This is a genomic window from Bacillus sp. FSL R5-0709 (assembly GCF_038004785.1).
In the GTDB taxonomy this organism is placed as follows: Bacteria; Bacillota; Bacilli; order Bacillales; family Bacillaceae_G; genus Bacillus_A; species Bacillus_A mycoides.
This window is the reverse complement of the sequence record NZ_JBBORT010000001.1, coordinates 2,444,021-2,501,691: the sequence shown is the minus strand read 5'-3', so window position 1 is coordinate 2,501,691 and position 57,671 is coordinate 2,444,021. Positions and strand designations below refer to the sequence as shown.

Sequence of the window (57,671 nt, the reverse complement as noted above, 5' to 3'; positions counted from 1 at the left end):
AAATAATTGTTATATGCCCATCTTCAAGTGCCCAAGCGTTTATATCATTTTTATATACGGTACCTAGTGCGAGTTGTACATCATAACCACTATCTTTTAAAAAATAGTAAAAAAGAGTATTTAATTCATAACAAAGCCCACCTCGAGAACTAGTTAAAATTTTCTCTTGTAAGTTTTTCATAGAAATTGTATTCGCATTACTTGCTATTACATTTAAATTCTCAAACGGGATTGTGTGGGCAAATACAAAGAGTATTGTACTTAATTCTTCAAATTTTATTTCAGTACGTTTTTCAAGGTTTAATCTTGTGAAAAGTTGATCTTGTAACTTTGTCATATTCAGCACCCCTTAATAAGTTATAAATTAAAATAATATATGCTGATTGTAAATTTGAAGGGATATAGTAACAATGTACATTTGCAGTTACTGTACCGGTACAAAATTTAAATTTGAAAAACATATTTATATAAAAATACAAATAAGAGGCACCTTCACGGATGCCTCTTTCGAATTACATTTTATATCTTTATTTCAATGAGCTTAATTTTTCAATTGCTTGTTGCTCAGTTGCTAAGAAAAAAATATCCTTACCTTTATTACATTCATAAATGAAATCTTTTAGGCTTTTACTAGTGTACATAGAAAAATCCCCGATGATAGCAATTTTCACGCTGTAATTAATAAACTTTTGAAGAATATCACCCGCAAGACGTGTTTTTAAGTCAAAGAAACTTTCACTTATTAATGATTTATTGATAGCAATCCGCTTTGAATCCGCTTCATATTGAACTGTTGCCATGAGATCTAATGCAGATTGAACTTCGGATATTAATACTGTATCGTTTCTGACGACGGCAATATTTATTCCGCCAATTACTACTTTCTTTATTTCCATAGTCTCACCCCTCTATAATTTATAAAGTATATATTAAACATGCTGTGTAGATCTTCATTAACACACATAAATGATTTGCCCTTGGCTCGATAACCTCTATTTCATCGTAAATAAATATTGTTTTAAAACTTCTCATACGGTCAATGAAATTAAGGGTAATCTATCTTTTTACTATTTTTGGAAATTTATTTCTCCACAATAACTTAATAAATTATCAAAAGAAGTAATCTCGGCATATGGTTTAGTGTCGGTATTATTCTTAATCATATTAGGATTGAACCATATGCCCTTTATATTTGCATTTTGACAACCAGCAATATCCTTTTCTAAGTCATCTCCAACAAATAGTACATCTTCTGATTGTACATTTAGCTTATTTAATGCTAATTCAAATATGAGTTTGTCAGGTTTACTAAATCCCGCTTCTTCAGAAATAATGATTGTATCAAAATAACGATTCAAATTCGTGTTAATTATTTTTTCTTTTTGCCTCTGAGTTGAGCCATTTGTTATAATTCCAACTTTAATATGTGACTTTATAGTATTTATGATATTAATAGTTTTTTGGTTTATAGAAAAACATTTCGGGAAATTATTATTCCAAAAGTCTTGAATGCAATTGCGTGGTAATCTATATTTCGGTGGGAATTCATCAAAAAACGATTCCAAAACCTTTACTTTATCACTATGACCATAGCTTTTTTTATCATATCCCTTGAATTTCTGTAACATTTCGTTTTTTACTGCATGTTGTTCAACATCCCCATAAAACTCCTCTAAAATAATGGAAAACAGTTTATCTACTGCCTTATCCCTATCAAGTAACGTATCATCTAAATCAAATAGCATAGCTTTATAACTCCTCAAATAATTTCACAACCTTTCTCGCAATATATAAATAATCCCTAGTTCGTACCTTTAAACTTTTGGTTTACCAAGAGAGTTGTTATTTATGTGAGAATAACGATCAAACAGAGTAAAGGATTTATTTTCACCTTCCCGGAGAATTAATTCTAGCCTTAGAATCCAGTTGTTTCTCTCCAGATCAATTAAATGCTCAACTACTTCGAATGTATTTCAAGTTCCTTCCTCTTCATTACAATGTAGCCATTCGCCGGATAAACTAGATAAAAAAACTCCAAAGTTTGTGGCACACGCTCTAGAATTACAGTAGCTTCTTTTATATTGAAATTCATTTCCTTTTCTCCTCTTGGTAAAGAAGTAAAAGTATATTTTCATACAATTCAAGAAATTACACCCGATTTACATTATTATACATTAGTTTTACTTAAATATTAATGTTCATTTTATTGAACGTGGAGCTAACACAATAATCGTCTTGTGGAATCTCCTAATTTATCTCCACATAAACTCCAGATAGTAAGGCTATAATGACTACCAGAGGTGATATTATGAAAAACTATCATATTCTCGTGGTAGAAGACGATCAAGAAATTCAGGAATTAATTAAACAATTTTTAATGACACAACAGTATACAGTTGTAGTTGCATCAGATGGATTAGAGGGTATGACACAATTTAATAAGCAATCCTTTGATTTAATTCTTCTAGATGTAATGATGCCCAATCTTAATGGATTTGAAGTATCCAAGATGATTCGAAGTCAGTCAAACGTACCAATTATTATGCTAACTGCATTGGAAGAAGAGGAAGATCAAATGAAAGGGTTCGATCTTGGAATCGATGATTATATAACAAAACCCTTTTCGTTTCATGTTTTGATTAGACGAGTCGAAGCTGTACTTAGAAGAAGTTATGATAAAAATGTAAATAATCATTTGGTATTTAAAGAAGTGCGTATCGATGTTGATGCATATAGAGTATATGTAAATGACGTTGAAATTTTATTAACGACAAAAGAGTTTGAAATTCTACAACTACTATTTCAAAATGAGAGAAAAGTACTCACAAGAGAAAATATCGTAGAAAAAGTTTGGGGGTACGATTATTTTGGAGAAACACGAATAATTGATACACATATTAAAAACCTACGTAAAAAGTTAGCTATCCCTTATATTAAAACAATAAAGGGTATTGGTTATAAAATTGATGAATAGTATTGTGAAAATCATGAAGATGAAGCAAATTACTTATAAACTCTTTATGACTACCTCTCTCATTTTGTTATCCTTTGCAGTATTGATTTATTTAACTTTATACTTCTTTCTCCCTACGTTTTATGAGCAATACAAAACAGATCAACTTCAAACAGGGATAAAAGAAATCATTGATAAATCTAAAGATCTTACGTTTCAAGATGCGATACCACTTTTTGATGAATATGCAAAAAAAAATAATGCGATGCTTTATCTTCAAAATAATGAGGGAATAATTAAATACTCTCCTTCATTTTCTTTTACTCAAAATGGTTCGCAAACAACAGTAGTTACTAGAGCCACACGGTTCGAGAATGCAGGTACCCTTAGCAATTCATATAACGTTACGAAACCAATTCAATTCCAAGATGGTAGTTTAACGCTTATAGTCTTTGCTACATTTCAACCAATTGATGAAGCTTCACAGGTTTTAGTACGCTTTCTCCCCTATATTAGTATCATTGTACTCATAATTGGTGTAGGGAGTGCTTATTTCTATTCCAGGTTTATTACAAAACCACTTATTTATATTAATGAGGGTGCACAAAAGATGGCAAATTTAGATTTCTCCGAAAAAATTGAGGTTCGCTCTACAGATGAGTTAGGAGAATTATCTAATAGTTTGAATGACATGTCTATTAACTTACAACAAGCTATGTTTGATTTAAAAAAAGCAAATCAACAATTAAAAAATGATATTGAAAAAGAACGAGAAATAGAAACAAAACGCAGAGAGTTTTTTGCGATTGTAGCACATGAATTAAAGACCCCTCTTACTGTAATGAAAGGATACTTAGAAGGGATGATATACAATATTGGCCCTTATCAAAATCGTGATCAATATTTAAAGAAAAATCATCAAATTATTGAAAGTATGGAACAATTAGTTCGTGAAATTTTAAGCATGTCGAAATTAGAACAACACACCTTTAAACTAAAAGTAGAAGAAGTTAATCTTTCGAAGTTAATAGATACAATCACAAAAGATCTCGAATTTTTTGCTTCTCAAAAAAGCATCCAAATAATAAAAGAAATTGATTCTGATCTTTCTGTTTATACAGATCGTGTTCTTTTTGAAAAAGCATGTAAAAATATTATCCATAATGCGGTTATGTATTCACCACATAATGAAAAAGTCTATATAAAGTTAAGTGAGGATTCTAAACAAGGTCAAATCAAAATGCAAATTATGAATACAGGTGTCAATATTAAAGAAGAGGATATACAACAAATTTTCAAACCATTTTATCGAATTGAAAAATCAAGGAATCGAAATACTGGAGGAAGTGGTTTGGGGCTATATATTGTTAAACAAATTCTTGAAACGTTAGATATAAAGTATTCTATAAAGAATATGGAACGTAGTGTACAATTTAGCATGAACATTCCATTATCTAAACAAAAAACAAACAAACTCCCCTCTTAGTAGGACGAGTTTGTTTGTTTTTTGTAATTTTAGTATTGATATTTTTCGAGTTACTTTTTAAGCAATATTGGGATTAGCTTTTTTACCAATCCACATACCTAAGCCCACCATGCCAAGCCAACAGCAAATTGCTAACATAAACATCAATCGTTGTACGGATAACCCTTCAATCTGCATTTGACCCTTCCCAACAATTGTTTGGAAAAGTTGCGACCATTCGACATCGTAAAACACCCCTACTCCCACAATCACAATCAATATAAAAAATTGTAAAAATATATTCCCCATATTTCTCCATGTTGTGTAAATGAGTAAAGAAAGCTCTCTATGTGTAGCATTCACCACATATACTTTCATATTATTTTGAGAAGAAATACTATTAATGGCATAGCTTCCAAATGTAACGCTAAGGACTATAAATATTGGAGAATAAAACCCGAATATCATGATTAAAGTACTTACTAAAAACAAATGGATTGGATTAACTTTCTTAGCAGCTTTGATATCTAAAAATATGGACATCAAAATCCCTAATAGGTATGGTCCAACTACAATGAAAATACAGGTTAACATGTTATAGAAAGTAAAACTATAAAAAATACCCATCAAAAATAAATATCCATTTCCTAATCCAAGTAAAAATGATTCTGCCTTTAAGCGAATTGGTAAAGAAGATGAAAGTTTATGAAAGAACTTTCCTTTCAACAAACTCAAAAACATGAAACAAATAAGCGCTATAGAAAGTAGAAAAAAATAAAAAATATATTGTTCATTATTTATGTTACGACTTGTTCGAATCAAAAGAATAAGCATTGAGACAAAAAGAAACTTTCCTACAACCGATACGATGGAGATAGGTAAAAGCCCTTTGGCTAACTCTGTTCTCGGCATTTTTTTTATAGCAAAAAGGATACTGATTAAACAAATCCCATATATGCATGTTATCAGCGGCGGCGATAAAAAACTAATCGCTAACAATACGATTATTAGTAAAAGAAAAACGATACCAATAATAATCGCTTGTTGATTTTTATTATAAACCTTTCCCCCGCCTTCCACATGTAGAAACAATAAAGTACTCGTCATGGTAGAAATTGTACTAACTGCAAAACCAGAAAATAACGCACTTATTTCTAGCCATCTTGAACTCCATCCAAAGAAAGTAACACTAAGTAATGATACTATCAGAATAGAAACAGTCCAATATAAGGAGCGGTGAATCCCAGCCTTATTCACAATAGGTATCCAGATAAACACACCCGTCATATAAGTTGTATAAAACAGGATTGATGGCCAGTATCCCTCAAAGCCTTTCGAAATCTGTAATCCATAAACAATGTAAATAAGCATGGGTGTAAAGATAGTCGTTATTAGTAGACTAAATGTAGTTATACTTTGCACCACAAGTCTTTTTTGCTTTGTCGTATGTATCGTATAACACCTCACTTAAAATGAAATCAGTAGTTGTTATTACTTATTCTGTCCGGAACGAGGTTGTTATATATGCGCAATCCAATTGAAATTCCCCTTACGAGGTAAACTCAATCTAAATCCACATCAAATTAAGTGGCGTGCAAAAAAGGTGGATTTTGTGATTTTTATAAATAAAATTAATGGATATATTCAAAACCTTAATCATAAATGGAACAAATGTGTTACTTAGATTGTCTATTACGTATAAAAAAGGTGCTTTTGGTAGTTCTCTCATTTTGTAATGCAAGAAACACAAGATGAGTGCTATCCTGTGCATTTGTTAATTGTATAGGTATGTAAAATACCTATACAAAATCCATATATTCTTGAAAGAGGTTGAAAATGTATGATAGTTTCAAAGAAGTTTTTTCACATCGCACATTATAAAAAGATGCTCCCTGTAGTATTACTTTCATGTGCAACGCTTATAGGCTGTTCCAATAGTAATATTCAATCCGCACCACCGAAACAAACCAAACAAGAAAATACAAGTAATCATTCTTTTGTAAAGCTGGAAAAAGAATATGATGCTAAACTTGGTATTTATGCATTAGACACAGGTACGAATCAAACCGTTACTTATCGTTCAGATGAACGGTTTGCATACGCATCTACCCACAAAGCCCTTGCTGTGGGAGCACTGTTACAAAAGAAATCAATAGAAGATTTAGATCAAAGAATTAAGTATACTAGCAAAGATCTTGTGAATTACAATCCAATTACTGAAAAATATGTAGATACAGGTATGACTCTGAAAGAGCTTGCGGATGCTTCCATTCGATATAGCGATAATACTGCACAAAATCTTATTCTTAAACAATTAGGTGGGCCAAGTGAATTCAAAAAATCACTGAGAGAAATAGGAGATACTGTCACAAATCCTGAACGTTTTGAACCAGAATTAAACGAAGTGCAGCCAGGAGACACTCGTGATACTAGTAGCCCAAAGGCATTAGCTACTAGTCTTCAAGCATACGCGCTAGGCGATATACTTTCAGTTGAGAAACGGAACTTTTTAATAGATTTGATGAAAAGAAATACTACGGGGGACAACTTAATTCGTGCTGGAGTTCCAGGAGAATGGGAAGTAGCCGATAAGACCGGCTCTGGGTCTTATGGAACAAGGAATGATATTGCAATCATTTGGCCACCAAATAAAAAGCCAATTATTCTTGCGATACTTTCTAATCATGCGAAAGAAGATGCGAAATACGATGATAAACTTATTGCAAATGCAACTAAAATAGTGTTAGACGCTTTAAAAGTAACGAATAAATAATTACTCCAAAGAATGACTTAGTTAAAATTCATATTTCATTTGAAGACCGTTGATATTGAAAGAGTACAAAAAAGAACCTGTAGAATATACTACAAGTTCTTTTTCAAAAATTGTTAAAAAGGGAATAACAAACTATCTTAACATTCAATACAGGGAGACCATTTTAATTATGGCTTGGTTATATTGTATATCAAATATAAATATTTGAAGAAACTAATTTCGAAAATTATGTGAATTAAAAAACTAGGGTGTTTATATTAAATTTCGTTTACTACCAACTTCTTCTTACTTAAATAGACTGCACGGTCTGATTTTTTAGCAACTTCCTGTGAGTGCGTCACAACAATAATACATTTATTTTCTTTATGTGCAAGTTCTTGAAACAGTTCTATTATATCCATTGCCGTTTCTTCGTCGAGGTTTCCTGTCGGCTCATCCGCAATCAGTAAATCAACATTACAAGATAACGCTCGAGCGATTGCAACACGCTGCTGTTGCCCGCCACTTAGTTGCAGAACATTTCGTTTCGCTTCTACTTCTGTAAGTCCTACTTTCTCTAATAATTCTAATGCCCTTGCCGTTTTATTTTGCACTTTAACACCTGTAATTTCCATTGCTGTTAAGACATTTTGAAGAGCACTCATATAGGTAATCAAATTATAAGATTGGAAAATTACCGATACATTTTGATTACGGTACCGATCCAAACCAATTTTTCGAATATCCTTTCCATTAAATAGTACATAACCATTTTTAGGTATATCTAGCCCACAACCTAAGCTAAGCGTAGTGGTTTTACCAGATCCGGATGGTCCTAGAATCGTGTAGAAATGTCCTTTTTGAAAAGAAAAGTTAACATTTTCTAGTATCGCTACTTTTTTTCCGTTACTTTCATAATAATAATCTAAGTTTTTAAATTGTAAAATCGTCTCCATATCGAGCCTCCTTATTCATCTTTTAAAAGAATTTGTTTTGGATTCAGGCGTAGAATAGATAATGCTGGAAGAAGCGTTGCTAATATAGCAATAGCTAGTCCAATCCCCCCCATTTTCCCTACATCTTCGCCTGTTACACTTACATTAATTTTATCAATTGGATCCTCTTTTTGATTTTGTACAGTTCCACCAGGTCCAGCTACCATTACAGTTCCATTTTGTGAGGTGTTTGTTTCTTCTCCTGCTGTAGCAATTTCACTCGAAAGTAAATTATTCCCTATGAATTGAGAAATTTTTGCTCCTGTTGTTATGGATAATCCAAATGCTAAAATAGCGATACATACTACTTCTACTACGAACTGCGCCATCAGTTTCCACTTTTTCTCTCCAATGGACAATAGAATCCCCATTTCCTTACGACGTGCTTTAATCGATAACATAATGATTAACCCTAAAATAATCGCACCTGCAATTGATACAATATAAATAATCATTTGAGAAGTTGATGAGATATTTTCGATAGGCCCAATCATTTGTTTGTACAACGAATCATGTGCATCTAATTTATAATAATTAAAATCAATATCAGATTTTTTTGCTTCTTCTTTAAATGCTTCAATGTTTTGTGGATCTTTCAAGAAATACACGACTTGAATGCTACTTATACCTTGATTTATTTCTAATTTTTTCATAGTTGAATGCGGCATATATAGTTTATTAGCTGGATCCATTATAGGAGGAGCTTGTTGCCCCATTGCTTGCTCATTCGTTTCGTAAATACCGATAATTTCAACCTCCAGGGTTTCCTTCTTATCCCCTGATTGCACTTTAACTTTGTCTCCTACTTTCAAGTTGTTTAATTCCGCTAATCGTTTTTCCATTAAAGCTACATTCTGATCTTTCATCTGTTCTGTAATTGGTTTCCCATCAATGATTTTACTTTTTCCATTCTTAAAGCTTTCTTGTAATGCAGTTTTGCGAACTCCCTCAATCATAAAAGAAGAATTCATATCTATTTCTGTACCGGAGCCTGAACCGCCTCGTACAGCCGCCATTCCCACCTTACCTTTTCCTTCTTCTTCTCCTTCTGAAGCTCCTACTAGTTTAAGTCCGTCAGAAATTCCGAGAGTGCTAGTTATGTAATTATAGTCTTTTACATACTTTGACTTCGCTAATTGATCTGCTTCTTTTGTATTAAGCTTCGGTGGATTAGGCATCTCTCCAGTTTCTCTAGCTTGTTGACCTAATTTGTCAAAATCAAGACTTAAAGTAACATCTGCACCGAGTTTTTTTCTTGCTGCATCAGCAGCTTTTTTTGATGCATTTTGGATTGTGAATCCTGCCAACACCAAATTTGTAACAATTAGGAAAACCGCCATCAAAATTAATGATGTTCCTACTCTTTTTTTCATACTGAGAATTGCTCGTTTCATAAAGTTCATTTTTTCTTACCTCCTTGATAACTTGTATTCTATATAGGTTATCTAGAGTCTATATGGAGCTAATCGGTAGTTTATCTAGAGATATAAGGAGTTTATGTGTAGTTATTCATTGACCTGGTCAAGAAAGACCTGAACACATATTCAAAAACGTAATCGTTTTTGAATATTGGCAAGGAAGTTATGGCTTTAGATAGCATTGAATGAGAGCATACAAATCCATGCTTATTACGTAATTTCTATACAACAAATAAAAACCACCCTATTTGAATGGTTCTATGTGTGCTTGTTAAATATGAAAATTCATTAAAGAATATGGAGGTTTTTTGAAGTTGGTCGGATTTTCTAATAATAATATTGTGTTAAAAAGCCTAAATTATAATTTTATTAGTTAGGCTTTTATGCTATCTATAAGAAAAAGTTATAGAGACTCATAATATTTTATAATTTAACCTATTGTATTTAAACAAGTAAAATAAAAGTAACAAGTGCATACATTAAGGAGGTTTTTTGATAGTGACAGAAACTATAACATTTAGGATTGCAACGGCAGATGATTTAGATGAAATTGTAAAAATACTTGCTGATGATGTTTTAGGAAATAAAAGAGAGCGCTATGAAACACCACTCCCTGATAGTTATATAAGAGCATTTCATGCTATTGATTGTGATCCAAATAACGAGTTGATTGTAGCGTGTGATGGGACGGAGATTGTCGGTATTCAACAAATTACATTTACGCCTTACATTGTACGTCAAGGGGGTTGGAGAGCTACAATTGAGGGTGTACGGACAGCCTCATCAAAACGTGGTAAAGGTATAGGAAGTAAACTTATTAAATGGGCTATTCAACGTGCTAAATTACGGGGATGTCATTTAGTACAGTTAACAACAGATAAAGAACGACAAGAAGCTTTACACTTTTATAAGAAATTAGGTTTTAAAGATTCTCATGAAGGATTAAAACTCTTTCTCTAATGAATATAGCTATTTATATACCAAAAAGACGTATATTGTAAGGTTAATTAACTATAGGCTTCGAAAATTATGGTAACTATCACTGTATTAAATATACAAATTGACACATTGTCTTTCATATAAATTACGTCACTTCAAAAGGTTGGAAAATAAGCAAGTTAATGTTCTCTTTTATGAATGAGAATATTAACTTGCTTTTTAGGTTTTTGTAAAAGATATTTATAGTTTTATTTTATTGATAGCTTTATAATATAATATACAAATTCTCCACCTGTTTTATAATTCAAGCATCTACTATTAGAAAAAGAGAATATTTTACAATTAATTTACAGCATAAATTTTGTCCATCTTTTAGACGATATGTATTTTGGAGGAGGTTAATTTGATTTTTTCAAAACTCATTGATCGATACGCCTTGTATGATTTGCACAAAAAAAGAAGTGTAAAGTTTCAGTATACTTCTCTTTCTAACACCTCACTATATATAAAGGACATAGAATTTTTTTATAAAGTAAAACCATCTCATATTCATTTTAACATTAAGCATTTAAAACAAGAAAAGGAATACATGGTTGGACATTTCAAATATAAAAGCTCGGTTCAATCTGGTGATTCACGCAACGATTCTGTCACTGGAGAATTATTTTTACATAAAAATGAAAATGCACCTCATGTCATCTTTGTTCACGGTTGGAGAATGGATTCTAACGAACGTGTAAAAAAAATATTCCACGACCATATGACCAACTTGAAGTGGAATATGTATTATTTCACTTTACCATATCATTTTGACAGAAAACCGAACCAATCCCTATACAGTGGAGAGTACATGGTAAGTGCCAATGTTGAACGAACTGTAGAAGCAACTAGACAAGCGGTAGCTGATTTACGAACTTTGATCAAATGGATAAAAGAAAATAAAAATGGTCCCTTGATTTTAATAGGAATCAGTTTAGGTGGAGTTATTACTAACTTAACATCTCTTGTTGAACCAGAAATTGATGTGTTAGCATCCATTTTCTACGCGAATCGACTCTCATATTCAATTTGGAAGACAAATCCAGGTAAATTTATTAGAGAAGATTTGGAACATCATGGTGTTACGTATGATGATTTAATAGCTTATTGGAAAATCACTGAACCGAGTCAAGCGTTACCAAAAGTAAAAAAAGAAAATATTTTATTAATTTCAGGTAAGCACGATCTACATGTGCACTCTGAGGATACGGACTATTTGTGGGAATCCTGGGAAAGACCTACGCGATATATTTATACATGCGGACATGCCGGGATTGTTCTTAAACGTAAAAAAATTGCAACTGATACTATCAATTTTATTCAGAATCGATTGAACTCCTCACACTTCCCCAAAGACATACCTTAAAGTGAGGGATTACTAAGTATAGAATCTTATACTTGTAATCTTTCATTTTATACCAAGTTCATTTCATATGGAAAAGGGTTACTCATCATTTTCACCAGGGGCTTATTTTTATAAAAAGAAATTATTGTTGTTTACCCTTTATATGCAATATTACATATAAAAATCTTTAATTGTTCTGTTATAATTTTAAGAGTAAATTATTCATCCATTAATTTACACCATCCATATCTACAGTTATGGAAACCCTAATTACATATAAAAAAGAGAAGAACTTTGGTGAGTTCTTCTCTTTTTTATATTTTTTTAAGATTACTATCCAAAGTAATTATTGCAATTACTTTAAGCTGGCTTTTGAATTATAAATTCTGATTTTCATACTTCTTCATGAGTCTAGATAAGAAAAAAGAATCTACTCCTTTTCTAGCCAAATAAAAGGAATTTTTTTAAACAGTTATTTTAATTTGTACTGTTTTCCTATATTAATGCCTGCCCATGAGTATTTCCCTGAATTATATATTAAGGAATGAAAATGGATTAATTCTTTCCGAGTATGAATTCGAATAGGTATCACTTGCAATATGTCATTAAAATAAAAAGGATTATCACTTGGTTTAATTAGAAGACTAAGTGTACATAAATACAACGACATGAAAACACTTTGCTCCTAAATCCACTACTTGTATTATTGGTTGCGTGAAACTCCTTCTTGAGAAAGGTTTTAATTTCCGAATATTCTGTTGACTGTTATCGCATATCCAATTTACAATTTAATTGTGATATTTTTTCACAATTAAACTACTTAGAATACACTTCATTTATTCGAAAACAATTACAAATAGAGGTGCTAAAATGAAAACAAGAGTAAATCCAGAGTTATTACAAGGGTTAGAGATGTTTCCAAATCTCGATTTACACCCGGAAAACTTGCAATCAATCAGAGAAGGAATAGCTCAAATGAGACCACCTACCGTTGTTGATGAATCCCTTTCGTTAACAGATGAAATCATTGTTGGACCTGATGATAATCCGTTACCATTAAGAATTTATCGTCCAAAATCAAATAATGAACCTTTACCTGTCTTATTATGGATACATGGTGGTGGTTATATCTTAGGGTCTATAGATGATAACGATGATACTTGTATGAGGTTTGCAAAAGAAGCTGGCTGTGTGGTCGTGTCTGTAGACTACCGCTTAGCACCTGAACACCCTTACCCAGCACCAATTGAGGATTGTTATTCAGCTTTAAAATGGATTGCTGATAATGCGAAGTCATTAAACATTGATTCGAATCGAATTGGGGTTGCAGGAGTAAGCGCTGGAGGTGGACTAACAGCAGCATTATCATTATTAGCCCGAGATCGAAAATATCCTTCAATTTGTTTACAGATGCCACTCTATCCAATGATTGATGACCGAAATAATACACCTTCAGCGAATGAAATTAAAGAAGGATTTGTTTGGAATCAAAAGGCAAATGAAGCTGGTTGGAAAATGTATTTAGGAGAAATGTATGGAACAGATCAAATCCCTGTCTATGCAGCGCCTTCTCGAGCAGAGGATTATAGTGATTTACCATATACTTACACATTTGTTGGTCAATTAGATCCATTCCGCAGTGAAACATTAACCTATGTAAGCAAACTAGCGCAAGCTGGTGTTGATGTCGAGTTTCATTTATATCCAAATGCCTATCACTGGTTTGAAGGGTTAAATCCAAATGCCGATGTATCTATTTACGCTGTAAACGAAATGGTACAAGCAGTAAAGACTGGTTTCAAAAGAGTCTCTAAGGTTGAGGCTTAATCCCTTTACAAGAAAAACACTCGTAAATAGTATAATAGCCGATTCTCATTTAGAATCGGCTATTAATATGTAAAATTCACCTAATATATCAAGGCTGAGAAACAGATATAAGATGTTTAGGCGATGTGTTTATTTCCTCTGCCAACGCCTTAATGCTCATCATGATTTGAAGTATTTCTTCTAATGTTGTCCTCGGGTTGATAGAGCAAAGTCGAATTACTACTTTTTCTTTTAATTTAGTCGTACTTAGCATAGCAAATCCTCTTTGATTAATTTCTTCCACCAGTTTTTTGTTTATTTCATGAATTGTTTCTGTAGACGTTCGCTTACAAGGAATATAACGAAAAGTAACAATTCCTAATTGGGCAGGTGTTACTACTTCCCAATCTTTTTCTTTCCTTAAAAACTCTTCAACTTGTTCAGCCAACATAATGCCATGATCTATTGCCTCACGAAAAGCTGTGACTCCAAATGCTTTAAAAGAAAGCCATACCTTTAATGCCCTAAATCTACGAGAAAGTTCAATTCCACGCTCCCCAAAATTCACTTTTTCTTCTATATTAGTTTCCGTATCCTTAATATACTCTGGGATCATACGGAACGTTTTACTTAAATATTGGCTATTGCGAATGAGTACACAACCAACATCATAAGGCTGAAAAAGCCATTTATGCGGGTCTAACGTCAAAGAATCAGCACGATGAATTCCTCTTAACACCTCCCTTCCTTTTTCACTGAGAATTGCTGCAGCCCCATAAGCACCATCCGCGTGTAGCCATACATCTTCATCACCACATAGATCAGCCAATTCATCGAGGGAGTCCACCGCTCCGCAATTCGTTGTCCCTGCATTAGCAATAACACAAAATGGTTTTTTCCCTTTTAATCGATCTTCTTTTATTTGCTTTCTTAAAGTACTAACTGAAATTCTTAAATCTTCATCTGTTTCAATTCGGCAAATTTGATGATGTTTAAAACCTAATACTTTAAGTGCTCGATCTACAGAAAAATGAGTTTGGTTAGAAAAATACACAACCGCATTTTCTACGTCATTATTCAGCTTGACCTGTCTCGCTACAGTAAGTGCAGTCAAATTAGCCATGGAACCGCCACTGACAAATAGCCCTTCAGCTGAATCAGGGAATCCTAGCATTGATTTTAACCAGTTGATTGTCGTTAATTCAATTTGTTCAGCACCTGCACCTACTATCCAAGCTGTAGGAAATACATTAAACCCACTTGCTAAAAAATCTGCTATTACACCAACATAATTATTAGGACCTGGCACAAAAGCCATAAAATGAGGATGATCCACATGAGTAATTTGATTAAACACATTGTTATTAAGAAAATGAAGTAACTCTTTTGGATTGGATCCGTTTTCTGGAATCGTTTCAATTAGCTTGTCTCTAAAAATATTACTATCAATCGTTTCCGAAACTGGTTTACTTTTTAAATGATTCATATGATCAACAATCAAGTCCACCGCTTGATATCCTAACTGACGCATCTCTTCGGCTGATAACTGCAAGTTTTTTGTCATTTGGTTTACTCCTATTCTATTTAAAAAGGCGAGTTCTTGCTCGCCTTTTCATTTTTTATAATTTGTAATCACCGATTGCCTGTATTGGATTTTGAAGAATCATGTTGATTAACTGATGGATGTGATTCAATATTTCCTGTATTTTCTCCGCTTCATATACGGTTTGATCATATCCAAACTTTATTGTAAGTTTCTCTTCAGGGAAGCACATAATTCCATACTTTACATGAGGCTCATCAACAACTTCGTAATCTGTGATGGCAAAATTTCTGTTTTCATTTGAAGAAAAGATAGCTGAGTTAGTCGGATAGTTTTCAAAAACCCAAAGATGGTCAGTCAACTCAGTTTTTAATTCACTTTGTTTTTGTATATCAACAAATGAATAGTATGCATACTCATTACATTTCAATGTTTCTAGTTGTACTTTTTGCAGGAAGTCCACAAAAGATTGCGTTTCTGTCCATGCTAGTCGGATAGGCAAAATATTTGTGAACAGACCGAACATATTTTCAATCCCTTCTACTTCGGGAGGTCTGACTGATACTAGATTAGGTAATACTACTTCTCTCATTCCGTTGTATTTGCCAAGCAATATTCCCCATACAGCTAGTAATGCCGAATTCATAGTTATATTGTTTTTAGTTACAAATGTCTGTAACTGATTAGTCAAATCCTTATCTAATGTTAAATCCATAAATGTGAAATTTAACCCTTCACTTTGAGTTGGTACTTTCTTTTTAGGAATACTAATTTTCCGATTGTATCCTGATAAATAATCCCGCCAAAAATGACGTGCTTTCTCATGATCTCGTGCTACAGTCCAATCTATGAATGTCTCAAAAGGTTTCACTATAGGTAACTCTGCCGTAGTTCCCGCATTTATTGTTTCATAGAGCTGGAATAATTCGTCTATCAAAATGCTGACGCTCCAACCATCACATAATAGATGATGGGAACTCCAAACCACCTTATGCTCGTTATTTTCTAGTTGGAATATACAAAGACGGGTCATGAGTTCATCATTTTTGAATCCTTGACTTAAATTTTCATTCATCCACTGGTCTAGGAATTCTTGCTGTTCTTGTTTCGTCATCTCAATCAAGTTTTTTATCTCTGAAATCATTTGAACATCATGTAGAACAGCTTGCCAAGGTTGTGCTTGTTCATCTTGCACAATTATCGTTCTTAAAGAATCATGACGATCAACTAATTGTTGGAAACACTGAATAAAGAGATTAATATCCAGCTCCCCCTCAAGTGCCCAAATTGTTTGTTCGAAATATGCATTTGTATCAGGTTCAGTCGCAGCATGTTCATAAATAACTTCCTGGAAAGGTGCCAATGGGTAAATACGTTCTATTTTTATTTCTGGCATTTTTTCTTGTATTTTGATAAGTGTATGTTGATTAAGTTGTTTATCTTTAACATTTAGTACTGTAACTTTATTATCGTTCATTTTGTTTACATCACTTGTTTGCGAATTTGGAAGATGATCAAGCTTTTTAACAAATTGAACCATGTCTCCTAATATAGGAAATGAAAATAAATTTTTTGGCTCCAGCTCAAATCCTTGTCTATACAGTCTGACGGAAACTTGAATCGCTTTTATCGAATCTCCACCTAAGGCAAAGAAATGATCATTTACTCCAATCCGATTTACTTTGAGTACTTCTTGCCAAACACTAGTTAATATTTTTTCCATTTCCGTTTTTGGAGCAATAAATACTTCATTTGTTTGTTTCTCCGGAGTAGGGAGCGCTTTTCTATCTAATTTCCCGTTTGGAGTCAAGGGCAATTGTTCCAAATAAACAAAATAAGAAGGAATCATGTAACCTGGCAAGTGATCTCGCAAATGCTTTCGAAGTTCTGTTGTGCTAATATTTTTCTCAGTTACCACATATGCGACTAAAAATTTTATACCATACTCATCTGTCTGATCAATCACTACTGCATGTTCGACTTGTTTGTAAGTGAGAAGACAATGGGCGATTTCTTCTAACTCTACTCGATATCCTTGAATTTTGACTTGATAATCTTGGCGGCCTAAAAATTCAATATATCCCTCAGGATGCATTTTTCCACAGTCTCCTGTCTTGTAAATAAGACCAAAATCAGGATGTGATACAAATGCTTCATTTGTTTTCTGTTCATCATTTAAATATCCTTTAGCAAGGCCCACTCCCCCGATATATAAATCTCCAATTACACCAACAGGGCACATTTTCTTTTCATAGTTCAACACATAATACGTTTGGTTTGCCAAAGGAATCCCGTATGGAATACTTTTCCAATGCGATTCCACCTGTTTGACCGGATAATAAATTGACCAAATCGATGCTTCTGTTGCTCCTCCGAGTGAAACTACTTCCGCAATCGGAAAATGTCGTTTTATTTTTTCTGGTAAAGAAAGTGGAATCCAATCTCCACTATGTAAAACTAAACGCAAGGAAGAATGTTCAAAATGAGAACCTACTTGATCTAATGCCAAATCCATAATTGCAGGTACTGTATTCCAAATTGTAATTCCTCTACGTTCGACAGTACGGATTAATTCTTGCATGTCCCTTGGGTCACGAATCATTACCAACATTGCACCTGTGCTTAACGTTCCGAAAATATCGTATACAGATAAGTCAAAACACATAGAAGAAATACCAATAATACGATCATCTTCATTTACCTGATATTTTTGATTAATATCTTGAATGGTATTTGCAACCGCTTGGTGAGTAATAATTACTCCTTTCGGTTTTCCTGTACTTCCTGAAGTGTAGATAATATAGGCAAGATCTTCCGGACCAGCAATAGCAGGCATATCTTCTGTTGTGTATAATGACAAGCGGTTTTCTGCATAAAGACTAGGTTCTAATAAAAGTTTGCATGAGCTATTTTCTAAAATATATGTTTGGCGATCTGAAGGATGGTCGGGATCAATCGGAACATAAGCGGCACCTGCTTTTAAAACACCTATCATATTAACAATTGTGTCAACTCGTCTTTGTGCTAAAAGACCAACCTTGTCACCTAGACCAATTCCTTGTTCTTTTAAAAAGTGCGCAACTTGATTGGAGCGCTTATGAAGCTCCGAGTATGTTAAGTAGTCTTGTTCAAAAACTACTGCTACTTCATCCGGTGTACGTTTTACTTGGTCTGTAAATAATTGATTTAAAGTAGTCGACGGTATTTTTTCTGTTGTCTCATTGTATTGCTCAATTAAAGCATGGTCTAACTCTTTCATCTGCAAAGATGTTACGTCACTTTGTTTCACTAATTGTTCCAATAAGTCAACAAATTGGTGAAACATCGCTTCTATCACATCAACATCAAACAATTCTTCAACATAGTTCCAGCTAATTAATAACTCTCCATTTTTTTCAATTACCACATTATCCAAATGCACTTGTGGAGTCCGAGCATGAATATGGCGAAGTGAACCAAGTTGTTCCCAAGCAAAAGCCCCCGCACCTGCTAGCATCGAGGTGAAAACAATTGGCATAACTGCTTTTGGCGTCATTTGATGATATCGAGTAAAATCTCGAATGAAATTAACTCCATCGTAATGGCGATGTTCGAGACCATCTAATAAAGTAGATTGCGTTTCTTTTACTCTAGTAAAGAAAGATTGATCTGGATTCACATCAACATCCAACAAGATGAGTGAAGTGAAATCTCCCACAATTTGCTCTACTTCTTCATGAACAGGATAACGGTTAAATACAGTCAAATTAATTGCCAATCGACGTTGATTACTCCAATATGCCAATACATCACTATATATTGTACAAAGCAGAGCCGAAGGAGTTACTTCTTTCTCTTGTGCTAACTTTCGTAGCTTTGTCCATATTTCATTGTCCAGGATCTTATTAAGTGATTGGAACTTAGGAGTAGCAATCTCTGCCGGATCCTTTTTTAACAGCAAAGAAGGCGCAAACGGAAAGTCAGGAAGCTTACTTGTCCAATAATCTTTTGCTGTTTTATATTCTGTACTTTGTTCCAGTTCATCATAGATAAACATGTAATCTTGAAAATCAAAAGATAGAGGTTCTAACCTTTGCTCTGGTTTATAATAATAATGAAACAAATCCTGTCCAACGATGTTCATGCTTGCTCCGTCCATTAATAAAGCATCGTATCGAAAACATAATAAATACGTGTCTTCTTTTAAAAGAAAGGCTTTTAATTCAAACAAAGGCCATTGCCCTAAAGGAAATACATGATTAGTCATTCGAGAACGTTCTTCTTGTAAGCGAGCATTTTGATTCCTATCATCTAAATCTATGAGACTTACTATTTCAATCTCGTAATCAGGAACGCTTTGTAATATTTGCTGTTCTCCCTCTGGTAAAATTACAGCTCGTAACATCGGATGACGTTGAATTACCTTTTGAAAACTTTTTGAAAGACGATTGATATTCAATTCTGTTTCATATTCAAAATAAGTTTGAGGTGAAATACCACTTAATTCAAACTGTGAATTCCGTCCTAACATGTACGCTGTCTGAACCTCTGTTAAGGGAAATGGCTTAGACAAATCTTTAACATGGGTTGGTCTATTTTCAAAGTTTTCCGTTTTATGCTCTAACTTTACACAAGTACTAAGTTGAGCAATCGTGGGATGCTTAAAAAAATCTGTTGTACTTATTTTTAAGCAGTCTTTTCTTAATAGATTAATTACCTGAAGTGCTTTAATCGATTCTCCTTTTAAAGCAAAAAAATTATCATGAATACCGATTCCCTCAATCTCCATAACTTTTTCCCATGCATGCACCAATTTTTGTTCAATTTCATTGCGCGGGGCAACGTATGGAATTGATACATAATCTGTTTGTGTTATATCTAATAACCTTTTCCTATCTACTTTCCCATTTGGATTCAACGGAATCTCTTCCACCTGAATCATTTTTTCAGGAATCATAAACTCAGGTAATTTATCACTTAAATATTTTCTGATTTCATCAAAAGAGACCTTATTATCCGATACATAGTACGCAGCTAATAATTTCCTATTTCCATATACTTGATCAACAACGATAGCTTGGTTTATTTCTGGATATTCCCTTAACTGGCTTTCGATCTCTCTTAATTCAATCCGATATCCCCGAATTTTTACTTGATGATCCATTCGACCTAGATATTCAAGTTCTCCATTAGGCAACCAACGAACGAGATCACCCGTATGATACATCATTTCTCCTGCCGTAAAGGGACTCGGTACAAACTTTTCATCTGTCAGTTTAGATTTCCCAAGATACCCTCGTGCTACCGCCACGCCACCAATGCAGAGTTCACCCGGAATTCCAAATGGTTTTAATTGACCATACTTATTCAATATATAGGAATGATAATTCGGGTTGGGACTTCCAATCGTAACTTCTTTGGCAGAGCTCAAATCCTTTACTGTTGCACAAATGGTTGTTTCTGTAGGACCATAAATATTTAAAATTGTCGCTTCACTGATGCATCGAATTTTTTCAACCAAATCAATGGAAAATGCTTCTCCTGCTAACAAAATAGATTTTAAATCTTTTAGAAAATTTGCCCCTTCTGGATCACTCAAAATCACTTCCATTCGCGATGGCGTTGATTCCCATAAATCCACCTTATGTTCTTTGACCAAATAAGCTAATTCTTTTGTTGCGAACTGATCCTCTGTAGCAATAACTACTTTCGAACCTTGTGTTAAAGGCAGACATATTTCTAACAAGGAGATATCAAAAGATACACTAGCAAGAAACAAGAATGACTGATTATCTTTTACTTTTTCTCTCATTACACTTAAAAAATGGACAAGAGATTTCTGTTCTACCATTACCCCTTTTGGATTCCCTGTCGATCCCGATGTGTAAATAACATAAGCTAAATCATTAGGATAACTTTCTCGAACTAAATTACTTTCCTCACCTTGGAAGAGATATTCCTCATCAAGATACAGCACTTCACCCGCAAATTGCGGCAATTCTACTTCTGTTCGCTTGCTCAGTAAACATTTCGCTTGACTATCTTGTAACATATATTCAATTCGTTCATTTGGATAGTTAGGATCGATTGGTAAATACGCTGCTCCTGCTTTTAAAATCCCCACCATGCCAATGATCATTTCCAATGACCGATCTACCATAACCCCAATAATACTTTCTTTGGAAACACCTTTACTTTGAAGAATAGAGGCCAATTGATTTGCTTTCTTATTCAATTCTCTATATGTCAAAGATTGATCATTACAAACAACAGCAATTTGATCTGGGGTTTTTAACACTTGTTCCTCAAACAAATTTTGAAATGATTGAGACAATTCTATGTCCGCCTGACCTTGATTCAATTCTTCTAGCAACTCTTTCTCTTCTTCTGAAATGATACAAATATCTTTCACAGCCAAATTCGAATTTGTTGACACTTGCTTTAAAACATAAAGATATGAATTTGCAAACTGTTGCAAAGAAGAGAATGAATGAGACTTGAAAGAAATTTGAATTTCAAATTCATTATGTATTTCATTCCATTTTCTTTGTATCCAGATGGCTAAATTATTCTCTGCATATTCTTCTATCAAATTTTTATTATGTAATCCTTCCATCCCAATAACAATTTGAAAAGGAGTTAAATGGTGTTTCGCTAATAATTCAAAGAGTGGATAACTCTGATTGTCATACCCGAATAAAGTCGTTTGTTCAATCTGATTTACTACTTGTTTAAAGCTGTGATGCGGATAGATTTCACTTCCTAAAGGAATCAACTTATTAAGATTCTCGCTTTGTTCAATATTCTTTTCAATTACAGGAATACCAATAGTAATCCTTTCTTGATCTGTATAGTGTGCCAAACAAATCCTTAACGCGGCCTGTAACCAGCTAAATAATAATAAATCTTGAGACTTAATTACTTTTTGTATACTTTTACTAAACTCTACATTCATTATGACTTGAACGTGCTCGCAAGGATTTTCTTTATTTAGTTGGTAACCGCTATTAAATACAGAAAAATCGAGAACCTCGGAAGATAACTGCTCTTTCCAAAACGCCTCTACCCCTTTATTTTCATGAATCGAACTTCGATCTTTAATGTGCATTTTTATCTTTATCCCCCTAATATTCATTTCATCTATTCGTTAATTTTCAAGCCAACTTCAAGCCCATGGAGAAATACTTGATGGTTATCCAAACATAAAAATTGCTGAATCTCTTCAAATTTCATATGACCAACTGAACAAACGCCTAAATTCAATGTCTCAGCCACCATATTTAAGGTAGCAGTGATAATACCAGACTCAATACAAGCAAATAAATATCCATCTGAACCGTATTTCGGGATGGAAGCGTTCGCATTATAAACCAAATAAACTGAAAAGGCAGACTGAGTAAATAAATCTTGGTTTATTAACTCATGATCACTTTTGATTACTTGATCAATATTATTTACAATCACAAGACAGTTTTTTGCTGGGTTATAATAATAAAACCCAGCTTTCATACCTTCTATACGTTTTGGTTTTATATAAATAAAGATATCAATAGGGTAGAGTCCGCCTGCACTTGCGTAATGATAGTGTATATGTTCTTTCCTAACCTGTTTTAGAGTTGATATGAATTGGGAAAATTCTAAAAAACTAATATGTTTTTTCATATCAAATTGGCGACAAGACCTACGTTCCTTGATTATAGTGGGTAACTCATTTGTTGTTTCAAGTTGAATTTCGGTTGACCGCACAGCATGGTGTGTTCGATTCAATTGTTCACTCATATACTTATCTAAATCTTCTTTAGAAAAGCGAATCTGGTTGCTATATGGATTCGGAAAAATCTTTTCTTGTGTGGAAAATACTTCTCTTGGGTGTAATATGTTACTTACTAACACACGATTTTTTATCATAAGCTCTACTGTTTTTTGTGTCTCTTCTACATTTCCTAACGAAAAGTGCTCTACTAGTTCACTAATTTTCACACCTTTTTGAGTAAAAAAATAAAACTCAGGAAACCACTCAGACAAAACGCCTGTAAATCTTGTTTCTCCTATCAAAATTTCATTATGCAACTTCTCCCAATGCTTAATAGGAGACCAGTAATAAATTTGCTCGCTCATATAACCCTCCATAAACGTTTTACTTATTTTTAAAATACAATTTTCTAATCTACAAAAATAGTCCTTAGATTCTGCCCTTTGTTTCATAGTGATTATAAATACATGTACTTCAACGTAACTTGAGAATAATGAAATAACTTTTTCTTCATTGAAATTTTTTATTTCGTCATAAAAAATGATTTTTTATTAGACATTTTACATCCTTTCCCATAGTAATCCTATAAGGTATAAACCATTTGGAACATTGAGAATTTCCATGTATTTTCAATGTGAAATTATTGTAATGGATTGGAAAGCAGATGGAAATAGTTATTAAACAAAATAATATTGAGAAAGTTTTATTTGTTATAGCGATAAAATTTTCTAATGAGATTTATTACAAATAGATTAAGAAAAGAATTTGAAATTTTTCTTTAGAAGTTAGTGTAAAAATGCACATACTATTACATACAAGTGAGTTACTAACATATCGTATTTAAAATAGAGAAAAGACACCATTTTAGGTGTCTTTTCTCTATTTTAATTCCATATACTTTTACGCCTTTGTTATTTTTCGAACGATTTGTAGGAATTAATATAACTCGAACATCTAGCTCGTTAGATGTTCGAATGTATATTAAAAATTATATAAATTAAGAATGTATTTCAGATAATTTTATAAATAAATACAAAGATACCTCCTCCCCTACTGTTACAATAGCAATAATCTCTTGTCTATTTCCGTTATTAAATTGTAATATAATTACAGTATGTGAAATTATACTACATTAACTTTAAAAGCGAAGTGAAAACAACCTTCACTTCGCTTTTTTCATTTGCAATCCCTATTCAATTTGCTCAATTCAGTATATACTTTCACATTATTTGCTTTTATTTAATCGGTTTCTCTGTTTTTAAAACTAGTGAACTTAATGCAGGAACTTTAATTTTATTGTCATGGACAACGTAAAGTGTTTTACTTCCCGCCTGATTCTCGTTTACTAGCACTTTCCATGGACCTTTCGATGGAAGTGTTATGTCAACGGCTTCCCTATTTGCATTGTGAGCCACCATAAAGTATTCGCTTTTATTCCCACTTCCCTTTCCATCTATTGTATAAGCTACAACATTTTTGGGAACATCGATAAAAGCTACATACTTTTTAATTTGCTCTGCAGAAGTCATACGAAAAGCTGGGTATTTTTTTCGTAAATCTATTAAGCCCTTCATATACTCTACTTCATTATTAAATGCTGCACGGCGTAACCAATCCATCTGGTTAATAGAATCAGGAGATTTGTAACTATTATGATCACCATATTTTGTGCGCATAAACTCTTGTCCTGCATGTAAGAATGGAATACCTTGTGATGTTAATAAAATAGAAGAAGATAATTTATGCATTTGTTTTCGCATTTCTTCACTGTCACCTGAATTAGTCAACTCAAGTTTATCCCATAAAGTATGATTGTCATGTGCTTCCACATAAGTTAGCACCTGCTCCGGATCTTGATAAGTAGACGAATTTGTATCATAGTCAATACCGGCTGTAATGCCTTTTTTAATACGGTCTTCCATGTTTTGCTTTCCATTTACAAAACCATTTTCTTTCTCCTCAAATACACTACCTTTCAATCCATCACGAATATTATCGTTAAAATGAGCAATCCCTTTCATTTTCTCCGCATTTTTTTGATTTGCTTTCAATTCAGCTGCAAGAGGTGTATTTAAATCCCAGCCTTCTCCATGCAGAATAATAGAAGGATCAATTTGATTAACAGCTTTACGTATCTCATTCATCGTTTCATAATCATGAATACCCATTAAATCAAAACGGAACCCATCTAAATTGTATTCTTTTGCCCAGTATGTGACGGAATCTACCATAAATTTTCTCATCATCTTTCGTTCTGAAGCGGTATCATTCCCTACTCCAGTTCCATTTGCTAATGTTCCGTCTTCATTGTAACGATAATAGTAACCTGGAACTAACTTATGAAAATTTGATTCAGCGGCATTATACATATGGTTATATACTACGTCCATCACAACACGAAGATTATTATCATGCAATGTTTGAATCATTTGCTTTAATTCAGTTATTCGAACAGTTGGCTCAAAAGGATTTGTAGAATAGGAGCCCTCTGGGACGTTGAAATTTTTCGGGTCATATCCCCAGTTATATTGTGGTTCATTTAAATTCTCTTCATTTACTGAAGCATAATCAAATATCGGTAAAAACTGAACGTGAGTAACACCAAGATCTTTCATATGATCAAGTCCTGTTTTTACACCTTCAGGCCCTTTTGTTCCTTTTTCTGTTACACCTAAATATTTTCCTTTTTGCTTAATACCACTTTCAGGTTGGATGGAAAGATCGCGTACATGCAATTCATAAATAATAGCATCTTCCGGATTTTTAAATTTCGGTTTTTTGTTTGCTTTCCATTTTTTCGGATTTGTTTCTTCTAAATCAACAACTGCACCTTTATCTCCATTTACAGAAGCAGCACGCACATACGGATCAACCGCTTCAGTCCACTTATCCCCAATTTTCACCTTATACGTATAAAAGAGACCTTTTTGGTTCCCTTTAAGTTCTGCTTTCCAAGTTCCCTTTTCACCTTGTTTCATGTTTATTTCAGTACCTATTTTATCGCTCCATTTTTTATATGTAACTAACTTCGCTTCACTCGCAGTAGGAGCCCATAAACGGAACTTTGTATGTTGCGGAGTATATATATTCCCTAAATCATTACCACCATAATAAAATAAATTATCAAATTCCTCGCTACGAATGACTTTACCGATTTCAGTATTCGCATCAGCTAAGTTTGCTATTTTAACTTTGTATGTTTGTTTTAAATCAATTTTCTGTTCCGTAATTATTTTAACCTTATTAGTAATATCTCCACTATTTTTATCATAAGGACTAATTCCCTTAATTTTAACGCCTTCAATTTCAATTTTCTGTTCCTTACTATTAAACGGAACATTAGTCGTTACAGTAATTTCATTAAAACTATCAATAGTAGCTTTTTGAATTGAGAGATCCGAAGAAGGCTTAGAATCATATACTTTTTCATCACCCGAAAGGATCCATACTTCAGCACGACCATCCCTTATATTTTCAACCCAGTGATCACCTCCATCTTTTTCCCATTCATTGGTACGAACTATAAACCCTACACGATTATAGTCACCATCTATTTTTATCTTAGCGTATTTTCCAAATTCATCTTCACCAGTAAATTCATAAGATTTACCGTTTGCATTTTCTCCCCATACCCAAAGATTCCAGTCTTTTGTATTTCCAGATTTCTCTTTGTAATGAATGATAACTTCAGTTGTTTTCGAATTTGAAACTGCCTTCACACTCTGAAAAGAGAAAACAGATGATAACATAACGATTATGGTAAGTAATAAAAACGATTTGTTAATTAATTTTTTTGTAATTTGCACCCCATACACCCTTTCTTTAAATATTACGAACAATTTATTATGCTCATACTACGAAACACGGTTTAAATTAATCTAGGAATCTCTTTTACTTCACCTCCATATTGGCTATTTTTACGTATGTATTTCAATGATCTTTTATACGAAAATCAAATATAAGATGGAAACAACCCTTACGAAAACGTTTGCATTAAAACTCAAAAAAATAGATTTGTTTATTCCTTATTATATTTGTAAATACTAAAAGATCAGGGAAATCATTTTAAAGCAATCGTTTGTTATCGCTTTCATTTTATAGCACTTACTATTAAAAGGTCAATATATTATTAATTTTCTGTTTTTACATCCTTGAAATCTTATATATTTGTCGTAACTTATTGAAGATAGATGCCTGATTATTGCTTAGTAATTTTATTTTCACTAATACATTGCTACGTAAAAAATCAGCTAATATCCTTAAAATGACATTAGCTGATTTTCATAATGTATTAATATATGAATGAAAACTATATTTCTAACTTACTTAATTTTTGCTGCATCAAATGCTTTTTGCACTGCTTGAACTTCAGCTGTATTCGCCCCATATTTATTAGTTGCCACTCGAATACATGCTGATTTCAATTCTTTGAAATTAGATGTCATGTTTAATTCATCTGTATTTGCATAATAGAAAATATCAAACATTTTATCTTCACCAATTCCTTTAACAGTTACTCCGTTATGAATTCCGCCTTTTGCAATGAGATACGCAACTTTATTAATAATACTTGAATTAAAATGAACGCCGCCTTGATCCCATCCATTAAAATCGTTAAATTCACTGTAATCATCTGGATAAGGTACTCCAAGTGAAGATGGAACAGAAGCTGGGTTTTCCATATCACGGAAAACAGATCCAGTTTGTTCTCCCATTGTCCAGTTAAAGCTTCCATTATTTACGTATTTCTCAATAGATGTTCCCATAATATCAGATAGCGCTTCATTAATCGCACCAGATTCACCGTAATATTCAAGATTAGATTCGCTAGAAGTAACAGCATGTGTAAATTCATGTCCAGCTACGTCATATGCCTTGACAATAGGATCGCCATATACAAGCATACTTCCATTATTAGCACTTAATGCATTTTGCCAATTTTTCGGATCGTTCGTATCTTCAGAATCCCAAGCATGTACAACTGAAACTACCTTTTGTCCCTTATTATCAAAACTATTACGCTTATATTTATCTTTATAAAAATCAAATACCTTTGTTGCTAAATAATGAGCACTTACTGCTTTTGGATCGTTAAATGTTGTTGAAGTGCTGGTTGCTAGTGTACCAGGATAATAGCTTTCTTCTTTAGTAATATCTCTGTAATTCACATCATATGTTTCAATTCCTTGCCCTCTTGTATAATCAGCAAGTGCATATTTACCATTACTTTGTTTAGAAATACCAAATGAACGAGATATACCTAAATCATCTTTTCCTGTTCCAGTTAATGATGTAAGACTACTTTTTTTACTTTCCTTTAAAGCTCCAACTAGTTTTTCACTTGCTTTTAAGTTAGATTCTTGTACCATATTTTTTAACATATCACCATTTTGTGCATTTACTAAATAAGTTCCAGAAACATAGTTTGGTGTTGCCGCTTCAAATGTAACTTGATATGCATTGCTAGCTTGTCCATTATTTTCATCAACAAAAATAACTTCCTTAACTTCTGGCTCAGAAATAAACTTGATATCGTTCCCGTATTTCGTATAAATATATTGTTTCGCTTCATCTTTTGATAGATTAATAGGCTTTTTCAATTCTTCTTGTTTTAAATTTTGCGCGCTATCGCCTGAAACACTTTTAATAACACCGTTATTATCTACGTGTGCAGTTAATTGATGGCCATATACTTCTTTTCCTTCGTATGTTTGCTGCATACGCACAAGTGTTGTTCCATCATACGAACCACGTTTTTGAAGAACTTTATAATCTACTCCTGTTTCTCCATTGACTTGATTTGGAGAAAGAGCTTGTTCAGCTTTCTCCTTAAGAGCATCTTTTACTACATTCTCTGGTGTTTTTTGTGACGGTTGTGTAAGTTCACCTGAACGGAATGAGTCCTCCTGAATTTGAACTTGAAGTTGATCTGTTTCCTCTGCATGACCTATTCCGTATGGTGCCACAGCTGTTAAAGCTAATCCTGTTGTTAATGCTACTTTAGTTAATGTCTTTGTGTTTTTCATTTTTTCACCTCGTATAATTTTTGAAATAGAAAGCTTGTACAAAGTATACTGTCTATTTATGTCGAAAAAAAGAGAAAATACAAAATTTATGTAATATTATGCAAAATTACATATATGTGGTCGATAAAATAAAAAATGAGCCCTTTTAGGTGCTCATCCAATTGGTTAGTCGTTAATTATCTATATTCATTCTAATCAAAGTACACTTATATCTTATTAACAACATAAAAAACCACTCTTTACTATTTTAAGAATAGTAGATAAATACTTTAGTGAGGCAACGCATATACAAGTTAGATTTTTCAATATAATTTTGTTATTTATGTCTATAGCTGCATGGATTGTAACGTTTTGAGACTGCTGAAGTCTTATATGAGTTTCAGGCTTTTTTATCTTGTCAAAAATATCTTTCAAAGATATTTTTGTCTCCCCATTTAAATATAGAAAAGGACATATCTATTGCATGTTATTAACTTAAGGTATGTTCTTTTAAAGCATATTATAAATATACATAGTGAGAAATGAAACAATAATTATTCAAATGAAAAATCCCCTAAATTTTTAAAGCGATTCAGGGGATTTTTTACCGATGATTCTCTATATTTCCATACCGATCACAAACTTTTTTAGGATAATGGTATGTCCAAGTTTAATAGTTTTTTGCACGAGAGCCATCTTTTTTATATTTATTTAATTATCTTACTAAGTTTTTTGTAAAATTCACCTTTTCTTTTTACATGATTAAACTGATTTGGATTAATATTAGCTTTTTGTGAGAGTGCTACAATCTCTTCTTTTGTAATTGAATCTTTAGTATTTATAGATGCTATATTTGTATATTTTCCATCTTCTGTTTTTGGGATTTCTAAAATCCCTTTATTTACAAGATCAACTACAGCCTTATGCTCTGAAGAATGTGTATCTACACCAGTAATTTTCCAATTATGCATAACTTTTGGCGTGTATACACCGTTCTTTACCTCTTTTAAATATGTAATAGCAAGGTTACGAATGGTTCCACCTGTTTCTCCGAATGCATTCTCTTGTTTAGATGACCAAGTTTGTTCAAATTTACGTCCCTCTAAAGCTCCCCCTTTTGCCTGAAGAGCCTCCATTCTATACGCATTCATTCCTAGCGTCATAACATCGCTCATTTTGATTGGTTTATTTGTACGAATAGAGCGTAAATTTGTAATTCTACTACCATATGGTTTTGTTAAGTCAATTTCGTATTTTACGCCTCCAAAGAAATCGTTCGTACTGTATTTAGACGCACGACGATTTTTATCAAAGCTAACTGTTACATCTCCGGCACGAGATGAGTTAAAATATCCTGCTGCCCATTCCATATAGTCTTTTAAATCTTTTCCAGTTATCTTATATACTGTAATTTCTCCCAAAGCATATTGATAATTATAAGCAATATCTTTCTTCTTTATAGGACCTATATCCAAACGGGCATAATCATTATCAATTTGATGGGCTACTACATCCGCCTTACTGTAATGGAGCATGACTTCATGAAAGAAATCTGATAAAGGTGTCTCTTGAATCTGCACACTTGGAATACCCTTTATTTCATTTTCAGGAACAAGGTTTCTACCCTTTAATTGGGCGACTACAACATTTGCATCTCCTCTCGCATACTCATGAAAAGGTGTTAGTGTTTCTTCAAGTGTAGAATCAGATAATACTGTAGTTCCATCAGCATTTTTTACAGGTATAGCGGTAGCTGTTTTATCTTTTAAAACAAGCTTCCCATCTTGCTTTGTAAAAGTAAGGTCAATACGTGAAATATGCGTTCCGTATTTATCTGGTTCTGTAATAATTACGCCATTTACAACTTCTTTTTTTACAAGTTTATGCATATGAGCCGCAAAAATAGCGCTTAGTTCCGGACAAGCATTCGCAATATCTTGAACACCAGTACCTGGGATTCCATTCTCATTTTCTAGTCCCATATGCATAACCCCTACCATTACATCTACTTTATCTTCTAATTCTTTAATAGCCTTTTTTGTCTCTTCTACTGGATTTTTCACTACTAAACCATCCAAATGATCTGTCCCTTTTTCAAAATCACTAATCATTGGTGTATTCATACCAATAATCCCGACTTTAATTCCACCTTTTTCAACAATCGTATATGCAGGAAGAAAACGCTCTCCATTTTCCTTATAAATATTTCCTGCTAACGTCTTTCCCTTGTATTGCTCACTAACTTTTTTCAATGTATCTAATCCAAAGTTGAATTCATGATTTCCAAATGCCCAGGCGTCATATCCCATTGTATTCATTGCTACCATCATTGGCGATTGTGGCTTATCGTTGAATAATTCTACTGAGTTTCCTTGAATTGTATCCCCGGCATCTACTAATATGGTATTTGGATTTTCTTGACGTACCTTCTTTATAACCGTATAAAGCTGCGTCAAACTTCCACTCATATTTGCTCCATCAAGCGCATAATCCCAAGGCATAAATCTACCATGAATATCTGCAGTACCTAACAATGTAATATTAACATTAGATTCCTCAGCCTTAGAAATAGCTGGTTTGACTGTTACTGCTGTTACAAGAAGCATAAGAATAATAAAATTGCATACATAGTTCTTCCATTTCATTTTTTGCATAATAACAATATTTCTCCCCTTTTTGTACTGTCATAAAGTTGCTTGAACTTTAAAAATGTAACTTATTATTCAGAGAAATTCAACTACAAAAGATAATTTTGTAGTTGGTTTTGCTGTGAAAATATAGAGAATAAAATGCATATATCCCCTAACAGAATAGTATTTTATCATTTTCTAATAAAATACTTCTTCCTCCAACGTGTGAAGGGCGCTAAACCAACGGTAGATGTATATGTACTTTCAAAATTTTGGACATGCAACTCATTTTCGGATTTTATTTCTAATTTTTTCCTTCTATATGAAAATACTGAGATCACTTCCAAAAATAATAACCCCGCTCTTCATTTAAGACGGGGTTACACTTATACAGCAAATCGGATTCAGATTTTTTTCAAATGTTCGTTTCCTCTTCAGGAGTAAAATCTGCTAGTTTCGTATTTTTTTCTGCTTATTGGTTGCTTTCAACTAAATTCATCATAATTTTAATCAGGACTTGTATTTTATCACTCGAACCCTTGATGCTATCCCAAATCGCTCAATAAATAGATAATGATTTTTACTTTTCAACTCCACAAAGCAATTTTATCTCTTTAATTTGTTCTATATGACGCTGTTCATGCAAATAGATCAGTTCTATCCACTGATCAAGAAGTAATTCTCCAAGAGCTGGATGCGTCACTGATTTTTTCGCTAATATAGATTCATCTTCTATTGTACTCAGGAAACGCATCAATTCTTTTCTAGAGTCGTTTAACAAATCAACCATTTGCTGCACTTCAAATGGTTCTATACTTGGTTCAATCATTTCTGGGGCTATAAATTTTATCGATCTATCTAATAAAATAGTGTGAATTTCTTTACGCTCATTTAAGATACTATCCATCTTTTTTAATCCCGATGAAATAACTGTTATAACTCTCTCATCTAATAAAACTAAGTGATGACAAACTTGTGCTATACTCCATTTATCCTTATCTGGTTTCCTATTAAATTGAGCATCACTTAACAAAGTAATTTCCTCAAATAATTGATTTCTAGTTTCATAAAACTTGTCATTTACAAATGTATTCATGTGAATTCTCCTTTCGCTAGAACCTACATACTTAAATTCCTACGCTAGAAATATTCTCTATGGAAAAAAGATTTTCCTTCACTATTATTCCAATCTAATCTTTTCTTTCTTTAGTAGGTTCTCTAATTCATGCTGAAATGTATGAGTTCTCTCAACATCCTTGAAGATTTCCTTGAGGTTATTATGCGCTACAGCTACATCATAATACTTTCAACGGAATCCTTTCAATACAACTACATAAAACGTTCCTAATTATCAATCTAGCATTAAATATATGTAAAAAATCAACCTATTCATTCATTTTTAATGCTTATGTATGTACATTTGTTAATTTATTAGTTATATTATGGGTATTGAATGATTACGAAAAGTTAATAAATCGCTTGTATAACACCTTATATTTTTATATCCGTGAAAACTACAAAATGTATAAAATTCCATTTGTCAAATGAATTTAATGCGGAAGGAGGTTTGTGGTTACTTCATCGGGATATAATAATCAGTTTTGAACTGATAAAAATATAGGAGGCGACATAATGTTTCGTACGATTTCAAATTTCATGAGAGTAGCTGAGATAAGAAACAAAATTCTTTTTACACTAGCGATGCTAATTGTTTTTCGAATTGGCACGTTTATTCCAGTTCCTCATACTAACGCAGAGGTATTAAAAGTACAAGATCAAGCCAACGTTTTAGGTATGCTGAACGTATTTGGCGGAGGAGCACTGCAACACTTCTCAATCTTTGCTGTAGGTATCACACCATATATTACAGCTTCTATCATTGTACAATTACTACAAATGGACGTTGTACCTAAATTTACAGAATGGGCAAAGCAAGGAGAAATGGGCCGTAAGAAATCAGCTCAATTTACTCGCTACTTTACAATCATTCTCGCATTCATACAATCCATTGGGATGTCTTATGGTTTTAATAATATAGCAGGTGGACAATTAATTACAGATCAAAGCTGGACTACATACTTATTTATTGCGACAGTTTTAACTGCTGGTACTGCATTTTTACTTTGGTTAGGTGAACAAATTACCGCTAATGGCGTTGGTAATGGAATCTCAATGATTATCTTCGCAGGACTTGTTGCGGCGATTCCGAATGTCGCTAATCAAATTTATTTGCAACAATTCCAAAACGCAGGCGATCAGTTATTTATGCACATAATAAAAATGGTTTTAATTGGACTCGTAATTTTAGCGATAGTTGTTGGTGTTATTTACATTCAACAAGCTGTTCGAAAAATACCGATTCAATATGCAAAAGCTGTTTCAGGAAACAATCAATATCAAGGAGCAAAAAATACTCATTTACCTCTTAAAGTAAATAGTGCAGGTGTAATTCCTGTTATCTTTGCTTCAGCCTTTTTAATGACGCCGCGTACAATTGCGCAGCTCTTCCCTGATTCAAGCGTATCTAAATGGATAATTGCGAATCTTGATTTTGCACATCCATTTGGAATGACACTATATGTGGGTCTTATCGTTGCCTTCACATATTTCTACGCGTTTATTCAAGTAAATCCTGAACAAATGGCTGAGAATTTGAAAAAGCAAAACGGATATGTCCCGGGTATTCGCCCAGGTAAATCTACAGAACAGTATGTAACAAAAATTTTATACCGTTTAACATTTATCGGTGCGATTTTCTTAGGAGCAATTTCAATATTACCACTTGTATTTACAAAAATCGCTACATTACCACCATCTGCTCAAATCGGTGGTACAAGTTTACTAATCATCGTAGGTGTTGCATTAGAAACGATGAAGACGTTAGAAAGTCAACTTGTGAAGCGTCATTATAAAGGTTTTATAAAAAAAGTGAATTAATTACAAAAACACACTAGGATATAAAGACCTAGTGTGTTTTTTATTCTATAAAAATAAAACCCTCATTTTCTCGCTTCATATTTTTATCTTTATTTTAATTACCATAAAAGTAGCTCCTTTCTCTCACCTTCAATATATCCCTCGGTGGTTATAAAAAGTCTCAGCATGAATTTATCTATAATTAAATAGTCTGGTACAAAATCTTTTAATGTTATTACTTGCTTTCTAACAATTCTTTTGTCACCTTTTATTCCAAAAACTTTAGCTTCTAAATAATCAATTTCACCTAAAAATAAATCTATCCTTTGATATATAGGGATTCCAACCAATTCTTTAACTTCTGGTTATATTGTGTAAGTTGTCTATTACTATCGTATAAAAAGAGATATTGAAATTCATTAACAATGTAGTTTGTAGACACAGGTATCATATTTTTCTTTCAAAAAAAACAGAGTGCCGCTCAACTAGCTCTCTGTTTTAAACTAATTATATTATTGCGTATGTAAAATACCTTGCAAAACAACTTCTAATCCCCAGCGGAATCGTTCTTCTCCACCAGATAACATATTTTCTTTTAGACTTACAATCATTGGATACCTTGCTGTATCTAAAGCCTCATACGAAGCACGAATTGGGTCAAGAGTGGTACCTTTTTCTTTGCGAGCTGTTTGTTCATATGCGACCGAAGCAGCATATAACAGTAAAATATCTACTCCCCATGCTGATGCTCTTGCATTAACTCCACCTTCATGTAATTGACACAAAATCTGTTCAGTAAGGGCTAAAGAATTTGGCCCAATTGGAATTGTCATTAAAGCTAATTCTGCCATTCCAGAAGAGTCGAATAAAATTCGAAAATATGAATGTACAAGTGTAAATAGTTCTTTTTTCCATGGTTCATTTTTCTCATCTGTTATTTCAATTTTCCCTAGACCATAATCTAATACATACGCTCTTAATTCATCAGCATTTTTTACGTATACATATAAAGAAGACGGACCTGTATCTAATACTTTTGCAATTTTACGCATACTAAGGCCAGAAATACCTTCAGACTCTAATAGGTCATAAGCAGTCTTAACAATGATTTCCTTACTTAACGGTTCTTTTGCTGGTCGTGAACGACGACTAGTAATTGTATTCGTTTGCTCTTCCATAGTTCTCCTTTAGTAAATATATTTTTATTGTTGCTCATGAAGTTGATTCATAAGATTATACATTTTCATAGTAGCATCCTCCGAGAAACAAATCTCAAGATTATCATTTGACACTTCAGCGGATTGAGAAGAATAATCGTACATTTTTTCTTCGTAATTTTCAATTGCCTCGTTCAAATTATCATGTTTTACAATAGATAATGCAAGTTCTGCCGCATCACGCATCGCTAGATTCACACCTTCTCCAGCAAATGGAGACATTAAATGTGCAGCATCACCAATTAAAGTAACACCAGGCTTACTTTTCCAAGTTAGTCCAACAGGTAACATATAAATTCGTCTAGGAAAAATCGCACCATCTGCACATCTAATATAATTTTTAAGTGTTTCATCCCAGTCTTCGAAATATTGTAGAAGTTGATGTTTTGCTTCTTCTAAATTTTTAAATGGAATTCCACAATTATCAAGCCATTTTTTATCTGTTCTAAAACTTAAATACACGCGAATACTGTCATCTCCATTTAATTGCGCAAGAATTCCTTTATGCTCCGCAAGTGCAAATACTTTGCCACGTCGATTAAATTTCGCCATCTGAGGATGATTTTTCGTTACATTTTTCAAATTCAATTCTACCATGCTAATACCAGTATATTGCGGTATAGAATTTGTGACAAGTGGACGAATTCGAGAGAAGGCACCATCTGCTGCTACCACTAAATCAACAGTGTCTACATGTCCATTTTCAAAATGAAGTTCATGTATACCATTTTCTACAGGAATGGCTTTTGTTAAGTTATAGCCCCAATGTATACATTGCGGATCAACAGAATTTAAAAGTAACTCACGTAAAGTGCCTCGATCAATTTCTGGACGATCTCCGCAATTAGGATCCGCTACTTCATCTAAATATATTTTCCCGTTCTTATCACATAAACGAAAATCTTCTCCCTCATATCTAGCAAGTTCATTAAATTGTTCTAACAATCCTGCTTCTTTAAGCGCCTCTTGTCCGGAATCATGATGAATATCTAATGAACCTCCTTGTTGCCGAATCCATGGTGATGTTTCTCTTTCATATACGACACATTTTAAACCATGTTTCTGTAATATACGAGCTAATGTTAAACCTCCTGGTCCAGCACCTATAATTGCAATACGTTTTTCTCCTTTATTTTTTCTTTCCATCATTTATCACACCTTATATTTTATTGAATTACTTGTTTTATTTATAACACAACGTACACTGTTCGTAAAGTACATCGTTCGTTAATTACTAAGCAAATTATGTTAAACTTAATGTGTAAAAATAAAAAGCATGTTACAAGTCAGTAGTAACATGCTTTTTAAGTTGATAAAGTAATAAACTTTTATTAACTTAATAGTCCAATGATTCCATTTGTATTATTTACATTTCTTTCTTCAATAACTTCCCTTGCTTAAAATAAACGCCCAGCGTAGAACGATTTGCTAAAAATACACCAATCAAGATTAAACAAGCACCAATTCCCATTGCAGGATTTAATGGTTCTCCTAATACAAAATAACCTACAATAACAGCAATTAACGGAGATACATACAACCAAGTCGATGGAAATACTGGATTTGTTTTTGATAAAAGCCAGTAATATAAACCGTGTCCACCGATAGATCCTACAAATATAAGATATAAAATTGGCCATTGTACATTCCAAGATGTTAATACAGCTAAATTCGGCTGTTCCATTACAACAGATACAATTAATAGCAAAACTCCTCCATAAAACATTTGAATGCCGTTAATGAGAAATGGTGATACGTTAGGTAAATCTGAAAGTATCTCTTTAGAACGAATCGAACCTATTCCATAAAACAACTCTCCTACTAATATAACAAGGCATGCAATACTCCATATGAAAGTAAGTTCTTGATGCATGCCAGGTAAAGATATAAACAAAACTCCTGTAAGTGCTATAACTAAAGCAACAAGTTGTTCTTTTTGCAGTTTTGTTTTGTTTCGCCTTGATTGTAATAGCAAAATCATCATTGGGGCTGTTGCAGATAGAACTGCAGCTAATCCAGAAGAAATATATTGTTCAGCCCAGTAAAGGGTCGCGAATGTCATAAATGTTAAACAAAAACCAGCATATATAATACGTTTCGATAATAAGTAAGGCATAATATCCTTTCGCTTTAATTTAAAAATAATAATGAGAATAAGGCCCGCCAAAAAGAAACGAATTCCAGCTGAAAATAATGGTGGTGCCCCCGCTTCTATTCCAATTTTTATCGTTAAAAATGTCGTTCCAAAAATAATACATACTAAAATATAATTTAAAATGACCATTTTCCTTCCTCCTTTTTACTCTTGAAATGAGTATAGAGGATATGGTGTATAACAGTGTATCCGAGCATATAACAGTTGAATAAAAATATAGTTGATTGTCAGACTATTTTTCGCTTTAATTAAATTAAAAAGAAAAACAGGTGATTCTATGAAGATAGTACTACGTAAAGAATCCAACATACCATATTACCAACAAATATATATGCAAATTGTTGAGAGAATTCAAAGCGGGATGCTTTCGCATGGCGATTACCTCCCTTCTTTACGTTCTATGGCCGATGATTTGCAAATTAGTTTATTAACTGTTCGTAAAGCTTATAAACAGTTAGAAACGAAAAGTTATATACGAATTGAACAAGGAAAAGGTGCCTATATACATAAACGTGTGAACAAAGATTTCAAACCAATTCCATATCAATGGCAACAAACGAAATCCATTAATGTTATGCGTTCTCAATATGTAATGAACCAACATCGTAAATATTTTGATTTTTCACAGGCTGTCCTTTATCCACGTTTATTACCAAATCCGTTTCTTTCAGATGAAATGCACAAATTACTTAATAAGGATCAAATGATACTGGCAACATACGGACCTGTTCAAGGTGACAAAGAACTTAGAGTGGAAATAACAAACTACTTAAAAGAACACCAACAAGTAGTTACAGATCCATCTCAATTATTAATTACAAGTGGTGCCCAGCAAGGAATTGATTTAATCGCCCAAACATTATTAAAGCCTGGAGACATAGTGTTAGTAGAAAGTCCGTGTTATGGAGCGGCGCTTGATGTATTTGTTAATAAAGGAGTTCAAATTATCCCTGTTAGTCTTGATAACAACGGCATTCGCTCAGATCTAATCGATGATATTTGTCAAAGAAAGAATCCTGTTTTGTTATATGTGAATCCTACTTTTCAGAATCCAACGGGCACAGTAATGAGTAAAGAAAGAAGAATGGAACTTGTAGAACTAGCAGAGCTTTATCAATTTTTCATTTTAGAGGATGATTCTTTCGGAGAGATATATTTTGAGGATTTTAAAATTCCCCCTCCAATAAAAAGCTTTGATACAAATGGTCATGTTATATATTTAAAAGGGTTTAGTAAAACGTTAGCACCAGGTCTTCGCATCGCGGCACTTGCAGCTGAAGGTCCTATCTTTGAATGGTTATACGCCGTGAAGGCTTCGATGGATATTGGTAGTCCCTTATTGACACAAAAAGCACTACTTCCTTTTTTACGAGCGGAACGAATGAAAAATCATTTAGAAAAATTACGGACTGCTTTACAAATTAGACGCGATTTAACAATTGATATATTATCTCCATTAAAAGAATTAGAATTCGAAATACCTAATGGAGGATTTAACTTATGGGTTACACTCCCTCAGTCAATCGATCCTTTTACATTATTACAAAAAGCGAATGAAGTTGATGTTTCTTTTTTACCCGGCACAGCTTGTCTGATAAACCATGAAACTCAATATAATCATTTGCGAATTAGTTATTCAATGTTAAATGAAAAAGATATGTTGATTGGATTAGAAAGATTACATGATACAATTGCCAAGTTTAAATCAATGATTTAAACTCCAAAACAACAACTAACCTCTTATTCACACAATAAAAAACCAACACTTTAAAATTTTATTAAAAGTCAAGATATAAGCTGAACCTATTATTAATAGTGAATTCTTATCTAATGTCATACATTATATGTATAAAAATTAAAAGGATAGAAGGGCTTGAATAAATTCGCCCTATCTATCCTCTTTTTAAACACAAATGACTAATCATAGCGGACTTCGCTGTCAACAGAACCTGTATTGCTCTATTGCTATGTTCAAACTTCTTTTTATTACTACTTGTTCAATAAGAGGTGTTTTCTTCCTGCATAAAATTTATTTTATAGGGAATTCATTATACTTATTAAAACAACAACATGATATAGACAAAACCAAAGAATAAACATAATGGACTATAGAACCAAGTGTCATATCTAGCAAACTGAGAATGTTTAATTTTTTTGAAAAATCCAACAAACTTAAAATCACCAATTGCCCTAACAATGAAAACTAAAGCACAGACAATACTTCCGATTTTAGATAAACTATTTGCTTCGAACCCCTGCAAATAACCTACTTGAACAACAATAATGACACTAGCTAATAGAATTAGAATGGCTACGAATAATGTTCCCCATATTCTCGGAGTAAAAGCAGGCTTATGTTCTCCCTCTTTTACTGGGATAACAGCAGCAGAACCCCATCGACCTCCAAAAGCCCAATAAATATGCAAAAAACTGATAAACCACAGAAGCCCCACAGCTACTACTATTAATAGTAATTTCATTTATTCGCCCCCAATTTCGTAACTTCAAAGATAACATACACTAACGTATGTTATAGTGAAAATTTTGTCCCTTCAGGTTTTATAACCATATTAGGGACATTTATTATCGAATAATCAATTATGCCTCAGCATAATTGCGTCCGGAAGCTTTACTTTTTTCAGTGGATGTTTGGACATCCGCTGAAAGAAGTTAAAAGCTCAACCATTTTATCAATATCAAAATTAAGATTTGCTTCAAACCTTGTCATCCATCCTACATACGTTAAATAGGCAAGTCTCGCTCGATCAATTGATTCAGTTTCGTCTACGCCCATTTTTTGATACAATTTTGCAACACAAGAAATTCTTTGTTCTTCTATATCTACTAAACGTGTTGCCACAACAGGATCGTATTTAGCCCAAGCATAAATACCATTCTCAATTTTTTTATCTCGATTAAAACTAATCTGTAATAGCTGTTCTAAAGAGGCATCCTGTTGCTCCATACTTTGAACAATCAGCTTTGTTGCATGTACTTCCCAAAAGTCGAGCATAGAATCTAAAAGCTCTTGATGGTCACGAAAATAGTGATAGAAGCTTCCTTTGCTTATTTTTAGCAATCGAGCAAGTGCTTCAATGCGAACTTTATGTATACCTTCATTAGCTAATTGTTGTAATCCTACTTTTATCCAGTCTTCTCTCGTTAATTGCATATTATCTCCCCAATAAAATACGGTAGCGTATGTTTTACGTTAGATTACTACTATTCTCATTTTTTGTCAATTATTCATTCTGTTTATTTTTATGAACTTTAATGTTGTTGTTAATCGTAATATTGATCGTCATCACCCTCGGTAAATTAGATAACACGAAAGTCCCTTCAGGATTACTGAAGGGACTTTTACACGTTTGTGAAAAGTGCCTTTATGTACAGTCTAAAACTATTTTTTCAGATTGCATTGCTCTAGAAGCTTTTCTAGCATTTCCAAAGTAACTGGTTGTGCCTTAGTAGTTAGTTGATACCCAATCCGTCCATTCGTTTCTACAGTTGCTTGTTGTAAATTCTTGATTTCATGTATACCTTTTTCTCTCAGATGCATAAATAATTGTTGTTCTGACATTTTCGCGCGTAATAAATTCTTTTTTAAGATTTCTCCGTTTTCTATAACAATAATGCTATTTCCATTTAGAAACTTTTCTACTTTTCGCGATTTCAATTCAAAAAAATGAATAATAAGTAAAACACCCGCAAAAATAAACGCAGCAAAAATAGATGGGCCTACTTTCCTACTTAAAATAGGTTCTACAATAATACGTCCTATAGAAACCACAATAATAATTTCAGCTCTCGTCATTTGGCTAACAGATTTACTACCTGTCAATTTTAAAACAATGATTCCAGTGAGGATTAAAATAATGCTTTCAAAAAGTATATTCATTACAGCCCAATCCTTTAATAGTGAATGTTACTAGTATTCCCATTAAAGGATTTTTATGATATTTTAAAGTATCCATTCACTTTACGTGCCTTATTCTTTGAAGCACCTCTCTCCCAGCTAGTAATGGTAAAGCATCAACTTTCTTCATTGCTTCTACTTGTGATTCGTTACGAATCATTGCATACACAGTATGACCTTCTTTTATTAGCATTGGTATTAAAGAACGTGCTGTTGCACCTGCCACAAAAATTTCCATATGTGTTTCTTCTTATTTTGAATATCATAATTGAGACGAGACATATATAAGCTATGTACAATAATCAATATGAAAGATTCATCTAAAATTAAAGCTATAATGTTGGCTAGCAACCAATAGTGATAACATGATAATTGAATTTGATGGATATGGAATTAATGAGTATGTTATTGGTCATAACTGTTCTATCAGTAAGTTAAAAAAATGTATTTTAACGTAAAAAATGAAGAGTTATCTAATGAGGAGCTTATAAATTTATTTTGTGTACGTTATCATTTTGAAAACATTCCAAAATCATTACAAGAAGACATTAAGACCGATGTCGTCATTGACTTAGATACGGACTATATTTATATCCCTAATAGATAACAATAACCCAGTAAACTAAAATGGTTTAATGTAACTTACGATTCAGACAAGAATTTAATAAAATAAGTAATTGCCCAAATAGAAGTCGCGAATTGAGTGACAAAATACATTGTCCATTCGAAAGAAGTCAGTTTTCTCTCTCGTTTAATCTTCTTTAAGTATCTGTAAAATATTAATGTACTCAAAAACATAAGTAATAAAGAGAATTGTTGTAAATCATCGACTATACGTACCGCCATAGACTCCATCACCCTCCTATACAAAATATAGACTATACTTTAAGGATATCATTTTTTGGTAATGATTCCCTATATATTTAATGAAGTTAAAAAATGTTTTATGCGATATATGTGTACAGATAATAAAGTTGTTTAATTTTGTTCTTAGAAATACATTAATCGCCTACTCATAAATTTGATGGGCGATTATTATTTTTGTTTAATAATTGCTTTATTTCAATCACGACATTAATAATAGGTTTTGGTCTAAATGATTCTTGCAAGGAATCTCCTAATCTTGGACTTACTGATTTGGAAAAATAAAATTATTATGATCGTCTCAATTACCATTATTTTGGAGAATAATGTGCTATTATATATTCGTAATCAATGAAATAATAAGAAAGAAGGGGTAGTTGTGGAAACAAAGATTATAGAAACAGAGAAGAAAATTGATTCGAAATCCCTTTTGGCTTTGGGATTATTAATTATTTCCGGGATTGTATATCAACTTTTCGCAGTGTTAGGAGATAATATACCTGAAGTATTGAGGATGATTTTTGAAGCTTTATGGAATCTTGTATTATGTGGAATTATAGGATACTATTTTTTAGGAAAAATATCATTAGAGCAATTTAAACATTTTAATTTCAAGACATTACTTTGGGGTTTGCCTTTAACAATTATCGTAGGTATGGCTTCCAACTTAATATTCAGTTACATTTTTGAACCTGCAACTAAAAATTCCGTTGCTGAAGTAATAAGTATTTCTATGATTTTATTCCGTGTACCCTTTATGTTAATGGGTGAAGAGTTGATTTGCACTAATATAATTATCGCATTACAAAAATTAGGATTAAAATTTGGCACGGCATCATTAATATGTAGTTTGTTGTTCGCTTTGTGGCATATTCCAGCTTATGGTTTTGTGCCAATGCAGTTATTAATAACTATAATCCCAATTAGATTAGCACTAAATTATATATGGAAAAATTCAAAAAGTATTTGGGTAAGTTGGATTTGTCACTTTATTTTTGACTGTATTTCATTTGTACCAATGCTTTTTAAATAACCATTTTATTTTTAAAAGGACTTTATTATTTGCGTATTGTATAAAGAACAAGAGCACTCAGCTATTGAGTGCTCTAAAAACATTAATTTTGATTCAAAACATTCTCCTCAAAATATTTCCCCCAATCTGGGCGTCTTCCATCCATATCTGTAAATCCATACTCTCTTCCTAATTCCCATGAACTTAACGCTCGTCCCGTTTTTTCATGAACATTTGGATCACTTGCTAAAGCTGCTACTGCTCTTCCAACAAAGAAAGGAGTTTCTGATGCGATAAAATGAGGGTCTTGTTTAGCTCCTTCTCGCCAATTCTCCTCTGTTACACCAAATATATCTAACATCGCTTCTGAACGAAGGAATCCTGGACTAACTGCGACAGCTGTAATATTGTGTTGTTCTAAATCTTTCGCCATAGCTTCTGCTAAATGAATTGTTGAGACTTTTGCTAAACTATAGTACAAATTACCTCGATATTGATAATCGACTCCATCTGTAATTTCAATAACAAGTCCCATTTTATTTTTCACCATTAATGGTACACCGTAATGGCTTGTCATTATATGAGAATGAACAGCTCTTTGTTGCATAAGTAGTCCGTTATGTAGGTTGTGTTCCCAGATAGGTTTCTCCCATTCTGTTAAAGGATCGCCGCCCCAAACATCGTTTACTAAAATATCAAGCTGTCCATTTTGTTCGTCTTGAATCTTTGTAAATAATGCTTTAATATCTTCTTCTACCGTATGATCAACACGAACTGCGATTCCTTTTCCGCCTTGCTTTGTAACAAGCTCTGCCGTTTCTTCAATCGTTTCAGTTCTTCCCATACAGGATAAATTCCCTTTTGTACTTCTTCCTGTTACATATACAGTTGCACCGGCTTCACCAAGCATCATCGCAATACCTCTTCCAGCACCTCTTGTTGCCCCGGCTACAACTGCTATTTTACCTTGTAATGGTTTCATGTGATTCTCCTTAGTTGCTATGATCAAGTTTAATTAGTTAGAGTAATACATTTTAAAGTAAATTTACCACAAACTCAACTTGCAGTTATTTATCTTGATTCACCAGTTCATTTGAGGGTGATTTGTTTAGGAATCTTCACAGTTACCTTTCTTGGTTATCATAATATGTTTTATCTGCGTATTTTTTATCCTTTCCTTTTAGATAAGCTAAGATTACGTTTGGATTTTTAAGTAAAGCCCAGTCTCCATATTTATCAAATCTTCTGCATGAAGTTATCATTCCATTTTTAATTGTACCGAATTTCTTATTATTTTGCTTTCCCCATTCTTTTAATCGTTTAGCGAAATCTGCATCTTCGGCCATAAGCATGTTTTCATTAAATCCGTTGATTGCCATAAAGTCTTTTCTATAGCACCAAAAAATCCCTACAGATATAGCTCCATACTTAAAAAGTAAGGGGATTATTATTAACATTGCGGAAACGAATATTCCTAAAGACATCCTTTCAAACTTCCCAGTTACCCCACCACCAATGTATTTACCTGAAGCTAAATATTTGTCTACATTAGACAACATAAACTCTGTCATTTGGGTATCAGCATCTATAGTAATGATTATTGCTCCACTAGCTATTTTGGCCCCTGCATTTCGGATTTTGGATAAGTTTTTATCGTTATTTTTTAATGTAATACAGTTATAAGACTTTGCTATTTCTTCTGTGTTATCTGTGCAGCGATTTAAAACAACTATGACTTCAGTTTGATCTTTATATGCCTCTGATGCCTTTGCAATTGAATCCAAACATTTTTTAATGTACTTTTCTTCATTGTGTGCAGGGATTATAATAGAAAACTTCACATCTTTTTTTAAATTTACTCCTGAAAATTCGTTTGTTTCAGTCATAATATTCCCCCTTATTTTATAAAGTAAATATCTACTATATATATTAATAGTTATTAGGTTGTATTATAGAAACTGAAGGTAAACTGTTATTTAAGAGCTTACTCTCGAGTATTTTTTATTATATATCTTGGATTTACTTTACGTTTACGAACCTAAAACAAGCATAACCCCGTTCTGTTTTTAAGAAAGGGGTAAAATAATATGAATTAAATTTGATTAGCATTGCACCCTATACCTTGTAGTGCAACAGCGATGTTCAAGCTTTTTTGTTCGAAATCAGCACATCTAAATAGTGCTGATTGTACATAATGCCTAATATGTTTCCGAAGGGATCAACTACGGAAGCGGTGATGAATCCCACGCCGCGCTCTGTAGGTGCCTCATACTCTTTCGCTCCCATAGACATCAGCTTATTGAAAGTTGCTGTTACATCATCAACATGCCAATACACGATAGCACCAGCTGGACCGGTCACTGTACCAACTGGCGCATAACGGCTATCGATTAAACCTAGCTCATGTTGGTAGTCTTCAATGCGAAATTCGGCATATCCTGGGCGTTCAAAGTATGGTTCGCTTCCTAATAGCTCAGCGTACCACTTTTTTGCAGCTGCTAGATCATCTGTCCAAAAACTAACTGTAGTTAGTCCTCGTAATGTTTGTGTATCGCTCATAATCGATTCCCTCCATCATGTTGAGTAATACTTCCTCCTACTAAACGATATAACATCTTCTGAACTACCTTTAATTTACTTACAAATACCCCATTCTCTTATTTTTATTCAAGAAAACGACCTTTTAATGGTATATCATGAATGGAACGATTTTTTTGTAATTAAACATTATTATTGTGACTCAACCAGAGCGGTACATACAAACAAGGCTATTCTATTCAAAGCAAGCCCCCTCATAAGCATTATTCTTTTTTAAACTGAAAATCCACACGGTTCATTCGTTTTATTTCCTCAATTACTTTGCCAATCCCTTCTTCAATCTTTTCTTCTTTTACATTAGATACATTTAACTTTAACAATCTCTCTTTATGAAAGTTACTTAAATAATTTTTATTAATAGAATCTATGCTTAGTTGACTCTTGCTTAAATTTTTAATAAGTGTATCCGTAACTATGTTTCTTTTCAACTGTAAACACGTGTGTATTCCAATTGAATCTACAGATCTATAAGTAAACAAACGTGGGTTTTCATTTTGAACATCTTCTACTACTTCCGCTAGTTTTTTTGACCTATTGTAGTAAGTTGCTTTTATTTTATGTTTATGCCGATCAAACATTCCGCTCTTTATGTAAATTTCTAAAGCAGCTTGCGAAATCATAGGACTATCGATATCTAATATCTTCTTATACTTATAAAAGGCATCTGCAATAGATTGTGGGATGACTGCAACACCGACTCGTAAACCTGGAAAGATGATCTTCGAATAACTTTTTAAATATATAACATGATTACAATTATCTTGGCTGTAAAACGGATCTACTTTTGAATCAGTTTCTAAATCTGCTAAATAGTCGTCTTCCACTATAAATACATTATATTTCTTCGCAAGTTGAATAATCTTTTCTCTCTCTTTTTTAGAATACGAAGTTCCAAGTGGATGGTGAAACCTTGGTATTGTATAAAAGAATTTAATTTTTTCTGTTCGGAATATCTTCTCTAGTTCATTTAAATCTATCCCTTCATGTGTACGCTTTATTCCGATCACAGAGATCTTATTTATTTCTACATATTCAATATATAAATGATAACTTGGCTGCTCAATTAGTATCGTTTCGTTTTCATTCGGAAATGGTATTGAAGTTAATATAGCAAGCGCCTGCTGCACACCTGACGTTATAAATATATTATCTTCCTTTGTGAAAACTTGATAGTTTGCTAACTGTTTTTGCACAACCGAAATTAAAGATGGTAACCCTTTCGGTGTTCCGTATATAAACAAATCATTCTTATAGGTATCAATCGCTTTATTAATGCAATGCTGAAAATCTAAGTATGGAAAAACATCTGGATCTGGGGCCGAAGAAGCGAAATCAATAATCTCGTTACTTTCTACGTAACTTCCAGATTTCTTAACAACGTAGTATCCACTTTGAGGTACAGAATAAATAATATGACGCTTTTCCAATTCATGCAGCGCTCGTATTACAGTCGCCTTATTACATTCATATTGTGTAACAAGCGACCGTATAGACGGTAATTTCTTTCCTTCTTTTATCTCACCATTTTGAATCATGCTTTCTAAGTCGTTCAAAACATGTAAATATTTATACATCATTACACCTCCTATTTTTTGTACCGGTACAGTTTGTATTTGTTCACATTGTAGCACTAGATCAGAAGGATTACTATGTACGTATACTGGCCAGTAAGAAATCAACTACTATGAGGTGGAATTATGACAAATACAACAAAAGCATATATATCAGCATTACTCTATTCATTTATTATTGGGTTTTCATTTATGTTTGTGAAACTAGCACTAACCATTACGAGTCCTCTTGATACTCTGGCTCACCGTTTTACAGTTGCCTTCATAGCAGCAACCATTCCGGTTATTTTCGGTTTTGTAAAGTTAAATATATCATTTAAAAACATACTTACACTTTTACCACTCGCAATATTTTATCCAGCATTGTTCTTTGCTTTCCAAGCATTTGGCTTAGTATATACAAGTTCATCTGAAGCTGGAATTATACAAGCAGCGATCCCTATATTTACGATGATACTAGCTTCCTATTTTTTAAAAGAATATACGAATACATGGCAAAAAACATCAGTATGTATTTCTGTCATAGGTGTCATTTATATATTTGTTATGAATGGTATAGGGGCTCATGAAACGAGCTTTATCGGTGTTATTCTCATTTTATTATCGGCATTATCATCTGCTTGCTACAATGTATTAGCTCGAAAAATGACAAAGAAATTCAAGCTGATGGATTTAACATACACAATGACAGCAATCGGTTTTATTAGTTTTAATTTCATCGCAATCATTGACCATATGAACAAAGGTACAATAACTGTATACTTTAAGCCATTTACGAATGGAACATTCCTTATCTCCATTTTATATTTAGGATTACTATCTTCCTTACTGACAGCATTATTATTAAACTATTCGCTATCTTATATTGAAGCAGCCAAAATAAGTGTTTTTAGCAACTTATCTACACTTATTACCATTATCGCAGGCGTTGTATTCTTACACGAGCAAATTGCCTACTATCATATTGTCGGTACACTTATGATTGTTCTTGGAGTAATAGGCACAAATTTTCTAGGAAAAAAAGGAATCATAGCGAAAAAGAAGAATACCTCCTTGAGTAAATAAAAAGTGAGGGGTAAATAATGCAGAACTCTAATACGATCGATATCCGTAATATACATGAGCTAGAGAACGAATTATCTACTTTATTAAGTAAACCCATTTCTTCAGGAGAAGATTTAGAAAATTGGCTGAAAACACAGTCGAAATTAATATGGGAAATCGAAGAACAATTGAGATCACACTATATTGACTTTCAATGTAATACAGATAACAAAGAAATAAAAGATACGTTTGAATATGATCAACAATATGTAAGGCCTCTTTTGAAACGTTATCAAAATTCCTTTGATAATAAATATTTAGAGTCACCATTTCGAATGCAACTTGATCCAAAAACTTATAGCTTACTAGATAAAAAAATAAAAAATGCGCAAACATTATTTTGTGAAAAGAACATTGATTTAGAAGTAAAAGAAGACAAATTAGTAACCGAGTACTTCGAAATTACAGGCAGTTTGACTGCACTATGGGATGGCGAAGAAAAAACAATTACTGAACTACAGTCTTACTTACAAAATCCGAATCGTGATATACGAAAAAAAGCAAAAACGCTCATTTCTGAAAAATTCTTATCTGTTGAAAATAATTTACAACATATTTTAAATGAATTAATTGCAATCCGTCACCAAAAGGCAAAAAACATTCAATTAGATAATTATCGTGATTATATGTTTAAAAAACATGAACGTTTTGATTATACGGCTGATGATTGCTATGAACTTGCAGAATCCGTTCGTAAATACGTTGTGCCACTTATTGATAATATATTTAATGAGAAAAAAGCTGAACTTCAAGTAGATACACTTCGTCCGTGGGATCTAAAAGCAGCCGCACCAAATCAAAAAGTATTAAAACCCATTGAAGACGAGAGTGATTTAATCGAAAAAAGTTCTCATATTTTACAAAAACTAGACCCAGAATTTTCTGCATTATTGAGCCGTATGCATAAAAATGATTGCTTAGATTTAGAAAGTCGTAAAGGAAAAGCACCTGGAGGATTTTGCGAACACTTACCTGCTTCTCAATTATCTTTTATTTTTATGAATCTCAATCATACACATTATGATGTTACTACTTTCCTCCATGAAATGGGCCATAGTATTCATAATGAATGTATGAAGCAGCTAAAGCTACAAAAATATTTAGAAATCCCTTCAGAATCAGCTGAGCTAGCCAGCATGACAATGGAATTGTTTTCGATGGAGTATTGGGATACATTTTATGAGAATACAGAAGAATTTATAAAAGCAAAATTAGATTTCTTTAAAGATATTGTTAAGTATTTACCACAAATGCTTATCGTTGATCAATTCCAACATTGGATGTATGAAAATCCAAATCATACTGCTAAAGAAAGAAATGAAAAATATTTAGAATTACATAACACTTACCAATCGAATGTGGTAAATATTGAAGGTTATGAAAACTGGATAGCAACTGGCTGGTTACCTGTACTACACATATTCGAAATACCCTTCTATTATATTGAATATGCAATCGCGCAACTTGGTGCATTGCAAATGTATAAACAATACAAGGAGAATCCTAAACAAGCACTACAAAATTACAAAAAAGCATTATCTCTAGGTAGCTCTGAATCCTTACCAGAGGTATATGAAGCAGCTGGAATTCGTTTTGATTTTTCTAGTGAGACAATAAAAGAATTAATGGCATTTGTAGAAGAGGAATTGGAATTACTTAAACAAATATAAATAAAAAAATGCATCTGTCCTTATAGGTGCATTTTTTATTGTTTTTTATTCAACACAAATTGAATCTTTATCTCGCTTTATTAATAAGCTCTATATATTGTAGGTCCCCATATCCTATTGTTGGAAAAAGATTAAACAACCTTTTTAGTAACTCTTGTGTTGGTAAACCTTTATTTTTGGAGATATACTTTACTACTACATTATTTTCTTTTAGCATCTCTAAATATAAATCTATCGCCTGATACATTACAGGTAGTATCTCATGAGATGGTTTTTTTTGATTTACTAGAACTTGATTATAAACTGAAAAATAGTTTCCTAATTCAAGTTCAATTTGACTTACTTTAAATTCATCCTCTCTGAAGCTATTTAAGTATACTTTTCCCTTATAATCAGACTGTTCAAGATAAGAAAGTACGGTAAGTAGATTCATTTGGCAAAACATATCCTCACCAAACCATAAAACGATACATTTATACTCTTTCTTAAAAAGATTCTCTAAAGGATGAATAACCTTTTTTATATAATTTTCTACAGTACCTTGATGTCCTTCTGCCCTTGTTTTAATAAACTCATCATCAAAAATCTGTGCAGTAGTCGCATTTACACACATAGCTTCATTAAATGGAGCGTAATCAGATTCCCCCATTAGTCTTTCACTTTTAAATTCTTCATACATAAATTGACCATTTAATATGTTTAGTACATCTTTATCAAACAGCTCACTCTTCGCATTTCGTAACTGATTAACTTCAACTTTTCTAGAAAAATTCATTCTATCCCACTCCTTGCCATCATTGATTGAGAGTTTAATAAATGATTGAACCGGTATTTTGTTAAGTTGGAATTTCCCTGGGGTTATACCAAAAACAGTTTTAAATGCTCTACTATAAGCCTCTTGCGAAGAGTAATCGTAATCAAATGCGATATCAATTATCTTTCTATCATTCGTCAAATCTTCCGTTGATAAATACAATCTTCTAAGAAGAATATATCGTCTAATACTTATCCCTGTTACTTGATGAAATTTAAACGAACAGAAGTAAGGAGAATACCCCATATAATCAGATAATTTATCTAATGAAAACTCCTTTTTTAAATTGCCCTCAATCCATTCAATCATTAGCTGTATATGTTCATTCATTTATCTCCCTCCTCACTAAATATTATAAGAAGTATCCACTTCTTTCTTTTGATATTTCTTGTGGTTTATAACATTAACCACCCTCTAGAACCTTTAAATATCATATGTAATTACTCATTTCATATTTTTTCAGCTATCTTATTTTGTCATACATTTACTTTTCAATAAAGTGAAACTTTAATCAGTGGGGAGCTTGTTCCTCCCCACTGATTATTATCCCATACTAATCGGACTTTTACGGGATAAATCTTTTTTAAAGGATTCTACCAAATAAAACACGAAATTTGTAAGTTAATGAACTAGTAGTTTTGTGAGTGGAAAATTTATGTTTGGAAAGGAAGTTAAAATGAATAATATAGAAAAAGAGATACTTAAACTAATTAATAAACTATATCCATTGGATTTTATTGAAATGAAACCAATAACAAATGAAATGTATCAATGTCTCACAGCACAAGGTACTTACTTCGTTAGAATTACAAACTATAAAACATATGAAGAGCAATTAGAAGAAGTTACATATACGAAATTTTTATATCAAAAGGGCTTAGGAGTCCCTCCCATAATACCTTCTTTAAAGGGGAATTTAGTAGAGAAAATAACATTAGACAAAGAAGTTTTTGCTGTATTATATAAAGCTGCTCCTGGTATACATTTACCAAGAAACGAATGGAATTCTAATGTATTTAAAAAGCTTGGTCAACAAATTGGTAAATTACATCGTGCATCTAAAAATTTTGAAAGTATTGAACCAGTAAAACATATAAACGACTGGTATCAAAATGAAGAGTATAATTTTCTTAACTATATCCCAAAAGAAGAGACTACTATAAGAGAAATTGCATCTGACGTTTTAACTTCTATAAAGGAGCTGCCAAAGTCCACTTCAAATTACGGCTTAATTCATGGAGATTTATGGTTAGAAAACATATTAGTGGACAATGATTTAAATTTAACAATGATTGATTTTCAAGACTGTGAAAAACATTTTTACATATTCGATTTAGCTGTTCCAGTCTATAGCGCGATAGAATATTCTTTCGTTGGGAATGGCAACATAGTCGACTATGAGAATTCTATTACAAAAGCAATAATCGGCGGATACCAGGAGGAAAATGATTTACCTACAGAAATGATAGAGCAGCTTCCATTGTTTATTAAATTAAAGGAGATATTCGAATATAGTTTAATGCATATGTATTGGAATAAAGAAGAGTTAACTGAGGAACAAGTACGGATAATGAACCTTTATAGAATAAAGATTGAAAAAAGCCATTCTTTAAACACAGTTGGTTTCCTATGAAGTACACCCAATTGTTACATTCAATTTAACAATTGGGTGTACTTTTCTATAGATAAGTTTTCTTCAAAAGACAAAATACAAGGAGCGAAACGATATTTAATCGTACAGTGGCACCTATTTTTCAATCCATTCAACGGATTTATCTAACTTAATACCATCCTCGATATTACTTTCTTCCAAAGTATTTGCCCTAGCTTGAATACAAATAAAATAGAGAGGTTCACTTGAATTGTTACGCCAAATTCTTTCCCCCTCTTGTGCCACCCTTATGACAGTACCCTCTTTGATTTCAAGAATTTCATCATCAATCTTGAATTCCCCTTGTCCTTTGACGAAGATATACAGCTCTTCATTTTCTCTATGCTTATGATAAAAGGGCATTGAAATGCCTGGAGGGAAAACATTTAGTGAAACTTCCATCCCTGTACATTGTAAGTCATCTTTAAGAAATACCTTTCCAGGAGCTTTAAATGGATTTCCATTTTTATATTGAAGCAGATCCTCCCACTTTCCTACTTGAACAGCACTAAAATTTTTACCTTCCATTGTTGAATTAACAAATTGACTCATTTGTATTCTCCTCTCATATTTGTTTTCCATAATTCGACTTTTAATTCTCTAATAAATGAATAAATCCTCTCACAAAAAGAAATCGAATAGTCTCTTTTTCACGGTAAAAAAACGGCTCAATTAGCCATAATATGTTATTAAGAAGTTTATTAGTAAAGATTGTTTTTTACATATTTATCTCTACATTTATTTTATTTAGAATTTCTAAAAAACGAAGCAATCCAATTTTTATTAATTAATATTTATTTAAAATTGTAAATTAAGTCCTCAGCAGCTTCCATCACAATCTCACTTAAAGTTAGTTGAGCATGTGGTGTTAATGCAATATCTTCAACTGTCATGCCTGATTCAATTGCTAAACCCATTTCGGCAATTATTTCTGATGCACCATTACCCACGATTTGAGCACCTACTAATACACCATCTTCTTTACGCACCAATAGCCTCAAGAACCCTTTTCCTTCATTTGATACAAGTGCACGACCGTTTGCTGAAAATGGGGATTGAATCACTTTTACTTCCATGCCTTCTGCCTTTGCTCGCTCTTCAGTATAACCAACTGTAGCTAATTCAGGATTTGTGAAACAAACTGCTGGAATTGCCAAGTAATCAACACATGATAGTTCACCAGAAATAGCTTCAGCAGCTACTTTTCCTTCGTAAAATGCTTTATGTGCAAGCTGTGGACCAGCAATAATATCACCGATAGCAAAAATGTTCGGAAGGTTAGTACGGCATTGTTGATCAACTTTTAATAAACCGCGGTCAGAAAACTCAATACCGATTTTTTCAAAACCCATATTTTCAGTATTAGGACGACGGCCAACCGTTACTAATACGTAATCAGCGTCAACTTTCTTTTCTTCACCACCAATTTCGTAGGTAACAATTACACCATTTTCAACTTCTTCAACACCTTTAGCGGATGCATCTACTATTACTGTAACACCTTTGTTTATAAGGTCTTCTTTCACAATTTGAGTCATTTGTTTATCGAAGCCAGTTAAAATATCTTTACCTCCTTCAATAATTGTTACTATAGAACCGAGGGAAGCGTAAGCAGAGCCCAATTCAGTACCAATGTAACCACCACCGATTACAACCAATTTACTTGGAACTTCAGTTAAACTAAGTACACCTGTAGAGTTAATCACACGTTTTGTAAATTTAAATGTTGGAATTTCAACTGGGCGTGATCCAGTAGCTATAATTGCATTTTTAAATGTATATGTTTGAGCTACATCTTTATTGGTTACTCGTATAGTGTTAGCATCCATGAAATAAGCTTCACTTTTTATCACTTCTACTTTATTGCTTTTTAATAACCCTTCTACACCACCTACTAATTTCTTTACAACGTTGTTTTTAAATTCTTGTACTTTTGCAAAATCAACATTTACACCAGAAGAAAAAATACCCATATTTTCTGAATGCTTTGTTTCCTCAAAACGATGACCTACAGAAATAAGTGCCTTAGATGGAATGCAGCCGACGTTAGCACATACGCCACCAAGATTCTCTCTTTCTATAATTGCCACTTGTTTCCCTAATTGTGAAGCTCTTATTGCAGCAACATATCCTCCAGGTCCAGAGCCAATTACGATTGTTTCTATTTCTCTCATATCCTTTTTCACACTCCTCCAAAAATTAGAAACTGGTAGGCCGAAATTGTTCATACTCTACACATTTTTCAATTTACTATTTTGTATTAGTACCATTCTTCTCTCAACCGTTTTTTCATAGTTCCATCATGGAATTTCTATTAAGTGATCACCCCCTCAAAAAAGAAACCGAACAGTCTCTTTTTTGCGATAAAAATTACGGCTTACTTGGCCGTAATTTGTTTTTCCAATTCATCTAAAAGTTGTGACGATACTGTATCAATATAGACTGTATCTTGGTATAAGCGTGACAAGGCAAGTGCTCCTTCAAGAGAAGAAATCCAGATGATAGCAATCTGCTTTGCTTGAGTATCTGATCTTAACTCCCCTTGCTCAATTCCATTCGTAATAATCTTTTCAATCATTCCAAGTAATTGATTCATCGCTATCTGTGCTTGTTCTGCCATAAGTGGGTGAGAATCATCTGCTTCTAACGTTACATTCATGATTGGACAGCCTCCTGGAAGAGGATCATTATGAACGAGAGATGTAAAAACTGAGATAAAACTTTTTAACTTATCAAATGTAGTGGATGCTTTTTTTATTTCTTCAATATAACGCACTCCCATTTGTGAAGTTGCGTGCTGAAAGGCTTGAACAGCCAAGTCATCTTTATTTTTAAAGTGACGATAAATACCACCCTTCTCTAGCCCAGTCTCTCGCATAATATCAGAAATTGAAGAACCACTATACCCCTTTATATTAAACAGAGCAGAGGAACGATCAAGAATCATTCTTTTTGTTAATTCACCTTTACGCATAGTGTCCTCCTAAAAGAAAACATTTGGTCTCTTTTTAGTATATGACAAACCGAAAAGAATTAGCAAGAAAAATAACGGAGAGAATCAATGAGTAAAAAATAAATGATTCACTATTTTAATAGGGATCAAAATAAATACTTGAAAACATCTTTTATTTACAGAGGTGTACTCTCTGCCAATCTAGCTGCGCCAATAATAGGAGCCCACTGGAAAATTTCATCTCTTAATAAACCTGTTTTTTTGCAATATATATGTAAATACATTTCAGCTAATTCCTCTGAATTCTGTGAATACAATAAGTATGTCCGAAACACATCTGCACGAATATCACCTGAACTAGCATCAACCCAATCTATAATATTCACATCACCATTACTCATAATTAAATTAAGCGGATGAAAATCACCATGACATAATCTAGGTTCAAATGTGATTGAATCTAACTTTTTTAATATATTTCCCTTTTGTTTTTCATCCAGATCATGTACGGAGTTAATTTGACGATAAAGCCTCTTTTCCATCAGCTCTATTTCATCCGATCTCACATAGATCGCATGAATCTTTTGTTGTACACTAACACATATACTTATGTAATGCTCCGCTTTACTCAAATTATTAAGCAAAAGCTCACCAACACTTTCCCCTTCTACATATTCCATAATAATAGCTTGTCTACCTTGTATCTCTGTAACTTCAAATACTTTAGGAACGTGTAAACCACATGAATATGCATACTTTTGTTTTCGTGCTTCGTATAGAGATTCTGTATTAGGGAGGTATTCTTTAAACAATTTCACAACTTTATTATCACAAAGATAAATTTCAGCCGTATTTCCTTTGGCTATCGGATTTCCTAGATTCAATTCATTTCTCTCCTTACAGTAAATTAGAATAACGCCTTATAGTCCTCTATAAATTCAGTGTAATTATACTGAAACCCTTCTTCATGAAAATGAAAAAAACTTACCCCTCCCTATAATTATATAGAAAGTGGTAAGTTTAATTTTCTAGGAATATCGGAATGAAACTCCGGTGTATGCAAAACAGAAAATGAATACCCTTGTTGAATAAACAATACTTCAGTATGTTTACTTTCAAATGGAACACCATTTTTCTTAAAGTTATTTTGGATTTGTTGTAAAAACGCATGATCCGGTGTTCCGAATGAAACATGTACTTTCGGTGGTAAAGCTTTCATCGCGATTGGAATCCACGGTCGCTGCCACCAGGTTGCAACGATATATGCAGTGCCACCTATTACAAAGTTAAAAATATCCCCATCTTCCTTCGTTTTCATGTCTAGATTTGATTTCAACCATTCCGTAAATACAGGTACACTTTTAACCGGAAGACCAATTTCCCTTACGTATAAAATGTTTAACGGTGAATGCGGGACTAATACATCTTCTTTAACATAACTATGTGCAATAATTTCGAGAAGATTTCCATCACCATCTTTAAAGTATAAATTGAATAGACCATTCTCCTCACCAATTGTATGACCATCTTTCCATTTCACAATGAGTAATCCAGACTCTTTAAGCCATTTTGCCGTTTCATGAAACTTTGAATATGGGATCTCAAAAG

44 protein-coding genes and 2 pseudogenes (2 of these 46 running past the window's edge) are annotated in these 57,671 nt (G+C 32.9%); 13 read left to right on the top strand and 33 right to left on the bottom strand.

Annotation, left to right across the window (positions count from 1 at the left end; all coding sequences use genetic code 11):
- From MKX37_RS12700 to MKX37_RS27445, 4 genes are all read right to left on the bottom strand, one after another.
- Window positions 1-337, bottom strand: partial view of an arylamine N-acetyltransferase family protein gene (locus tag MKX37_RS12700; protein WP_050000469.1) — the start only. 431 nt of this gene lie to the left of the window's left edge; 337 of the gene's 768 nt are visible here — the first part of the coding sequence; its start codon is at window positions 335-337; its stop codon lies beyond the left edge, outside the window.
- Between the two features lie 190 nt (window positions 338-527).
- Complete coding sequence (locus MKX37_RS12695) at window positions 528-896, bottom strand: DUF4180 domain-containing protein (protein WP_078422415.1); 369 nt, start codon at window positions 894-896, stop codon at window positions 528-530.
- 171 nt (window positions 897-1,067) lie between these two features.
- Window positions 1,068-1,745, bottom strand: coding sequence for an HAD family hydrolase (locus MKX37_RS12690; RefSeq protein ID WP_002168307.1), 678 nt, complete (start codon window positions 1,743-1,745; stop codon window positions 1,068-1,070).
- A gap of 212 nt (window positions 1,746-1,957) precedes the next feature.
- Window positions 1,958-2,092: a hypothetical protein gene (locus MKX37_RS27445; protein WP_372362209.1), complete on the bottom strand. Its 135-nt coding sequence runs from the start codon at window positions 2,090-2,092 to the stop codon at window positions 1,958-1,960.
- A gap of 216 nt (window positions 2,093-2,308) precedes the next feature.
- Between MKX37_RS27445 and MKX37_RS12680 the strand changes: the two genes are divergently transcribed.
- Window positions 2,309-2,974: a response regulator transcription factor gene (locus MKX37_RS12680; RefSeq protein WP_000800741.1), complete on the top strand. Its 666-nt coding sequence runs from the start codon at window positions 2,309-2,311 to the stop codon at window positions 2,972-2,974.
- Window positions 2,967-4,439 carry a sensor histidine kinase gene (locus MKX37_RS12675; protein ID WP_002168308.1) on the top strand — a complete coding sequence of 491 codons (1,473 nt, stop codon included), beginning with the start codon at window positions 2,967-2,969 and terminating at the stop codon, window positions 4,437-4,439. The genes MKX37_RS12680 and MKX37_RS12675 overlap by 8 nt, the downstream gene beginning before the upstream one ends.
- 57 nt (window positions 4,440-4,496) lie before the next feature.
- Here the strand turns inward: MKX37_RS12675 and MKX37_RS12670 are convergent, their stop codons facing one another.
- Window positions 4,497-5,789, bottom strand: coding sequence for a hypothetical protein (locus MKX37_RS12670; protein WP_078422425.1), 1,293 nt, complete (start codon window positions 5,787-5,789; stop codon window positions 4,497-4,499).
- Window positions 5,790-6,258: 469 nt separating this feature from the next.
- Here MKX37_RS12670 and bla point away from each other — a divergent pair, with 469 nt between their 5' ends.
- The gene (gene bla, locus MKX37_RS12665; protein WP_078422564.1) at window positions 6,259-7,191 is read left to right on the top strand and encodes a class A beta-lactamase; all 933 of its coding nucleotides are present in this window, start codon (window positions 6,259-6,261) and stop codon (window positions 7,189-7,191) included.
- Between the two features lie 257 nt (window positions 7,192-7,448).
- Here the strand turns inward: bla and MKX37_RS12660 are convergent, their stop codons facing one another.
- Both MKX37_RS12660 and MKX37_RS12655 read right to left on the bottom strand, forming a co-directional pair.
- A complete protein-coding gene (locus MKX37_RS12660; protein ID WP_003189466.1) occupies window positions 7,449-8,126 on the bottom strand; it encodes an ABC transporter ATP-binding protein in 678 nt (225 codons plus the stop codon).
- A gap of 11 nt (window positions 8,127-8,137) precedes the next feature.
- Window positions 8,138-9,568, bottom strand: coding sequence for an ABC transporter permease (locus MKX37_RS12655; protein WP_078422563.1), 1,431 nt, complete (start codon window positions 9,566-9,568; stop codon window positions 8,138-8,140).
- A gap of 513 nt (window positions 9,569-10,081) precedes the next feature.
- On the opposite strand from MKX37_RS12655, the gene MKX37_RS12650 reads away from it, so the two are divergent.
- From MKX37_RS12650 to MKX37_RS12640, 3 genes are all read left to right on the top strand, one after another.
- Window positions 10,082-10,543, top strand: coding sequence for a GNAT family N-acetyltransferase (locus tag MKX37_RS12650; protein WP_078422562.1), 462 nt, complete (start codon window positions 10,082-10,084; stop codon window positions 10,541-10,543).
- A 382-nt stretch (window positions 10,544-10,925) separates the two neighbouring features.
- Window positions 10,926-11,927 (top strand): alpha/beta hydrolase, encoded by a 1,002-nt coding sequence (locus tag MKX37_RS12645; RefSeq protein WP_078422536.1) that lies wholly within the window; start codon window positions 10,926-10,928, stop codon window positions 11,925-11,927.
- A gap of 849 nt (window positions 11,928-12,776) precedes the next feature.
- Window positions 12,777-13,733, top strand: coding sequence for an alpha/beta hydrolase (locus tag MKX37_RS12640; protein ID WP_078422535.1), 957 nt, complete (start codon window positions 12,777-12,779; stop codon window positions 13,731-13,733).
- An 88-nt stretch (window positions 13,734-13,821) separates the two neighbouring features.
- Here MKX37_RS12640 and MKX37_RS12635 read toward each other — a convergent pair whose 3' ends face one another.
- The 7 genes from MKX37_RS12635 to MKX37_RS12605 form a co-directional block, all read right to left on the bottom strand.
- The gene (locus MKX37_RS12635; protein WP_078422534.1) at window positions 13,822-15,276 is read right to left on the bottom strand and encodes a pyridoxal phosphate-dependent decarboxylase family protein; all 1,455 of its coding nucleotides are present in this window, start codon (window positions 15,274-15,276) and stop codon (window positions 13,822-13,824) included.
- 55 nt (window positions 15,277-15,331) lie between these two features.
- A complete protein-coding gene (locus tag MKX37_RS12630; protein ID WP_078422533.1) occupies window positions 15,332-22,342 on the bottom strand; it encodes a non-ribosomal peptide synthetase in 7,011 nt (2,336 codons plus the stop codon).
- Window positions 22,343-22,374: 32 nt separating this feature from the next.
- A complete protein-coding gene (locus MKX37_RS12625; RefSeq protein WP_078422532.1) occupies window positions 22,375-23,352 on the bottom strand; it encodes a SagB/ThcOx family dehydrogenase in 978 nt (325 codons plus the stop codon).
- Between the two features lie 870 nt (window positions 23,353-24,222).
- Window positions 24,223-26,793, bottom strand: coding sequence for a type I pullulanase (pulA, locus tag MKX37_RS12620; RefSeq protein ID WP_078422385.1), 2,571 nt, complete (start codon window positions 26,791-26,793; stop codon window positions 24,223-24,225).
- 516 nt (window positions 26,794-27,309) lie between these two features.
- Entirely contained in the window at window positions 27,310-29,013 is a 1,704-nt protein-coding gene (locus tag MKX37_RS12615) for a M4 family metallopeptidase (RefSeq protein WP_078422386.1), read from the bottom strand.
- 686 nt (window positions 29,014-29,699) lie between these two features.
- Window positions 29,700-31,646, bottom strand: coding sequence for a bifunctional metallophosphatase/5'-nucleotidase (locus MKX37_RS12610; protein WP_016127038.1), 1,947 nt, complete (start codon window positions 31,644-31,646; stop codon window positions 29,700-29,702).
- A 556-nt stretch (window positions 31,647-32,202) separates the two neighbouring features.
- Window positions 32,203-32,718 (bottom strand): DinB family protein, encoded by a 516-nt coding sequence (locus MKX37_RS12605; RefSeq protein WP_001091627.1) that lies wholly within the window; start codon window positions 32,716-32,718, stop codon window positions 32,203-32,205.
- Between the two features lie 536 nt (window positions 32,719-33,254).
- On the opposite strand from MKX37_RS12605, the gene secY reads away from it, so the two are divergent.
- Window positions 33,255-34,559, top strand: coding sequence for a preprotein translocase subunit SecY (gene secY / locus MKX37_RS12600; protein ID WP_002069884.1), 1,305 nt, complete (start codon window positions 33,255-33,257; stop codon window positions 34,557-34,559).
- Window positions 34,560-34,657: 98 nt separating this feature from the next.
- Here secY and MKX37_RS12595 read toward each other — a convergent pair whose 3' ends face one another.
- From MKX37_RS12595 to MKX37_RS12580, 4 genes are all read right to left on the bottom strand, one after another.
- Complete coding sequence (locus MKX37_RS12595) at window positions 34,658-34,888, bottom strand: hypothetical protein (RefSeq protein WP_016101932.1); 231 nt, start codon at window positions 34,886-34,888, stop codon at window positions 34,658-34,660.
- 162 nt (window positions 34,889-35,050) lie between these two features.
- The gene (locus tag MKX37_RS12590; RefSeq protein ID WP_016127036.1) at window positions 35,051-35,716 is read right to left on the bottom strand and encodes a TetR/AcrR family transcriptional regulator; all 666 of its coding nucleotides are present in this window, start codon (window positions 35,714-35,716) and stop codon (window positions 35,051-35,053) included.
- Window positions 35,717-35,740: 24 nt separating this feature from the next.
- A complete protein-coding gene (locus MKX37_RS12585; RefSeq protein WP_016101933.1) occupies window positions 35,741-36,904 on the bottom strand; it encodes an FAD-dependent oxidoreductase in 1,164 nt (387 codons plus the stop codon).
- A 217-nt stretch (window positions 36,905-37,121) separates the two neighbouring features.
- Window positions 37,122-38,039, bottom strand: coding sequence for a DMT family transporter (locus tag MKX37_RS12580; RefSeq protein ID WP_016101934.1), 918 nt, complete (start codon window positions 38,037-38,039; stop codon window positions 37,122-37,124).
- 148 nt (window positions 38,040-38,187) lie between these two features.
- On the opposite strand from MKX37_RS12580, the gene pdxR reads away from it, so the two are divergent.
- Complete coding sequence (pdxR, locus tag MKX37_RS12575) at window positions 38,188-39,627, top strand: MocR-like pyridoxine biosynthesis transcription factor PdxR (protein ID WP_016127035.1); 1,440 nt, start codon at window positions 38,188-38,190, stop codon at window positions 39,625-39,627.
- 340 nt (window positions 39,628-39,967) lie between these two features.
- On the opposite strand, the gene MKX37_RS12570 is transcribed toward pdxR, so the two are convergent.
- The 4 genes and pseudogenes from MKX37_RS12570 to MKX37_RS12555 form a co-directional block, all read right to left on the bottom strand.
- On the bottom strand, window positions 39,968-40,390 hold the full coding sequence (locus MKX37_RS12570) for a DUF3995 domain-containing protein (protein ID WP_002136501.1): 423 nt from the start codon (window positions 40,388-40,390) through the stop codon (window positions 39,968-39,970).
- Between the two features lie 158 nt (window positions 40,391-40,548).
- Window positions 40,549-41,082 carry a TetR/AcrR family transcriptional regulator gene (locus MKX37_RS12565; protein WP_002013313.1) on the bottom strand — a complete coding sequence of 178 codons (534 nt, stop codon included), beginning with the start codon at window positions 41,080-41,082 and terminating at the stop codon, window positions 40,549-40,551.
- Window positions 41,083-41,310: 228 nt separating this feature from the next.
- Window positions 41,311-41,808, bottom strand: a complete 498-nt coding sequence (locus MKX37_RS12560) for a DUF421 domain-containing protein (RefSeq protein WP_002085380.1) — start codon at window positions 41,806-41,808, stop codon at window positions 41,311-41,313.
- A pseudogene (locus tag MKX37_RS12555) lies at window positions 41,792-42,064 on the bottom strand (hypothetical protein). The gene MKX37_RS12560 and the pseudogene MKX37_RS12555 overlap by 17 nt, the downstream one beginning before the upstream one ends.
- Window positions 42,065-42,191: 127 nt before the next feature.
- Here MKX37_RS12555 and MKX37_RS12550 point away from each other — a divergent pair.
- A pseudogene (locus MKX37_RS12550) lies at window positions 42,192-42,433 on the top strand (hypothetical protein).
- Window positions 42,434-42,468: 35 nt separating this feature from the next.
- Here MKX37_RS12550 and MKX37_RS12545 read toward each other — a convergent pair.
- Window positions 42,469-42,672 carry a hypothetical protein gene (locus tag MKX37_RS12545; protein ID WP_000290880.1) on the bottom strand — a complete coding sequence of 68 codons (204 nt, stop codon included), beginning with the start codon at window positions 42,670-42,672 and terminating at the stop codon, window positions 42,469-42,471.
- Between the two features lie 397 nt (window positions 42,673-43,069).
- Here MKX37_RS12545 and MKX37_RS12540 point away from each other — a divergent pair, with 397 nt between their 5' ends.
- The gene (locus MKX37_RS12540; protein WP_033729412.1) at window positions 43,070-43,723 is read left to right on the top strand and encodes a CPBP family intramembrane glutamic endopeptidase; all 654 of its coding nucleotides are present in this window, start codon (window positions 43,070-43,072) and stop codon (window positions 43,721-43,723) included.
- Window positions 43,724-43,805: 82 nt separating this feature from the next.
- Here MKX37_RS12540 and MKX37_RS12535 read toward each other — a convergent pair whose 3' ends face one another.
- The 4 genes from MKX37_RS12535 to MKX37_RS12520 form a co-directional block, all read right to left on the bottom strand.
- Window positions 43,806-44,684 (bottom strand): SDR family oxidoreductase, encoded by an 879-nt coding sequence (locus tag MKX37_RS12535; protein ID WP_078422387.1) that lies wholly within the window; start codon window positions 44,682-44,684, stop codon window positions 43,806-43,808.
- A gap of 142 nt (window positions 44,685-44,826) precedes the next feature.
- Window positions 44,827-45,588 (bottom strand): glycosyltransferase, encoded by a 762-nt coding sequence (locus MKX37_RS12530; RefSeq protein WP_078422388.1) that lies wholly within the window; start codon window positions 45,586-45,588, stop codon window positions 44,827-44,829.
- A 256-nt stretch (window positions 45,589-45,844) separates the two neighbouring features.
- Window positions 45,845-46,261: a VOC family protein gene (locus tag MKX37_RS12525; protein ID WP_078206965.1), complete on the bottom strand. Its 417-nt coding sequence runs from the start codon at window positions 46,259-46,261 to the stop codon at window positions 45,845-45,847.
- Window positions 46,262-46,503: 242 nt separating this feature from the next.
- A complete protein-coding gene (locus MKX37_RS12520; RefSeq protein ID WP_078422389.1) occupies window positions 46,504-47,874 on the bottom strand; it encodes an aminotransferase-like domain-containing protein in 1,371 nt (456 codons plus the stop codon).
- Between the two features lie 123 nt (window positions 47,875-47,997).
- On the opposite strand from MKX37_RS12520, the gene MKX37_RS12515 reads away from it, so the two are divergent.
- Window positions 47,998-48,936: a DMT family transporter gene (locus MKX37_RS12515; protein WP_000185903.1), complete on the top strand. Its 939-nt coding sequence runs from the start codon at window positions 47,998-48,000 to the stop codon at window positions 48,934-48,936.
- 17 nt (window positions 48,937-48,953) lie between these two features.
- Window positions 48,954-50,645, top strand: a complete 1,692-nt coding sequence (locus MKX37_RS12510) for a M3 family oligoendopeptidase (protein ID WP_078422390.1) — start codon at window positions 48,954-48,956, stop codon at window positions 50,643-50,645.
- Window positions 50,646-50,712: 67 nt separating this feature from the next.
- Here MKX37_RS12510 and MKX37_RS12505 read toward each other — a convergent pair whose 3' ends face one another.
- A complete protein-coding gene (locus MKX37_RS12505) occupies window positions 50,713-51,789 on the bottom strand; it encodes a helix-turn-helix domain-containing protein (RefSeq protein ID WP_050000480.1) in 1,077 nt (358 codons plus the stop codon).
- A gap of 325 nt (window positions 51,790-52,114) precedes the next feature.
- Between MKX37_RS12505 and MKX37_RS12500 the strand changes: the two genes are divergently transcribed.
- Window positions 52,115-53,092 (top strand): phosphotransferase enzyme family protein, encoded by a 978-nt coding sequence (locus tag MKX37_RS12500; protein ID WP_033729425.1) that lies wholly within the window; start codon window positions 52,115-52,117, stop codon window positions 53,090-53,092.
- Between the two features lie 114 nt (window positions 53,093-53,206).
- Here MKX37_RS12500 and MKX37_RS12495 read toward each other — a convergent pair whose 3' ends face one another.
- From MKX37_RS12495 to MKX37_RS12475, 5 genes are all read right to left on the bottom strand, one after another.
- Window positions 53,207-53,662 (bottom strand): cupin domain-containing protein, encoded by a 456-nt coding sequence (locus tag MKX37_RS12495; protein ID WP_002127529.1) that lies wholly within the window; start codon window positions 53,660-53,662, stop codon window positions 53,207-53,209.
- Between the two features lie 242 nt (window positions 53,663-53,904).
- Window positions 53,905-55,284 carry a dihydrolipoyl dehydrogenase gene (gene lpdA, locus MKX37_RS12490; protein WP_078422391.1) on the bottom strand — a complete coding sequence of 460 codons (1,380 nt, stop codon included), beginning with the start codon at window positions 55,282-55,284 and terminating at the stop codon, window positions 53,905-53,907.
- A gap of 203 nt (window positions 55,285-55,487) precedes the next feature.
- Complete coding sequence (locus MKX37_RS12485; protein WP_078422392.1) at window positions 55,488-56,084, bottom strand: TetR/AcrR family transcriptional regulator; 597 nt, start codon at window positions 56,082-56,084, stop codon at window positions 55,488-55,490.
- Window positions 56,085-56,239: 155 nt separating this feature from the next.
- On the bottom strand, window positions 56,240-56,947 hold the full coding sequence (locus MKX37_RS12480) for a phosphotransferase family protein (protein ID WP_078422393.1): 708 nt from the start codon (window positions 56,945-56,947) through the stop codon (window positions 56,240-56,242).
- Between the two features lie 116 nt (window positions 56,948-57,063).
- Window positions 57,064-57,671 carry the 3' portion of a VOC family protein gene (locus MKX37_RS12475; protein WP_003189410.1) on the bottom strand. 187 nt of this gene lie beyond the right edge of the window, so only the last 608 of its 795 coding nucleotides appear in the window; the start codon falls outside the window, past its right edge; the stop codon is at window positions 57,064-57,066.

Coding starts and splice junctions, on each gene's coding strand:
- MKX37_RS12695 (WP_078422415.1), bottom strand. CDS start 896: ATGGAAATAAAGAAAGTAGTAATTGGCGGAATAAATATTGCCGTCGTC.
- MKX37_RS12690 (WP_002168307.1), bottom strand. CDS start 1,745: ATGCTATTTGATTTAGATGATACGTTACTTGATAGGGATAAGGCAGTA.
- MKX37_RS27445 (WP_372362209.1), bottom strand. CDS start 2,092: ATGAATTTCAATATAAAAGAAGCTACTGTAATTCTAGAGCGTGTGCCA.
- MKX37_RS12680 (WP_000800741.1), top strand. CDS start 2,309: ATGAAAAACTATCATATTCTCGTGGTAGAAGACGATCAAGAAATTCAG.
- MKX37_RS12675 (WP_002168308.1), top strand. CDS start 2,967: ATGAATAGTATTGTGAAAATCATGAAGATGAAGCAAATTACTTATAAA.
- MKX37_RS12670 (WP_078422425.1), bottom strand. CDS start 5,789: ATGCTTATTTACATTGTTTATGGATTACAGATTTCGAAAGGCTTTGAG.
- bla (WP_078422564.1), top strand. CDS start 6,259: ATGATAGTTTCAAAGAAGTTTTTTCACATCGCACATTATAAAAAGATG.
- MKX37_RS12660 (WP_003189466.1), bottom strand. CDS start 8,126: ATGGAGACGATTTTACAATTTAAAAACTTAGATTATTATTATGAAAGT.
- MKX37_RS12655 (WP_078422563.1), bottom strand. CDS start 9,568: ATGAACTTTATGAAACGAGCAATTCTCAGTATGAAAAAAAGAGTAGGA.
- MKX37_RS12640 (WP_078422535.1), top strand. CDS start 12,777: ATGAAAACAAGAGTAAATCCAGAGTTATTACAAGGGTTAGAGATGTTT.
- MKX37_RS12635 (WP_078422534.1), bottom strand. CDS start 15,276: ATGACAAAAAACTTGCAGTTATCAGCCGAAGAGATGCGTCAGTTAGGA.
- MKX37_RS12630 (WP_078422533.1), bottom strand. CDS start 22,342: ATGCACATTAAAGATCGAAGTTCGATTCATGAAAATAAAGGGGTAGAG.
- MKX37_RS12625 (WP_078422532.1), bottom strand. CDS start 23,352: ATGAGCGAGCAAATTTATTACTGGTCTCCTATTAAGCATTGGGAGAAG.
- MKX37_RS12615 (WP_078422386.1), bottom strand. CDS start 29,013: ATGAAAAACACAAAGACATTAACTAAAGTAGCATTAACAACAGGATTA.
- MKX37_RS12610 (WP_016127038.1), bottom strand. CDS start 31,646: ATGCAAAAAATGAAATGGAAGAACTATGTATGCAATTTTATTATTCTT.
- MKX37_RS12605 (WP_001091627.1), bottom strand. CDS start 32,718: ATGAATACATTTGTAAATGACAAGTTTTATGAAACTAGAAATCAATTA.
- secY (WP_002069884.1), top strand. CDS start 33,255: ATGTTTCGTACGATTTCAAATTTCATGAGAGTAGCTGAGATAAGAAAC.
- MKX37_RS12590 (WP_016127036.1), bottom strand. CDS start 35,716: ATGGAAGAGCAAACGAATACAATTACTAGTCGTCGTTCACGACCAGCA.
- MKX37_RS12585 (WP_016101933.1), bottom strand. CDS start 36,904: ATGATGGAAAGAAAAAATAAAGGAGAAAAACGTATTGCAATTATAGGT.
- MKX37_RS12580 (WP_016101934.1), bottom strand. CDS start 38,039: ATGGTCATTTTAAATTATATTTTAGTATGTATTATTTTTGGAACGACA.
- pdxR (WP_016127035.1), top strand. CDS start 38,188: ATGAAGATAGTACTACGTAAAGAATCCAACATACCATATTACCAACAA.
- MKX37_RS12570 (WP_002136501.1), bottom strand. CDS start 40,390: ATGAAATTACTATTAATAGTAGTAGCTGTGGGGCTTCTGTGGTTTATC.
- MKX37_RS12565 (WP_002013313.1), bottom strand. CDS start 41,082: ATGCAATTAACGAGAGAAGACTGGATAAAAGTAGGATTACAACAATTA.
- MKX37_RS12560 (WP_002085380.1), bottom strand. CDS start 41,808: ATGAATATACTTTTTGAAAGCATTATTTTAATCCTCACTGGAATCATT.
- MKX37_RS12545 (WP_000290880.1), bottom strand. CDS start 42,672: ATGGCGGTACGTATAGTCGATGATTTACAACAATTCTCTTTATTACTT.
- MKX37_RS12535 (WP_078422387.1), bottom strand. CDS start 44,684: ATGAAACCATTACAAGGTAAAATAGCAGTTGTAGCCGGGGCAACAAGA.
- MKX37_RS12530 (WP_078422388.1), bottom strand. CDS start 45,588: ATGACTGAAACAAACGAATTTTCAGGAGTAAATTTAAAAAAAGATGTG.
- MKX37_RS12525 (WP_078206965.1), bottom strand. CDS start 46,261: ATGAGCGATACACAAACATTACGAGGACTAACTACAGTTAGTTTTTGG.
- MKX37_RS12520 (WP_078422389.1), bottom strand. CDS start 47,874: ATGTATAAATATTTACATGTTTTGAACGACTTAGAAAGCATGATTCAA.
- MKX37_RS12515 (WP_000185903.1), top strand. CDS start 47,998: ATGACAAATACAACAAAAGCATATATATCAGCATTACTCTATTCATTT.
- MKX37_RS12510 (WP_078422390.1), top strand. CDS start 48,954: ATGCAGAACTCTAATACGATCGATATCCGTAATATACATGAGCTAGAG.
- MKX37_RS12505 (WP_050000480.1), bottom strand. CDS start 51,789: ATGAATGAACATATACAGCTAATGATTGAATGGATTGAGGGCAATTTA.
- MKX37_RS12500 (WP_033729425.1), top strand. CDS start 52,115: ATGTTTGGAAAGGAAGTTAAAATGAATAATATAGAAAAAGAGATACTT.
- MKX37_RS12495 (WP_002127529.1), bottom strand. CDS start 53,662: ATGAGTCAATTTGTTAATTCAACAATGGAAGGTAAAAATTTTAGTGCT.
- lpdA (WP_078422391.1), bottom strand. CDS start 55,284: ATGAGAGAAATAGAAACAATCGTAATTGGCTCTGGACCTGGAGGATAT.
- MKX37_RS12485 (WP_078422392.1), bottom strand. CDS start 56,084: ATGCGTAAAGGTGAATTAACAAAAAGAATGATTCTTGATCGTTCCTCT.